This is a genomic window from Rhodoferax sp. GW821-FHT09E07 (assembly GCF_059416145.1).
The window spans coordinates 49,290-104,672 of record NZ_JBWKOP010000010.1 but is presented as its reverse complement, the minus strand read 5'-3'; the positions used below and the strand labels follow the sequence as shown (position 1 = coordinate 104,672).

Genomic DNA, 55,383 nt, shown 5'->3' with positions numbered 1-55,383 from the left:
GCGGTAGCTGGACCGTGCATACAGCGCCCAGGTGTGCCAGGAGCCGCCGCGGCGCACATACACCTGGCCCTCGCTGGGGCCCTGCGGATCGTTGGTGGGGGAGTGGGCGTAATAGTCTTCGCCATACCAGTCATTGGTCCACTCCCAGGCATTGCCATGCATGTCGTACAGGCCAAAGGCATTGGGCTTGAAGCTGGCGACGGGGGCGGTGAAGGCAAAGCCATCATCGCCCGCCAGCGCGTTGGCCGCAAATCTAGGCCAATAGGGTTTGGCGCTGGCATCAAAGGTGTTGGCCACCTTCAGCAGCGACAGCGGATCGTCGCCGCTGTGGTAACGCGTACGGGTGCCTGCACGTGCCGCGTATTCCCACTCGGCCTCGGTGGGTAGGCGGTAGTGGCGTCCCTCTTTTTTGCTCAGCCACTGGGCCAGCGCCTGCGCGTCGTTCCAGGTGATGTTGACCACGGGATGGCGGTCGTCCTGCGCAAAGCCGGGGTTGCGCCAGCTGTAGCGTGGGTCGCGGCCTTCAAAGGCATCGCCCCGGGCACTCTTGCTGGGGTCGTAGTCGGGGTTGTAGCCATAGCCACCGGTGCCGTCAGCCTCCGACTCGGGCACGTAGTCCGATACCTGCAGGAAACGCCGAAACTGTCCGACGGTCACTTCCGTCTGCCCCATGTAGAACGCGTGGGTGATGCGCACCTTGTGCACCGGCCCCTCGTCCTTCAGCGCCTCCAGCCGCTCGCGCTCCGCCAGCGGGTAAGCCTTCTGCAAACTGGCGACGGACTCGTCGCTGCCCATGCGAAAGCCGCCTGCAGGAATGCGTACCAGCGTCATGCCCAGGCTGTTAGTGAGCTTGTGGGGCTGTGAGGGCCTTGTGGCGGCTTGTGAGACGCCGACCAGCAGTAGCAGCGCCAGTGCGGGAAAAACGGTGGTGCGGTAGGTGTGCATCCGCTGCATTGTGCGCGGACTTTGGGGTGGCCCGTTAACGACCTAGCGAATGCCGCGGACGTAGCGGTGTGCTTCGCTCTCGGTGGCGCCAAACAGCGAGTCCGATGCGCCGGGCAGGGGCGCGGGCTTGGTGTTGCCACCAATCACCCCAAACAACCGGTCGCGGCTGGGGCGCGGTGGTTGCGCGGGCACCATGGCCAATTCCAGCTTGGCCGCCCATTCGGCCAGGTCGGTGTGGCCGTCTTCCTCGGCACTGGCGCGCGCAAAGCGCACGATCTCTGCGGCGTACTCGGTGTTGCTGGCCATCCATTCGGTGTCAGTCACGCGGCCGGTCTTGCGCCGCAACAGCACGTGCAAATGGGCGGCAATCGCCAGCTTTTCACTGTTCAACATGCAACACTCCTTTGAGTTTCACCGTCAGGTCCCCATGTGCTCCCGGTGCTGGGAGACATCCAGGCCCACGAGTTCAGAGTTGTCGTCCACCCGCAAGCCCACAATCACTTTGGTCACCCACAGCAGCGCCCAGCTCATGAGGCCGCTGTACGCCAGCACTGCCAGCACGCCAATGGCCTGCGTAGCCACGCTGCCGCTCACGCCGGAAATGGTCTTGCTGGCGAAGTAGCCCGTCATCAGCGAGCCCACAATGCCGCCGATGCCGTGCACGCCAAACACGTCCAGCGAATCGTCGGCATTGAGCATGCGTTTGAGCCCCGTGGCACCCCAGTAACAGGCCAAGCCCGCCACCAGGCCAAACAGCACGGCGTCGCGCGGTGTTACAAAACCCGCTGCAGGGGTGATGGCCACCAGCCCGGCCACCAGGCCCGAGCACAGGCCCAGCAGGGAAGGACGTCCGCGCATGATCCACTCGCCCAGCATCCAAGAGATGGCGCCGGCCGAGGCCGCAATGTGCGTAACCGCCATGGCCAGACCCGCGCGTCCGTCCGACGCCACCGCCGAGCCGGCGTTGAAACCAAACCAGCCCACCCACAGCAGGCCGGCGCCAGCCATGGTCAGGCCCAGGTTGAAGGGCTCGAACGGTTCTTTGCCATAGCCCTTGCGCGCACCCAGCATGTAGGCACACACGAGGCCCGAGATGCCCGCATTGATGTGCACCACCGAGCCACCGGCAAAGTCCAGTACGCCCAATTGCACCAGCCAGCCGCCTGGCTCCCACACCCAGTGGGCAATCGGCGCATAGACCACGATGGACCATAGGCCAATGAACCACAGCATGGCCGAGAAGCGCATGCGCTCCACAAACGCGCCCACAATCAGTGCCGCCGTGATGATGGCAAAGGTGAGCTGGAACATGGCGTAGACCGACTCGGGCACATTGGGCGCCACGTGGCTCACGGCCACCTGGCCAGCTTCTTTCAGGTAGTTGAGACCACTGAACCAGACCCGGTCCGTGCTGCCCAGCCAACTGCTGCCCGGCGTGAAGGCCAGGGAGTACCCCAGGGCAAACCACAACAGGCTGACCATGGCGGCGATGGCCACCACACTGGCCATGGCGTTGATCACACTCTTCTTGCGCACCATGCCGCCGTAAAACAGGGCGATGCCGGGCAGCGTCATCAGCAGCACCAGGGCCGTGCTGGTCATCATCCAGGCCGTGTCGGCACCGTTGATGCTGTCTTGCGCCACCAAGCCGGGTTTGCTGGGGGGAGGCGGGGGCGTTGGCGTGGCAGGTGCAGGGGCCACCACAGGCGCTGCGGGAGCATCCGAGACGGCAGCCATCACTGCGGCCGGTGGCGCATCCGAAGCCGCACCTGCGGGGGCTGCGGCTTGGGCGTAACTGGACGCACTCCATGCCAAAACACACATCCCCAGCAAGGGGGCGAGCCACTTCGTTCCGAATCGGTGCATTGTTTTCCTCTGCAAGGTCCAACAGAGGCTTCAAAGCACAAGGCGTGCCAGTCGATGCCAGGGCTGCAAGCCCCGCAGGCCAGACTCAGGAGTAGGTCACCCAGTCCGCGTACTGCGCGTCGTCCAAGTGCGGCAGGGTGTTGTAGGTCACCAGCATGTGGCGCTTGGGTGTGTAGGCAAATTCGGTCACCGAGGCATTGCGGATGCGCAGGTTCAGCTCAATGGTGGTCTCGGGCGTGGTGCCCAGCACATGGCCCATAGCGGTGGAGATGGGGCCACCGCTACTGACAATCAGCACATTACCCGTGTGGTGCTGGCGTACATGGTCCAGCGCACTGGTCACGCCCCGCACAAAGTCATCGTAGTGGGGCATGCCGTGGGGGCTGACCACGCCATTCATCCACTGCGTGAGGCCGTCGCGCAGCAGGCGAAAGTGGTGGCGGTACATCTCGGGTGTGTCGGCCTTGGGCAGCGGCGCCGGATGAATCGCCTGCACCACGGCCGCACTGTCGTATTCGTTCAGGCCGGGCCACTCCAATGCTTCGTGGGTATAGCCCGCCCCTTTGGCAATACCGGCCCAGGTCTGCGCGTGGCGGCGCAGTGTGCCAACGATCACTGCTTCAAACTGCAACCCTTTGCCCGCAAAGTACTCCCCCAGCCGCGCGCTCTGTCGGTGGCCAAGTTCGCTCAGGTTGTCATAGTCGGCAGCACCGAAGGATGCCTGGCCGTGGCGTACCAGATAGAGATTTCCCATGCCCGGAATTTAAGCCGGATCCGCTGCAAGCCCCTGTAATTGCGGCGACAGGCTCTGAGAGTTCCTTAGCAGTGCATGCGGCCCGTGCCGCCCGGGCAGCAGCAAAGCGTTAGACTTTCTCCAGAACACCCTTGAGAGCATTTTGACCATGGGCCAACGAATTCACCGGGCTTTGAACTATTTGCTCGGCGAGCAAAAACCAATGCGCATTCGCACCAGCCAATTCTTGCTGGCGGCGATGTTGATGTTGGCATGCATCGGTGTGCTCTATTTCATGCGCATGGTCGGCATCAAGGGCATGGGCGACGTGGATACCTGGGCCCTCGTCTGCAGCGCAGGTTTGGTGGTGTTCTACGTCCTGATTCGCAGCGGTTTTTCTCTGCGCGTGGCGGATCCCTCTCTGGCGTTTTATCAAATGCTTTTCGCCATCGCCTGCAATGCCGCCGCCTTCATCGTTGCTGGGCATGGCCTTGGGGTGACGCTGCCCATACTTTCCGTGGTGCTGATGTTCGGCATGTTCGGTCTATCCATGCGCCAGGTGATGCTGGTCGCGGTCTATGCCCTGGTCATGTTTGGTGCGGCGGCTGCGTACACGCGACGCTACGTGTCCACTGATGAGCCTCCCGAGCTTTTCCTGGCGTATTTCTTCATTCTTTTCATCGTGTTGTCGGCCACCACGTTTTTGACCTGGCGCCTGCAGCAAATGAGTGCGCATATGCGCAAACAGAAAAACCAGTTGGTCGAAGCCCTTGACCAAATACAACTGATTGCCACGCGGGACGAGCTCACCGGCCTGGTCAACCGCCGGTTTATGTTGGAAAAAATGCGGGAGGAGGTGCAGCGTGCACAGCGGTCGGGCTCACCGCTGTTGGTGGCCATGCTGGACATCGATCACTTCAAGCGGATCAATGACAAATACGGGCACCAAATGGGAGACCGCGCCTTGCAGGTGTTCTCCACTGTCGTACAAAACAACCTTCGCGCCAACGACACGCTTGCCCGCTGGGGTGGGGAGGAGTTCGTGGCCTTGCTGACCGGCACTGATATTTCGGTTGGCCAAGTCTGCCTGGAACGCGTTCTCGCCAAAGTGGCGGAGATCGAGGTGCCCGTCGGGGATGACCGCGTCAAAATGACGGTCTCCATAGGTGTGACCCCCTACGGCAACGGAGAAGCCATTGAAAAAACCCTGCAGCGGGCTGACGCCGCGCTCTACGACGCAAAAGCCCGTGGCCGCAATCAGATCGTGTGTTCCTGAGGACCAGTCCCTTCCGGGCTAGGCTCTCAGCCAGAACTGATGTCCAGAGATTCACTACTTCCGTTATGCCTATTGAGAGTTCCCCATGAAAGTCAAAAGCACCTTTGAAGTCACCATGCAGGGCGAGCCGCCGTACGACACGGTGGAGGGCGTCACGCTGTCGCGCGCCAGCTTTTCCAAAACCTTCACGGGCCCCTTGAGCGCCATCAGCACCGTGCACATGTTGGCGGCCCGCACGGCAAATCCCACATCAGCCAGCTATGTGGCGCTGGAGCGCATCGTGGGCACGCTGGAGGGGCGCAGCGGCAGCTTTGCGCTGGTCCACCTGGGGCTGATGGCCGCGAGCGAGCGTTCGCTGAAAGTACAGATCGTGCCGGACTCGGGAACGGGTGAATTGGCTGGTATCTCGGGGCAGATGGATATCCAGATCGTGGAGGGCAAGCACTTCTACGAGTTGGACTACGAATTCAAATAAGTTCCGTTGATAAGGCGCTGATGTCGAACACTTTGATCCTCCCCATGGCCGCGCACGTAGCCCTCGCGGCCCTCCTCTATGCCCTGCTCACCGCCGCCCGTGCGCCCGCCGTGTGGGGCTTGGGCCGCCGCGCGGATGGCAGCAATCCGTGGGCGGACATGGAGCCGCGCATCAGCGCGAACCTGTCCAACCAGTTTGAGTGGCCGCTGTTCTTCCATGTGGCGTGTCTGCTTCTGCTGCAAACGCAGCCAGGCACTGTGGCGGCGGGGCTGGCGTGGATATTTGTTGCGGGCCGCGTCTTGCACAGCGCGGTGCAGATCCTGACGCGCAACGTACGGTTGCGCGGCGTGGTGTTCACCATCAACTTTCTGGCGGTGCTGGGGTTATGGCTTTTGGTGGTGCTGGCCCCCGCCAGATAAGCGCAAGCTGCTACTGATTTTGTAGCACGTCGGCAAACACCGCCGAATCCACATTCCCGCCGCACAGCGTAATCCCCACGGTCTGGCCGTGCAGGGTGTCGCGTTCCTGCATGGCCGCCGCAAAGCTGGCGGCACCTGCGCCTTCGGCCACGTTGTGGGTACAGGCAAAGATATCTCGCATGGCTTGGGCCACTTCCGCATCGGTCACCTGCACGATGTGGTCGATCTCGCCCAGCAGGATGTTCAGCGCCTCGGGGTCGGCCACGCGGCAGGCCATGCCGTCGGCCAACCGGGTGGTGACCGGTGCCTCGACAACCTTGCCTGCCTTCAACGAATCCGCATAGGTCGTGGCGTGGGCACTGACCACACCGACGATGCGGGTCTTGTGACCAAGTGCCCGTTTGGCGGCCACGGCGCTACTGGCGCCGCTGCCTTGGCCGATGGGCACGTAGATGACGTCAATGTCCGGTGCGGCCTTGAGCAGTTCCCACCAGTAGGTGGCCACACCGCGCAGCAGGTCGGGGTGGAAGCTGGGCACCATGTGGGCGCCGCGCTCTTTGGCCAGGCCCATGGCGAACTCGCGGCTTTCCTGAAAGTCCGCGCCGTGTTCGATGAGTGTGACGCCCAGCGCGCGCATGGCGGCGTTCTTTTCCACGGAGTTGCCATGCGGGACCACGATGGTGCAGGGCACGCCGTGGGCGCGCGCCGCCCAGCCAATGCTTTGGCCGTGGTTGCCGCGCGTGGCGCTGATGACCTCAAACGGCAGCGCGCCGCGCCGGGCCAGCTGGTCAAAGTAGGTCAGGCCGCCACGGATCTTGAAAGCGCCCACGGGTGTGTGGTTCTCGTGCTTGACCCAGCAGGTGGCGCCCAGCAAGTTGGTGAGCTGACCCCAGCGGTATTGCGGCGTTGGGCCGAACTCGCGGTAGACCACCTGGGCGGCAGTTTCGATGTCGTGCAGGGTGGGGAGCAAGGCGATGGCGGACATAGGGGTTCCAGACAGGCAAAGGTTCAATGCACATGGGTGCTGGTGCGCAGCAGCTGCAGCCCTGCCAGCCCGAACACGGCGGCCAGCAGGCCCTCCATCCAGCGACGTGAGGCGGCATAGATCCTTCGCGCGGCCGGTGTGGAAAATGCCAGCGCGTAGCCCGTGAAGATGCCGATGCCCATCGCCATGCAGCCCGCCACGACGACCCAGGCCAGGTGGGGCGACGCGTTGGCAGGAATGCCCACGGTGACGGTGGCCAGCCAAGCCAGGACCGCTTTGGGATTGGTCAGGTGCATGCCCAGGCCCCGCAGGTAGAGTTGGCGCGGGGTGGCATTGGTTGCCTGGGTGGCCGACAACTCGGCATGCGGCGCACACGCCACGCGCGCTGACTTGACCGCCAGCCACAGCAGGTAGAGTCCGCACAGCACCTTCATGGCGATAAGCCCGGCGGTAAAGCTGGCCAGCAGTTGCGAGATGCCCAGCGCGGCCAATACACCCCAGAACCATGAGCCACTCAAGATGCCGGCCGCCAGCCACAGCGCGGGGCGGCGTCCGGCATTCATGGCCATGCCCATGATGGCCATGTTGCTGGGGCCAGGGCTGCCGGCGCCGACCAAGTAGGTGGTCCAGGCCAATGCGAGTTGGGCTGCCAAGGGGGCGTGGAGCCAGGCGTCCAGTGCGGGCATCACAGCGTCACCTTGCCGTCAATGCAGATCACCGAATCACCGCCCACCCAAATCTGGCCGCTCGCGTCTTGCTCGATATAGACGCGCCCGGCGCGACCTATGCAGGTGCCCTGGGCGGCCACGTAGCGGGTGGGGACGATGCCATCGGCGATCAGCCACTGCGCCAGGCTGGCGTTGAAACTGCCGGTGACCGGGTCTTCCGACACGCCAATGTCGGGTGCAAAAAAGCGCACTTCGACGGACGGCGTGTCGTCGTCTGCAGAGGACGCCGCAGCATCTCGGGTACCAAAGGCCCGTGCCTCACGGTTGCTGCGCACTATCAAATCAGGAGCTGTTGGCGCAGTGTCCACACCGGCTACACCCACGCCGGGCACCAAACCTTTGAGGGCTGCGGCATCGGGTTGCAGCCCCAGCACGGTCTCCATGCTGTCGAGCAGCAGACCGAGCCAGGTGGGGCCGTTGTTGAGCCATTGCGCGGCCAGGATCTGTTGGGATTGCAAACCCAGCGCGGCGGCGACCTGTGCCAGCAGGGCGGCATCAGGCGCGCTGCGCTGCAGGCTGGGTGCGGCGAAGGCCAGGCGGGTGCCGTCGCGTTTCAGTTTCACCAGGCCCTTGGTGCACTCCTGCACGATGAAATCGGCCGAGCGCGGCGTGCCGCCCGCCTGCAGCCAGGCGTGGCAGCTGCCCAGCGTGGGGTGGCCCGCAAAGGGCAGCTCATCACCGGGGGTGAAGATGCGCACACGGTAGTCTGCACCTTGGGCGGCGGCCTCGGGGCTGGGCGGCAGCAGAAAGGTGGTCTCGCTCAGGTTGGTCCAGCGTGCGAAGGCCTGCATGGCTTCCGTGCTGAGGTCCGTGCCGTCCAGCACTACGGCCAGCGGGTTGCCCAGGAAGGGCTGGGCGGTGAACACGTCCACCTGCTTGAAAAGGCGTTGGCGCATGGGCGCTCCCGAACTTGGATTGTTTGAAATCAGAGGGCTGCGGTGCCACGGATGCAGGTGACGGTGTCGCCGCCCACCCAGACCTGGCCGCTGCTGTCCTGTTCGATATGGACACGGCCTTCGCGCTGGATGCAGGTGCCCTGCGCCACCACGTACTTTTTGGGCATGTACTCGTCTTCGATGAGCCACTGGGCCAGGCTGCCGTTCAGGCTGCCACTGACCGGGTCTTCCTGAATGCCTTCCATGGGCGCAAAGGCACGCACCTCCAGTGCGTCCGCCGCAGTCAGTGCGGCCACGCCCACCTTGATGCCCAGGTGTTTGAGTACCAAGTGGTCGGGCTGCAGCTGCAGCACGGTCTGGCGGTCGTCCAGCAAAATGCCCAGCCAGTCAGAGCCGTTGCACAAAGTTTGCGCTGCCACAATCTGCGCCGCCTTCAGGCCCAGGGCCGCAGCCACCTGCGCCAGCATGCCGGGGCTGGGGTTTTTTCTGCGAAACGCTGGCGCAGCAAAGGCCAGGCGCGTGCCGTCGCGGCAAATCTGCACCAGCCCGCCGCCACACTGCTGCACGATGCGCTTTGTGTTTTTGGGCTTGCCCCCCGACTCCAGCCAGGCATGGCAACTGCCCAGCGTGGGGTGGCCCGCAAACGGCAGCTCCAGCCCTGGGGTGAAGATGCGCACCTGGTAGTCCGCGCCCTGCGCCGCCGCTTCTGGCGTGGGCGGCAACACAAAGGTGGTTTCACTCAAATTCGTCCAGTGCGCGAAACGCTGCATGGCCTCCGTGCTCAGTCCCGCACCGTCCAGTACCACGGCCAGGGGGTTACCCAGATACGGCTGGGCGGTGAACACATCGACTTGGGCGAAGGGGCGCTGTTGGGGCACGGTGGTCTTTCTGCAGGGTGGGGGTGACGGTTATGACAGGGGAAGGTCAAGTACGCCGCGCGTGGCGGGGCGGGCGAGGATACTGGCGAACCAGCGCTCCAGATGGGGCCAGGCGGGCCGGGGTTGGGGCAGGCCAAACCAGCGGTGCACATCGCAGGCCACGGGAATGTCGGCCATGCTGAAGTGCGCGCCGCCCACATAGGCGCGGTCGACCAGGTGGTCGTTGAGCTGGGCCAGAGCCGGTTCGGTGGCGGCGGTCGATCTGGCGATCACGGCGGCGTCACGTTGGTTGGCGGGCGTGCGGAACCACTGCACAAAGGCGCCGCCGCTGTCGCGGTTCAGCGTGGTCTGCTGCCAGTCCATCCAGCGCTCGGCGTCAAAGCGCGCGGCCAGGTCCTGCGGGTACAGCGTGGCATCGCCGTACTTGGCGCACAGGTAGCGCACGATGGTGTTGCTTTCCCACAGGGTGAAGTCCCCATCCTGCAGCGTGGGCACCAGGGCATTGGGGTTCATGGCCAGGTACTCGGGGGTCTTCACCACACCAAACGCCATGCCGGCATCGCTGCGTGTGAAGGCCACGCCGGTTTCCTGCGCGGCCCACACCACCTTGCGCACATTCAACGAACTCAGGCGCCCCCAGATATGCACGGCCATTTCAGCTCCTTTGGGCGTGAATGGCGGCGGCCAGGGCGGCCACGCCGCGCTGGATCTCTTCCACGCTGGGGGTCACAAAAGACAGGCGCATGGTGCGCGTGTCGCCGTGGTCGGCGTAGAACGGTGCACCGGGCACAAAGGCCACACCCTTGTCCACGGCGTGCGGCAGCAGGTCCACGGCGTTCATGCCCTTGGGCAGGCGTGCCCACAGGAACATGCCGCCGGCCGGGGTGTTCCAGGTCAGCGTGTCGTCGGGGTTGGCACCAGCGGGGAAATGGTGGGCCAGGGCCTGCAGCATGGCATCACGCTGTGCCTTGTAGAGGCTGCGGATGGTGGGGACATGGCGGTCCAGGAAACCGTTTTGCATGACCTCAAAAATCATGCGTTGGTTGAAGCCCGGGCTGTGCAGGTCGGCAGCCTGTTTGGCCTGCAGCAGCTTGGGGTGTACCGCTTTGGGGGCCACCATGAAGCCCATGCGCAGGCCGGGCGCCAGCACCTTGGAGAACGAACCCAGGTAGATGCCGCCCTCGGGGTTGCGTGCCGTCAGCGGTGCGGGCGGGGCCTGGTCAAACCACAGGTCGCCGTAGGGGTTGTCTTCCATCAGGGGCAGGCCGCTGCGGGCGGCTTCTGCGCTCAGGGCCGCGCGGCGGGCCTCGCTCATACTGCGGCCCGTGGGGTTCTGAAAGTTGGGCAGTACGTACAGCAGGCGTGCATTGTCGGACTTGGCGGCCAAGTCGGCAATGTCCACGCCTTCGTCGTCGGTGGCCACGCTCACCACGTTCGGCTCCATGGGCATGAAGGCCATCACTGCGCCCAGGTAAGTGGGCGACTCCACCAGCACCTTGCTGCCCGCATCGATCAAGATTTTGGCGACCAGGTCCAGGCCCTGTTGTGAACCGGTGGTGATCAGCACCTGCGCCGGATCGACCTTCCAGGGCACGCCGGCTTCAGCGCTTTGCTTGCCCAGGTTCTCGGCCACCAGCTCGCGCAGCGGGCCGTAGCCCTCTGAGGCGGCATATTGCAGGGCGCCCGCCGGGTCGTCCTTCAGCACCTTGGCACACGCGGCTTCAAACTCGGCCACAGGGAAGGTTTGGGGGGATGGCAAGCCGCCGGCAAAGCTGATGATGCCGGGGCGCTCGGTGACTTTGAGGATCTCGCGGATCACCGAGGGGTTCATCTTTGCGGCGCGCGCAGCCAGGGTCCAATGGGTGTGTGTCATAGCGGTTCCAATGTTCTTTCAGGACATGAGCATAGGGTAGAGCGAGGCGACCAGCGCCAGCGCCATGGTGATATTGAAGATGCGCAGGCGCAACGGGTCTTGCAGCAGGCCGCGCATGGCCTGGCCAAAGCCCACCCAAACGGCAGAGCAGGGGCTGCCCAGCACCAGCGACATCAGCGCCAGCAACAGCACCTGGGGCACGCTGGCGTCTGGCGGCAGGTAAGCGCTCATGGCAGTAACGATCATCACCCAGGCCTTGGGGTTGATCCACTGGAAGGCGGCCGCGCCCCAGAAGCCCAGGGGCTGGGGGGAGGGGGCCGTGGGGTCAGCGTCCGCAGGGCGGGCCGTGGCCAGCTTCCAGGCCAGCCACAGCAGGTAGGCCGCACCGCCCCAGCGCATGAGTTGGTAGAGCGCCGGAAACCGGTCCAGCACGGCATGCAGGCCCAGGCCCACACACAGCAGCATCACGGTGAAGCCAATCTGCACGCCCAGCAGGTGCGGCAGCGAGCGGCGCACGCCGAAGTTCACGCCCGAGGCCATGAGCATGGTGTTGTTGGGCCCTGGCGTGATGGAGCTCACGACCAGGAACAGGGCGGCGGCGATCATCAGCTCGTGGTTCATGCGGCGGCCGCTTTCAGAGAAGATTGCACTGGCATGCGCCGGCCAATGAAGACGGTGGCGATCACCGCCACGCCAAAGCCCACAGTCACCGCGTCCAGCCGCTCACCGAGCAGCGGCACGGCGAACAGCATGCCCAGGAAGGGCTGCAGCAGTTGCACCTGGCTCACGCGCACGGTGCCGCCCAGCGCCAGGCCCTTGTACCAGGCGAAGAAGCCCAGCCACATTGAGAACACCGACACATAGGCAAATGCACCCCAGGCGCTGGCAGGCAGGGCTAGGCTGGGGAACTGCCACACCGCCAACGGCAGGTTGATGGGCAGCGCAATCACCAGCGCCCAGCAGATCACGTGCTCGGCGCGCATGCGCTGCGACAAGCGCCCGCCATGCCCATAGCCCACGGCCGCACAGGCCATGGCCAGCAGCAGAAGCACATCGGCCATCTGCAAGGACATGCCGCTGTGGCCGGAACGCAGCACCGCAAACGCCACCACCAGCGCGGTGCCGGCCAGCGCGCAGACCCAGAAGCCGGTGGAGGGGCGCTGGCGGTTCAGCAATGCGCCCACCACGGCCGTGGCCAGCGGCAGCACACCCACCATCACACTGGCATGCACCGCCTCCACATGGCGCATGGCCAACGAGGTGAAGATGGGGAAGCCGAACACCACACCCAGCGCCACCAGCACCAGCGGGCCCCAGGTGTCACGCGGTGGCCGCGGCGCCTTGCCCCACCACAGGAATAGCGCCGACAGTAGGCCGGCCACCACGGCGCGGCCGACGGCGATGAACAGGCCTGACATCAGCGGCGCTTCGGGCGTGCCCACGGCCAGCCGCGTCATGGGCAGGGTCATGGCGAAGATGGTGATACCGAGCAGGCCCAGCCACAGGCCCTTTTTGAGGTTGGAAGTTGTCATAGCGATCCCATCCAGATGGCGGTGGCCACCAGTACGGCAGACATGCCGCGGTTGAACCAGCGCAGGCGCTGTGCCGTGGCCACGCCGTCCACTACCGGGCCGCCCAACCAGTCGCGCAAGAGTGAGCCGATGGCGGCATACAGCAGGTTGCTGAAGAATCCAAAGGCCAGCATCAGCGGCAGGGTGAGGGCGTAGCGCGCCAGGGCGTCCTCGCGCCCGGCCAGCCAGCCGGCCGTGACGGTCAGGCCCAGCATCCAGGCCTTGATGTTGAGAAACTGCAGCGCCACGCCTTGCCAGAACGTAACGTTCAGGCGGCTGGAATCTGCCTCCCCCAGGCTGCTCGCACCTGCCAGCTTGAAGGCCAGCCACAACAGGTAGCCCACGCCCAGCCACTGGATGGCACTGCGCAGTAAGGGCCAGGCCACCACCAGCGCACCCAGGCCGCCAGCACACAGGGTGAACAGCAGACCCCAGCCCAGCGGAACGGCCAGCACAAAGTGCAGCGCGCCGCGCAAACCCCGGTTGGCCGCCAGGGCAGTAGACAGCGTGGTGTTGGGTCCCGGCGTGAAGCTGGCCGCGGTGGAGAGCAGCAGCAACGCGGTGAATTCGGCAGGGGCAAACGGGTTCAGCATGAGACTCAATGTACTTTGAAAAACAGCACACTTGCAGTACAGTTTATGTGGACAGAAGTGAAACTGTATTGCTGCTGCCGCCAACACAGGACCGATCCAGGACACCCGCCATGCTCATGAAAACCGCTGCCCAAAGCCTGGCTGAACAGCTGGCTGCGTTGTTTGCCCAGCGCATCCGCGACCGCTTGTTGGCGCCCGGTGCACGCCTGCCCTCCGTGCGCCTGTGTGCGCAGCAGCAGGGTGTGAGCCCGTCCACGGTGGTGGGGGCGTACGACCAGCTGCTGGCCCAGGGCCTGGTGGAGGCACGCAAGAACCGCGGGTTCTATGTGCGTGAACTGCCCAGTGTCCCCGTGGGCAGTGCGCATGCTGCTATTGAATCAGGAGCGCATGGTGTGGCCAACCTGATGCTCACCGTGCCCCAGCGCTATGCGCCGCTGAACGCCACAGCCCTGATCCGCGGCATGTTCAAGGGCGTGAGCAACAAGCCCCAGCCTGGCATGGGGGTGCTACCCAAGGAGTGGTTGCAGTCCACGTTTCTGGCCACGGCCGTGCGCCGCAGCTGCAGTGTGGAGGCGCTCAACGCGTTCTCGCTGCAGTACGGCGAGCCGGCGGGCGACACGGGGCTGCGTCGGGCGCTGTCCACCAAACTGGCTGGCCTGTCGATACAGGCTGCGCCTGAGCAAATCATCACCACCGTGGGCGCCACCAATGCGCTGGATGTGGTGAGTCGCACGTTGCTGCGTGCGGGCGACTATGTGATGGTGGAGGAGCCCGGTTGGGCCATCGAATTTGCCCGGCTGGATTCGCTGGGCATGCGCATTCTGCCGGTGCCGCGCCGCGCCGAGGGGCCGGACCTGGAGGTGATGGCGCGCTACTGCGAGGCGCACAGGCCCAAGCTGTTTGTCAGTGTGAGCGTGTTCCACAACCCGACCGGCTTTTGCCTCTCGCCCAGCAGCGCCTACCGCATTCTGCAGCTGGCCAACCAGCACGACTTTCATATCGTCGAAGACGACACCTACAGCCACTTTGCGCCCGAACATTCCACGCGCCTGTGCGCGCTGGACGGCCTGCAGCGCACCATCTATGTGGGTGGCTTTGCCAAGATCCTGGCGCCCAACTGGCGCGTGGGCTACATGGCCGCGCCCAAGGATCTGGCTGAACGCCTGCTTGACACCAAACTGCTGTCCACATTGACCACGCCGGCGCTTCTCGAGAAGGCGCTGGCCTGGTGCATCGACCAGGGCCAGTTGCGCCGCCACGCCGAGCGTATTCGTACCCAGTTGGACGGCGCCCGCGCCCGCAGTGTGAAGCTGGCGCTGGCGCATGGCTGCACCTTCGCCTCCGACCCCGTAGGCCTGTTTGGCTGGGTGGAAACGGGGGTGGATACCGACGCCCTGAGCCAGCGCATGCTGGACGAGGGCTACCTGCTGGCGCCCGGCGCGCTGTTCCACGCCCAGCGCACGCCCAGCAGCCTGATGCGTATCAACTTTGCGAGCACGCAAGAGGCGCAGTTCTGGAAGACGTTTGCGCGGTTGCGGGATGAGCAGCTGGGCAAGACGGGAACGAGGCCATAGATTCACCCGTTTGGGGGATGCGGAAGTGGTGCGTTCCCGGTCAGAATCCGCGCTGCCTTTAGTCGCCAACAAGGGCGGCCATCTCTGGACATGTTTTCCTCGTGCATGCGGGGAATGTGGCAGGAGGTTTTTCTCTCTGCCAATTCATCATCTACTTTCCGTTTTCATGAATACACGTTTTTTCACTACTGCACTGCTTGCCGCCACCCTCGCGTTGACCGGGTGTGCCACCCGGAACAAGATGGCATTTGAGAATGATGCCGACCGCCTGACAGAAAGCAGCAAGCCGGTGTACCTGATGACAGCCACCATCAAAAACAACTACAAAGCTTCGTACCAGCCCAAGTTGATCGTTGTTCACGTGGAAAAACCCAATGCCAAGGACTCTGACGATCGACTGAACTTCACCATGGGTGACAAAGGGCGCGATGAAAAAAATGCCGCCGGCAATAGCTACCTCATGCGCATGGAGCTGGCGCCGGGCCAGTATGAAATCCGTGGACTGAGCAGCATTGCGAGTTCGTTCCCCGTGAATGGGTTCTTCTTTGCGCCTCTGCATTCCAGCCTGGAAGTCAAAGGCAATGGTGTGTACTACTTGGGGCACGTGACCGCCACGGTACGTGAACGCCAGGGCAACGAGTTCAAGGCTGGTTCCAGCATTCCGTTGCTGGACCAGGCGATCGCGGGCGCCTCCGGTGGCACTTTCGACATCAGCATTACCGATGAGTTTGCGGTGGACGAGCCTGCATTCCGGAAAAAATTTCCGGCGCTGGCCAACGTGGCGATCACCAAGGCTATTTTTCCTCCGTTTGACCGGGCCAAAGCCCAGGATTGGTGGGAAAAGAACTGATTGAGCGATTGCTCCCGGCAGCCTCCTGCACGATGCGCCGCAGGCCAAGGCCGCCGTGTTGACACGACCCACCCTGAGGAGACAGAAATGGTGACCTGCTATTTGCGCTACGTGATCGACCCCTTCAAGCTCGCCGAGTTCGAGCACTACGGCAAGCTGTGGATTCCGCTGGTGGAGCGCTTTGGCGGTCAGCACCACGGTTACTTCATGCCGTCCGAGGGCGCCAACAACATCGCCTTGGCGATGTTCAGCTTTCCCAGCCTGGCCGCGTACGAGACTTACCGCCAGCAGTCGTTCAACGACGCCGAGTGCCAGGCCGCGTTTCGCTACGCAGAAGAGACGCGCTGCATCGTGAGCTACGAGCGCACGTTCTTCCGGCCGGTGTTTCGCTGACCCCGCAGCCGGTAAGACGGCCCAGGGCGCTCGCAGCGCCCATCACAACAAACACATCAGCTTTAGGGAGACTGTTTCATGGCGTCGTGCGCGTACTGCAACACTACGATTCTTCTGGGCGGCAAACGGCAGGGCGACCTGCGTTTTTGCAATGCCACCTGCATGCAGCGCGGCGCGCTGGCCCTCACGGCGCGGGCGCTGCCCCAGCCCGAAGTCGACCAGTACGTGGCCCAAGTGCACCGCGGCCAGTGTCCCGCGTGCCAAGGCGACGGCCCAGTGGATGTGCACACCTCCTACCGCGTGTGGTCTGTGCTGTTCATGACCTCGTGGTCCAGTAGGCCTGCCGTTTGCTGCCAGGGCTGCGGCACCAAGCGCAAGATCGGCGACACGGTGTTCTCGGTCGTGCTGGGCTGGTGGGGCTTCCCCTGGGGCTTTTTGGTCACGCCCATGCAAATCATCCGCAACGTGTGGGGCGTGGTGAACCAGCCCGACCCCACCACACCGTCCCCCGCGCTGGAGCAAATGCTGCGGCTGGAAATGGCGGTGCGGGTACCCGCTGCACGGAACAAGTTGCCGGATTGAGTGTCGCTGTCTGCTCCTGTTTTAGGAGCAACTTATTCATATCCCACGAGGGATAAAGCCCTAAAAGCCATTAGTAGGCAGCCAGCGAGCGCAGCAGGGCGCGGTTCACTTCGTCGGCGGGCAGCTCGTGGGCCTTGCAAACATCGCGGATGACTTTGGTGGAGCTGCCCTCCAGCGCGCTGGCCACTTGCAGCCAGGGCGCGTAGGGGCCGGTCTGGCCCAGCACGGCAGAGGCCACGCGGCCGGGCAGGGGCAAGCGGTGCAGCGCGGCGCCCAGGTTTTCACCCAGCAGCAAATCCACCTGCGAAAAGATGCCGCACATGAACACCTCGCGGCGCAGTTCGTCTTCGGCACCTGCGTCGGCCAGGCGCTCCATGATGCGCGCGCGCAGCACCATGGCGCCGCGTATGGGTTGCAGGTTGGAGTCGCTGCTGGCGTGGGGCATCTGCTCCATGAGCCAAGCGCGCAGACGGCTGTAGCCCATGTTGAGCAAGCCTTGGCGCACGCTGGCGGTTTCGTTGCGCAGCGCCAGCGCGGCTGAGTTGGCGAAGCGCAAAAAGCGGTAGATCAGCAGTGGCTCGTCACCCATGCGGCGCTCCAGCGCTTCGAGTGATTCATCGGCATCGATGGCGCGCACCAGATCGCGCATCACCTCGCGCGCAGGCTGGATCTGCTTGTAGCGGTAGGCGTAGAGCATTTCCTCGGTGGGCCAGCCAGCCACGCCCCAGACGGCCTGGTGGTCCAGTGCGTGTTCCACCAAAGCCTGGCTGGCCAGGCCTTCGTACAGTGCGCCAGGCACTACGGGGCTGGGGACCACACCAGCGCCACCGCTGCCGCCGTCCTGGTTGCGGCGCAGCGCAGCGCGCAGCGCGCTCAAGGCGTCTTGCGGGCTCAGTGTGCGCAGGGTTTTGTGAAAGCTGCCCTGCACCTCGGCGTGCGATGCGGCCTGGCCGACTTCGCCGCTCCACACCAGGCGGCGTCCGCGCTGGTGGGCCTGGCGCACCTGGTTGGCCAACTGGGTGTCACCCAGCCAGGCATCGGGCACTTCCAGCCAGATGCCGCCGGGCGGCGCATGCTCCAGCAGGTCGCCGAGCAGCGCCGGCGTGCGCACGCTCAGCAACTGCGTTTCCTTGCCTGCGGGCCAGAGTTCCTGCAGTACCTGCAGCAGGTGCTGCGCGTCTACCGCGCTGCCGCTGTAGGGGTCTACCCAGAGGCGCACCCCGCTGCGCTGGCGCCACTGGTTCCACAGGGGCTGGTACCCCATGGTCACGCTGCCCAGCACCGAAGGTGTCATGGCATTAGCCCAGGAAGTTGAACAGCGAAAGCTTCTGCACCTGCGCGTAGGACTGCAGTGCGGCAGAGTAGCCGGTCTGCTGGTTCTGGAAGTCGGAGATGCCCTTGATCATGTCCAGGTCTTCCGCGCGCGAGCGGTTGCCTTCCTGCTCGATGTTGCGTTTGTCGTTGTCCGTGGTAATGCGGTCAGCCCGGCCCAGCAGGTCGCCGGCCTGGCCACGTACCGAGGAGATACGGGTCATGCTGGTGTCGATGTTGTGCAGGGCTTGGGCCACGGCCTGGGTGGCTGCGTTGGCGTTGGCGGCCTTGCCAATGTCGTTGATGGCCGTGTCCAGCACGCTGAACACGCTGCGCTTGAAACTCACGTTCACCGTGTCGCCCACGGCCGGGCTGCCGATCACCGTAGCGCCGGTGTCCTTGTCGGTGGTGGGTGGAATGCCGTTGATGTTGAATGACAGGCCGGGGATGCCGGTGATGGCGATCTTGGAGTTACTGCCGGTGGCATACGAGGCGCTGGCCCCGGACACCAAGGGGCTGGGGCCGCTGACGGGCGGGGTCTCGGTGATGTCGTAGGTGACCGTGGTGGTGCCTGGCACGGTGGTGGAGTCCAGCGCGGTGAAGGTCACCTTGTAGGTGGGGTAGTCGGGGTTGCCGGCCGTGGCCTGGGCCAGCGCGGCCGTGCTGGCCACGGTGGCGCTGTTGCTCACGACCACGCCGTCGGTGGTCAGCGAGCGGTTGGTGGGGATGGCATTTGCGCCATTGCCGACGGTGACGTTGAACACGCCATCGCGTGCGGGCTGGTTCATGAAGGCCGCTTCGCCATCCAGGGTGAAGGGGATGGCGTACTGGCCGCTGGAAGACTGGCCGGGCAGGCCATTGAAGGTGTAGTCTGGCGCGACGGACTGGGGCCCGACAAAGGGGGCCAACGCGCTGCCCAAAGCGGCGAACAGGGGCAAGCCATTGCTGTCCTTGGTGTTGGCCAGGGCCAGGATCTGGTCGCGCATGCCGGTCAACTGGCTGGCAATGGTGGATCGCTCCGATGCGGTGTAGGCGCCGTTACCGGCGGTGACCACCAGTTCGCGGAAATTCTGCAGGGCATCGGTGATGTTGCCCAGCGTGCTCTCGGCCGAGGCAATGGCGTTGCGTTGTGCTTCAAGCGCACGCTGGTCGGTAGCAATGCGGGCAATGCGATTCATGGCGCGCTCGGCCTGGGCGGCGCCGGTGGGGTCGTCGCTGGCGTTGTTGATCTTCTTGCCTGAGGTCAGGTTCTCCTGCAGGCTGGCCAGGGTGGTCTGGCGGGATTGCAGGTTGCGCAGGGTGTTGTCGTAGGCGTTGGCGGACCCGAGCCGGGTGAAGGCGGTGGCGGTCATGCGTGTTCTCCGAGCATCGGTGGCCTAGCGGCTACCGGGAAAGCCCTTGAATCAGGGTGTCAAAAATGCTTTGTGCGATCTGGATCATCTTCGCCGAGGCCTGGTAGGCCTGCTGGTACTGCAGCAGCTTGGCGGCCTCCTCGTCCAGGTTCACGCCTGACACGCCGGAGCGGTCTTTCTCGGCGTTGGCGGCGATGTTGCTGGACACCTGGGCCGAGTAGTTGGCGCTTTGCGAGCGGATGCCGATTTGCGAGATCAGGCCCGCGTAGCCATCGGTCAGCGCGGCACCGTCGAACATGGGCTTGTCGCGCAGGTCCATCATGGCGCTGGCGTTGCCGCCGCTGGTGGCGGCAAAAGCGTTTTGCCCGATGTTCACGGTGTCATTGGTGGCGGGCATGCCGGTCAGCGTGAGCGAAAAGCCTGGAAAGCCGGCCGGTGTGTAGTTGATGGCCTGGCCCGACACGTAGGGCTGGCCGGTCACGCCCGCAGTCAGGCCGGTGTTGTCCACGATGTCATAGGTGGTGCCGCCCGCGCCATTGGTGAAGGTCACGGTGTAGCTGGGCTGTGGCACGGTGGCCGCGGTGGTGGCCAACGTCTTGGCGCTCAGGCTGGACAGCGCCAGCGAGCCCGTGTTGGTGGGAGTGAGCTTGGCGGCCAGCGGGGCGGCCACAGCCAGCGCGCGCGGGGTAGAGAATTCACGCGCCACATTGCTGGCCGAGGTGCTGTAGGGCTTGAGCAAAAAGCGGTCGCCCGCAGCAGCGCCCGCCGCGCCGGTGGTGGTGATGGTCAGACCGTCCAGCGTCACCGGGCTGCTCAGGTCCACGTTGCGCACCAACCCGTCGCTCATGCGCTTCACCGATGCGTTGGGCGGAGTGGTGAAATTGATCTCGTAGTCGGAGGCTTCCAGCTTGGTGACATCGGCGATCGACAGACTCATGCTGGCCGCGGAGGTTTGCCCGGTGGCCTGGTAGATGTTGGAGGTGCCGAAGGTGGTGGGGGTGAAGAGGTTGCCGCCCACATTGCCGTCCAGGTCCAGGCCCAGCTTGTGCTGGTCGTTCATGGCCGTGGTGATGCCCATGGTCAGGCGGCCCAGCAGGTTGCGGCCTTCGGCCAGGTCGTTGTTCTGAAAGCGCAGCAGGCCCGACACCTCACCACCCCCCAGGGTGTTTTCGTCCAGCATCATGGAGTTGCCGTTGCGCGTGATGGCCAGCCGGCTTTTCAGCGTGTCGCCGAAGTCGTCGGGCACGATGGAGACCGGTGCCACCTCGGTCCCCAGCACCAGCGCCTGGCTGCCGCCAATGAAAACGCCTACCGTGCCATCGTCCGCCGGGATGGAGGTGGTCTGCACGTACTGGTTCAGGTCGCGGATCAGCTGGTCGCGCCGGTCCAGCAGGTCGTTGGGCGGCTGGCCATTGCCTTGCGCGCGCGAGATCTGCTCGTTCACATCGGCAATGTTGTGTGCCAGGGTGTTGACGGCGGTGACCTTTTCGCTGATGGACTGGGCAATGCCGCTTTGCAGGTCGTCCAGGCTTTGCGATGCAGAGCGCAGGCGCCGGGCAGTCTCGTCCACACGCGTCAGCGCCACCGTGCGCGCGGTCAGATCGGTGGGGGCGCTGGCCACGTCGGAGAAGGCGTTCAGCATGTCGTTGATGCTGGCACCCACACCATCGGTACCGCCCTGGAAGATGTTGGTCAGCTGCGTCAGGTAGTTGGCGCGGGTGACGTCGGCAGACTGTGTGGTGGCGGCCAGTGTGCTTTGGCGGTTCAGGAAGGAGTCAAAGTTGCGCTGGATGGTCTGGATCGACACACCCTTGCCGAGGTAGCCACCGCCGGTGAACTGGCCTGCCACGGTCTGCAGCACCACCTTTTGGCGCGAATACCCTGCGGTATTCACGTTGGCAATGTTGTTGCCCGTGGTTTGCAGTGCCACCAGGTTGGCTTGCAGGGCCTGCGCGCCGATGTTCAGAATGCCCATGGTGGTCTCCGTTTACACCTGCACGCGGCGCAACTGCAGCGTGGTGTTGATGGCGCGGCTCAACTTGGCGGCGTACTCGGGGTCGGTGGCATAACCTGCTTTTTGCAGGCCGCTGGCAAACGCGTGGGCGGACGTGGTCTGCTCGCGGGCCTTGGCGTAGCGGGGGCTTTCCGTGATCATGCGCGCGTAGTCCTTGAAGGAGTCTTCATAGGAGTCGTAGGCGCGGAATTTGGCGACCTGCTTTTGTGCCACACCGCCCACGTATTCGGTGGTGGTGACCTCGGCCACCTTGCCGGTCCAGCCGGCGCCGGCCTTGATGCCAAACAGGTTGAAAGAGTTGCCGCCGCCCTTGACCTTGATCTGGTGGCTGCCCCAGCCGGTCTCGTGGCCGGCCTGGCCCAGCATGTAGCTGGCAGGAATGCCGGTGGCCTTCTCCACCTGGCTGGCCACATCCGAATGTTTCTTGACAAAGTCGGCCTGGGTTTCGGTGGGCGCGCGCTTGGTCTTGACCGGTGTGATCTTGGCGTCCATGCCCAGGTCGGGCTTGGTCTTGGCGGGTTCAGTGCCCGCCGTCGGCGCAGGCGTGGTACCGGGCATGGTCACGCCCATCTGGCGGGCCAGCTGCTGGGAGATCATGTCCGACAGGCCGCCGGGCTGGCCGGACATCTGCACCGCGAACTGCTGGTCCAACAGGTCAGCGCCCAGGTCTGTGCCGGGGTTGTCCAGCATGCCGGATTTCATGGTGTTGCTGGCGTCCCGCATGCTTTTTACCAGCTCGCGCATGAACAGGGACTCGAACTGTTTGGCCGTTTCCTTGATGGTCTCGGGCGTGGCCTTGCCTGCATCGAGTTTCAGGCTGCTGAGCGACTGGGAGTCGGCCGCCAGGCTCTGGGAGCTGGACAGTGAGGAGGTGCCGTAAATGGATCCGTAGCTCATCTCAGATCACCTCCAACTCCGCATTCAGGGCACCTGCCGACTTGATGGCCTGCAAGATGGCCAACAGGTCTTGTGGGGTGGCGCCCAGCGAATTCAGGGCCTTCACCACATCGGTGAGTTGGGCGGCTGCGGGAATCTGGATCAGCTTGCCCGGCTCGGATTTGATGTCGATGTTGGCTTTTTCAGTGACCACGGTCTGCCCGCCTGACAAAGCGCCAGGCTGGCTCACTACCGGTGTGCTGGAGATGCTGATGGACAGGTTGCCGTGCGCGATGGCGCAGGGGCCCAGGGTGACCGCCTGGTTGAGCACGATGGAGCCGGTGCGCGAGTTGATGATGACCTTGGCCGCGGCCACAGAAGACTCGATGGGCAGTTCTTCCATCTCGGCGATGAAGTTCACGCGGTCGTTGGGGTTGCCGGGGGCCTTGACCTGCACCGTGCGACCGTCCTGAGCCTGGGCAATGCCGGAGCCAAATTTGCGGTTGATGGCCTGGGCCACTTTGCGTGCGGTTTGAAAGTCGGACGAATTGAGGCTCAGGCTGATGCTGTCGCCTTCCTGCAGCGTGGTGGGCACGGCACGCTCCACCTGCGCACCATCCGGAATGCGGCCCACGCTGAGGTGGTTGACGGTGACCTTGCTGCCACCCGCGGCAGCGCCGGCACCCGCCACAATCAGGTTGCCCTGGGCCAGCGCGTAGACCTCACCGTCCACGCCCTTGAGCGGGGTGGAAATCAGCGTGCCGCCCTTGAGCGACTTGGCGTTGCCGAGCGACGAGACGTTGATGTCCAGGGACTGGCCGGGCCGGGCAAAGGCGGGAAGCTGGGCGGTAACCAGCACAGCGGCCACGTTTTTCATCTGCAGCTGCGCCACCTGGGCGGCGGGCAGGGTCAAGCCCAGCTGTTTCATGTAATTGGCCAAGCCCTGCGAGGTGTAGGGCATCTGGGTGGTCTGGTCGCCGGTGCCGTCCAGGCCCACGACCAGGCCAAAGCCGGTCAACTGGTTGCTGCGCACGCCTTCAATGGCGGCGACTTCCTTGATGCGGGTGGCCGACAGAGCGGTGCCGCTGGCTGCCATCAGGAGCGCCAGGCACAAACCGCCTAGCCAGGGACGGCCTCGGGGTGTTACAGCGTGGTTCCAGTGTGTCATGTGCAGAGTCGGTAACGGGGACGGTCCGACTGGACCTATTACCCCTCGGCACTATTCTGGAGAACTTTAGAAGGGGTTAAAGCTCAAAAAGAAGCGCGATAACCAGCCAACTGTCTGGGCTTCGCCTTGGGCGCCGCGGCCCTTGGACTCCACGCGCACGTTGGCGACCTGCAGCGAGCTGATCACATTGTTGGGTTGCAGCATGCGCGGGTTGACTGTGCCGGTAAAGCGCATCACGTCCACGTTCTGGTTCACGCCGATCTGCTTCTCGCCGGCTACCACCAGGTTGCCGTTGGGCAGCACTTCGACGACGGTGGTCGAGATGGAGCCGCTGAAGGTGTTGGCGGCTTCCGTGCCGCCCTTGCCGCTGAAGTCGTTGTCGGTCTTGACACTCATCTCCAGGTTTTTCATGTCCACACCAATCACGCCGGGCAGGGGCGGCGTGATGGCGTTGCTGGCGGATGTGTTGCGGTTCACCGTGGATTTGGACACCTGGCTCGCCGTCAGGCTTTCGACGATCTGGATGGTGACAATGTCACCCAGCGCACGGGCGCGGCTGTCTTCAAACGCGGGTCGGTAGGTGGCCAGGTGGAACAGGCTGCCGTTGGCCGGCCTGGCGGGCGCGGCATTGGTGGCGGCTCCCAGCTCGGGTTTGACTTCGGCAAAGTCCACCACGGCCTTGGGCGGCAGCGCGCTGCAGCCTGCCAGCCACAGGGTGCCGGCCAGTGCAGCATAAAAACTGCCTCTGGCCCCCGTGGAATATGCGTAAGTAGCTACTTTTTTCATAGCAGACCTCACAGCTGCCCTAATTTTTGCAGCATCTGGTCCGAGGTCTGGATGGCCTTGGAGTTCATTTCATAGGCGCGCTGGGTCTGGATCATGGTCACCAGCTCCTGCACCACGTTGACGTTGGAGGTTTCCACAAAGCCCTGCATCACAGCGCCCAGACCGTTGGAGCCTGGTACACCTGCATTGGGCTGGCCCGAGGCTGCGGTCTCCTGGTACACGTTCTGTCCCTTGGGTTCCAGACCGGCTGGGTTGATGAAGCTGGCCGTGGTGATGGTGCCCACGGTCTGCGGTGTGGTGGTGCCCGGCACGGTGGCGGACACGGTGCCGTCCTGGGCGATCGACAAATTGGTGGCGTTGGCCGGCACGGTGATGCCGCCTTGCACCAGCAGCCCGGACGAGGTGACCACGCGGCCCTGGTTGTCCAGCTGGAAGGCGCCGTCGCGGGTGTAGCCGGTGGTGCCGTCAGGCATGGTCACCTGGAAGAAGCCGTTGCCCTGGATGGCGACATCCAGGTTGTTGTTGGTCTGTTGCAGGTTGCCCTGCGAGAAGGTGCGGCTGGTGGCCACGGTGCGCACGCCCAGGCCCACCTGCAGGCCCGTGGGCAGGGTGGACTGTTCCGAACTGTTGGAGCCCACCTGGCGGAGGTTCTGGTACATCAGGTCTTCAAACACCGCATGGGCTTTCTTGAAGCCGTTGGTAGAGACGTTGGCCAGGTTGTTGGAAATCACGTCCAGCTGCATTTGCTGGGCTTCCATGCCGGTCTTGGAGATCCAGAGGGAGTTGATCATGGCGGTGTTCCTTTAGCCTTGCAGGCCTAACAATTGACCGGCCGAGCGGTCGTTGGATTCGGCGGTCTGCAGCAAGCGCATCTGCGCTTCGAACTGGCGCGCGGTCTGGATCATGCCGACCATGGATTCGATGGCATTGACGTTGGAGCCTTCGAGTACGCCCACTTGTACGCGCGCCGTGTCCTCGTTGTTCATGGGGTCACCCGACAGGGTGCGGAACAGGCCGTCGTCACCGCGCTTGAGCGGGTCGTCGGCCGTGGGCACAGCCAGCTTGAGCCGGCCGATCACGTTGGCGGGCTGGCCGCCCACCTTGGCGCTGATGTTGCCGTCGGGGCTGATGGTGAGTTCGGCGCCTGCAGGCGAAGTGATGGCCCCGCCGTCGCTGGACAGGACCTGGCGGCCATTGCCGGTGGTCAAGGTGCCGTCAGTGGCCACTTCAAAGTTTCCGTTGCGGGTGTAGGCCTCGTTGCCGTCCAGGCCCTGGACGGCAAACCAGGCGTCGCCCATGGCCATGGCGTCCAGGCTGCGGCCCGTGCGCTGGGCAGGGCCGGGGGTGTTCAGGTGACCCGCCGTGGCCTCCACCGCAAACACGCGGGTGGTGGCGCCTTCGCCGCGCAGGGGGACGGCGCGGTACGTGGCCAGTTGGGCGCGAAAGCCGTTGGTGGACACGTTGGCCAGGTTGTTGGACAGGACGGCCTGGCGGCTGGCAGCCGCATTGGCGCCGGTCATGGCGGTGTAGATCAGACGGTCCATGGCGGGCTAGCCTCGGTTAGCGCAGGTTGACCAGGGTGGACATTACCTGGTCCTGCGTCTTGATGGTCTGGGCGTTGGCCTGGTAGTTGCGTTGTGCAGTCATCATGTTGACCAGCTCGGCCGTAATGTCCACGTTGGATTCCTCGATGGAACCGGCACGCGTTTCACCAAACTTGCCGATCCCCGGCTTGCCCAGAACGACGGGGCCGGATTTGAAAGTTTCCAGGTACTCGCCACCGCCCACTGGCGCCAAGCCCTGCAGGTTGCGGAAGTCGCCCAGCGCCAGCATGCCGCCGGTCTTCAGGGTCTGGCCGTTGGAGTAGCTGGTGCTGATGACGCCTTTGCCGTCAATGGCCAGGCTGGTGAACTCACCCGCGGCATAGCCATCCTGCGAGAGCGCGGTCACGCTGTAGGCGGCGCCAAACTGGGTGACGCCCTTGATGTCGACCGTGATGGTGCCCGGGATCTTGCCGGTGGCCTCGTTGGGGTTGTTGGAGGTGATGGTGCCGCCGGGAATGGTCAGGGTGAGGCCTGCGGGGCCGTTCACCTTGCCGGTGGCGTCGAAGGTGATCGTGCCAATGGGGGTGGTGCTGGTCAGGTCGGTGTAGACGTCCCAGGAGTTGGCCACCGTGTCGGTCTTCTGGAAATACAGGTTGGCCGACGACGGCACGCCCTGTGCGTCGTACACGCTGATGGAGGTGCCGTAGGTGGCGCGGGGCGAGGGGGTGATGCCGGCGGCCGTGGCTTGGGTCGCGTCCTTGGCCCGGGCGTCCAGGTTGAATTCGGCGGAAATGGCGGCGGTGGCCTTGGCGGGGATCGGAGCGCCGGTGGGCAGCACTAGCTTTTGGGGGGTGATGCTGGTGGCGGTCCCGGTGTTGTCGGTGGGGTAGCCCATCAGGAAGGAACCGGTGTTGGTCAGGATGTTGCCGTTTTTGTCCAGCTTGAACTCACCGTCGCGGGTGTAGGCAATGGTTCCGTCGGTCTTGGTGACCTGGAAGAAGCCGCCACCGTTGATCCCCACGTCCAGGCTGTTGCCAGTGATGTTGATGTTGCCCTGGGAGAACTGCTGGGCAATCGCCGCTGTGGCCGCGCCAATGCCGGCTGCGTTGCCTCCGCCCGTGCCCAGCGAACCTGCTACCAGCTCGGAAAACTCATTGCGTGACGACTTGAACCCCACGGTGCTGGAGTTGGCAATATTGTTGCCAATGACGTCGAGGCTCTTGCTCGATACATTGAGCCCGGAGAGGCCTGTTTGAAAGCTCATGGCGTGGTCCTTGTGGGTGGCGGATTAGAGGATGACTTTGATGGCGTCGTACGCAACGGTGGCGCCGCTCTGGAGGCTGAGGTTCAGACCACCGGTGCCGGTGCTGACCGACTCGATGGTGCCGCGCGTGAGCGGGGTCACGTCCACGGTCTTGCCGCTTAGCGAGGCGGTCACCTTGAAGATGGGTGTGGTGGTGCCGGTGTAGCTACTGGCGTCCCACTCGAAGTCGTGGCGGCCTTGGGTCTGCGCACCCAGGTTGACAGTGCCCAGCACCTGGCCACCCGGGGTTTGCACCTGCACGGTCACCTTGTCGGCTTCGCCCGCGAGGTTCAGGCTGCCCTTGCCCACACCGCTCTTGATGGACATGGCGTTGCCCTCGGTCAGCACCTCGCGGCCGACCATGGACGCGCCCTGCAGCACCTGCATGGAGGAGAACTGGGTGGCCATGGACTTCATGGTCTCGTTGAGCTCCTGGATGCCCGACACCGTGTTGATCTGCGCCATCTGGCTGGTCATCTGGGCGTTGTCCATGGGGTTCATGGGGTCCTGGTTGTTGAGCTGGGCCACCAGGAGTTTGAGGAAACGGTCGGTCTGGGCCTGCGCGCTGGTTTGCGAGCTGCCCGTGGTGGATGTGCTGGACGAACTGGTGTTGCTGACGCTGGAGACCATGGTGTGTGCCTCTGAGGTTATTGACCCATTTGGAGCGTCTTGAGCAGCAGCGTCTTGGCTGTGTTCATGACTTCCACGTTGTTTTGGTAAGACCGCGAGGCCGAGATCATGTTCACCATCTCCTCCACCGGATTCACGTTGGATTGGGTGACGTAGCCGTCGGCATCAGCGGATGGGTGCGTCGGGTTGTGCACGCGCTTGAGCGGGTCGTTGCTCTCGCGGATGGAGCTGACTTTGACGCCGGACGACGCGTCCGACCCCATCGGCACGGTCTCAAAGACCACTTGGCGCGCTTTGTAGCCCTGGCCATCGGGGCCGGCTACGGCGTCGGCGTTGGCCAAGTTGCTGGCGACCACGTTGAGGCGCTGCGACTGGGCGCTGACCGCGCTGCCAGATACGTTGAAGATGGAAAACATGGACATCGTGGGTCTCCTCAGTCGTGGTCAGGGCCTACTGGCCCTGGATGGCACTCAAGATTGTTTTGGAAGAGCCGTTAATGAACCGAAGGGTGGCTTCATAGCGCACCGAGTTGTCCACAAAGTTGGCGCGCTCGCGGTCCAGGTCCACACTGTTGCCGTCCATGGCGGGCTGCGATTGCACGGTGTAGTCCAGCTTGGAGTCCCCCAGCGTGCTGCTGCCATTGGCGCTGGGCAAGGGAATGTGGCGGGCATTGGTCGTGCCATCACTGGCCATGCCTGCGCTGCTGCTGGTGGACAGGGAAATGGCCTTGTCCCCCAGGGCTTCGCTCATGGCCTGCTTGAAATTGACATCGCGCCCCGAGTAACCGGGCGTGTCGGCGTTGGCGATGTTGCTGGCAATGACGCGTTGACGCTCGGCGCGCAGCACCAAAGCTTTCGCTTGAAAGTCCAGGGCGTTGGTCAAATTGGCAAACATGGGCTACCTCGGCTAAGTGCGCCCGGTCCAGACGGAGGGGGCGGGATGGGGGCGTGCGGCAATTATGGGAAAAGCTTTAATTTCCTAGCGGAGGAATAGCGGGGGGTTTGGCCTGCATTTGGCGGGTTTGCGCCGAGCAGGGGCTGCCTATAGTTGTGGCAACTTAGGAGTGCCGCCATGTCCCCGTGCTTGCGATTCACGCATCTGCTGCCCCGCTGGCTGCGCGGCGGTGTGGTGCTGGCCGTGCTGGTGGCAGCGCCAGCGGCTTGGGCCCAGGAGATGGCGCTGGGCGATTTGCAGGCGCTGGCGCAGCGCTGGGTGCGCGACACGGTGGCGAAAACCAACGCGGAGAACCCTGGTCTGCGCATGGAGTCGACCGTGGGGGCGTTGGACAGCCGTTTGCATCTGGCGGTGTGTGGCAATGTGGAGCCCTATGTCCCGCCGGGTGCCAGGCTGTGGGGCCGTAGCCGCGTGGGCTTGCGCTGTGCGGATGGCATTGGCCGCTGGAATGTGTCGTTGCCCGTGGTCGTCAAGGCCGTGGGGCCGGCTTGGGTGTTGAAGGGCCAAGTGTCGCCCGGTGCCGTGCTGAGTGATACCGATGTGCTGGAGGCCGAGGTGGACTGGGCCGATGAGCCCAATGCCGTCTTGCAGGATCGCGCGCTGTGGGTGGGGCAAACGACCACCCGCGTGCTGATGGCGGGCCAAGCCCTGCGTCAGGGCATGGTCAAGCCGGCCCAGGTGTTCCAGGCGGGTGCCTCGGTGCGCGTGGTTGCCCAAGGCCCCGGTTTTCAGGTGTCCAGCGACGCCCAGGCCCTGTCGGCCGGGGTGGTGGGCCAACAAGCCCGCGTGCGCATGGACAACGGACGGGTTGCATCTGGCACGGTGCTGGATGTTCGTACAGTAAAAATAGACCTTTGAGTCCAACTTCCTGTGCAAAGAACCCTAAAGTCAGTCATCATCTGGCCGATAACAATCCCACGAGGCCGTGCTTATTGCGGCTTTGGAGAACGCCATGAAGATAGGTCAACCCTCAGATATTCCCTCTTCCGTCACGCCCACGGTGTCCGGTGCTGCCCAAAAAGCGGCCCAGAGCAGCAGCGCCAGCACTGCCGCGACCAACAGCGCGAGCGAGGGAACGCGCTCTGCGGGTGTGGCCGTCACCGTGTCCACGCTGGCGCGCTCCCTGGAAAAGCCCGAACGCAGCGATGCGGACGTGGATACCCAGAAAGTAGCCACCGTGAAGGCAGCCATCGAAGACGGAACCTATGTGGTGAACGCCGAGGCGATTGCCGACCAACTTCTTTCCAACGCGCAGGAAATGCTGAACCGCACCACGCGGTAAGTCCGGCCTGCGCACTTTCAACAGTGCGGAGGTTTCGGAATGTCTAAAGGCTCCACCCCATCCAAGTTTGACGCGCTCGAGCAGCAGTTCGGCGCTGTAGCCGCCGCCTTGCGCGATGGCGACGCGTCCCAGCTTGAATCCCTGAGCAGCCAGCTACAGCAAATGACGCTGGAATTTGCGCGTGAGCTGGAGGTTTTTTCGGCAACGTCGGGTATTTCCTCAACCCAACTGCGCAGGGCCAAGGCGCTGAGCCAAGGTTTTCCGGTGTTGCGCGAAAGCCTGATGCGCCGGCAGGCCTTGGTGGAGCAAGCTTTGCAGGTGGTCGTGCCCGCTACCCAAAGTCAGACCTATGGAGCCCCGGCCGCCAGCCCCTATGGTGCCGGCCCCAAGGCCTCGGGGCGCTTCCAAAGTTTTACCGCCTGAGAGCGGCAATGCGATCTCGCTTTTCAGTGGGATCGCATTTTGGCGCGCAGCCGCGCAATGGATTGGCTGTGCAGTTGACAGACCCGTGACTCGGTCACTTCCAGTACCGCTGCAATTTCCTTGAGGTTCATGTCCTGCTCGTAGTACATGCTCATGATGAACTGCTCACGTTCGGGCAGGGCTTTGATCGCAGTCACCAGTGACTGGCGCAAGCGCATGTCCCGCAGCATGTTCAGCGGGTCGGCATCGTTGTCAGCGACATGGCGGTCCAGGAAGGTGTCGTCGTCCTCGTTGCGCCGCGTCATGTCTTCGAGGTAGACCAGTTGCGTCCCTCGTACTTTGCCCAACAGGCTTTGGTATTCGGCCAATCCCATGCCAAGCTCTGCCGCAATTTCGGACTCTGCGGGGCTGCGGCCGAGCACATGCTCCAGCTTGCGCATGGCGACTTCAATTTCCTTCTGGCTCTTGCGGGAGCCGCGCGACATCCAGTCGTTTTCCCGCAGCTCGTCGAGCATGGCGCCGCGAATGCGTTGGGTGGCAAAGGTCTCGAACTGCACCCCCTGCGAGGCCTCAAAGCGGGTGAGTGCATCTGACAGCCCGATGAGTCCGACCTGGATCAGGTCATCCACCTCCACGCTGGCGGGCAGCTTGGCCATCATGTGGTGGGCCAGACGGCGCACCAACGGCTGGTACTGCTTGATCAAAGCGGTACGGTCCAGCTGTCCTTTGGCGGAGTACATCAGTGTGCCCCCGTGGGGTAGTGGTGGCGCACGGTAGGTGCATAGGGGCGGTGTGGGGCGGACCAGCCGCTGTTAAGCGCCATGGCATTTTCCAGCAGGCCCAGCACCAGCCTGCCGATGCTGGCCGAGGGGCGCTCATCGGTGGTGGGGGCCGGGATATTCAGGGCGTTCACCTGGTAATTCAGAAAGTATTTGGCGCAGTCGTTCAGGCTGGTGGGCATGCGGTTCTCGGACACCGGTGTTTTGGCCTGTACATTGTCCATCACATTGACAACGGTAGGTTCCAGTGCGCCTTTGAGCAACAGGCGTTTGAGGGCCAGGTAGCTGGTCAGCAGCGAGGTTTTCGCCGTCGACACGGCCAGCACTGGGCGTACACCGCTGCCGTGCAGCAGGTGGGCCAGCGTTTGCGCCGTGCTGTACACAATCACCACACTGTCGTGGGGGAATAGCCCCCCTGCATCCACCAGGGAATGCATGCCGGTGGCACTGCCACTGGCCAGGGTTTGCAGGCCCAGCCGAGCGGGCAGAACAGACCACGAGGGCGCGTCTGACACTTGATGGGGGGCCATGGAGTAATCAAACAATTGTGCCAAGCCCGGGTTGTCCGGGGTTTCCAGCACGGTGCCGTCGAGCACGGTAACTGGGTGGCCGAACCCCACCAACGCGTTGCAGAGCTGAAGGAGCAAGGGTAGCTCCACCTGCTCATCGCCGTGGCTGACCATGGCAATGAGTTTGGGTGTAGGGACCACCGCCAGGTCCAGCAGACCTGCCGCCTGGTTGATCGGGTGATCAAGCATCCAGGCGCCCCTGGCCAGCGGCCGCGTTGCTGGAGTGGCTGAAGAAGAACCCCAGGTCGCTGGCCTTGGGGTCGTAGGCCGATACACCCGCAGTGCGCATGGACAGGCGCACCAGCTTGGCGGCCACGGCTGGTTCCCAGTCTTCGGGCACGCGCTGGCCGTTGGTGACGCCGCGCAGCACCAACTGGTGGCGAATGACGGCATCGAGGGCGGGGCCAAGTTTGACGGCCTCGTCGGTCTTGGACAGTATGGCTTGCAGCGTGGTGGGGGTCTTGAAGCAGGCCACGGCCTCGTCCAGGGTGTCCCCATGGCCGCCTGCATTGAGCACCAAGAGGCGTTTGATTTTGGGCAGATCCAGCAGTTCCATCAGCTCGCGCTTGCGCGGGTCGCGTGGTGCAATGCCGGTCGTGTCAATCAGCACCATTTTCTTGTTGGCCAGCAGACCCAGCAGGTCTTGCAGAGCTGCCTTGTCATGCGCCAGGTGGGCCACCACGCCCAACATCTTTCCGTAGGCACGCAGTTGCTCATGGGCCCCTACACGGTATGTGTCCAGGGTGATCAGGCCCACGCTGGCTGGGCCGTGGGCGCGGGCGCATTGGCCTGCCAGTTTGGCGGCGGTAGTGGTCTTGCCTACGCCGGTGGCTCCAATCAGGGCGAAAACACCGCCTTCTTCGTGCAGGGGCGGGCCGCTGGCATCGGTGCGCAGGTTGCGCTCCAGCACATCCATGACCCAGCGCACCGATTCTGCCGCGTCCATGTCTTCAGGGATGCGTTCGAGAATCGTGCGCGACAGTGTGGGCGAATACCCTGCCCGAATCATCTTCAGCATCAGGTTCGACTGAATGGGGTTCTGCCGCGCCTGTCCCAGCCAGTTCAGCGTGTTGAAGCGGTCTTCAATCAACTCCTTCATGGCGTGCAACTCATCCATCATGTTCTGCGGCACGGCAGGGGCGGGCGCATAGCTGGGTGCCTTGCGTGCAGGCAAAGGCCGTGCGGGTGCGACTTCCACGTCCATGCTGATCCGCTTGTGCACGGGCGCAGGCGGAGGCTCAGGCGCCACCGGGGGCGGCAAGATGGTGGTCTGGGGCTGGGCTTGTGTGGCCTCGTGACGGCGGCGCGCCATGCGCTCGCGCACATAGTCCTGGAATGACAGTGTGCTCATCGCCAACTGCTCGGCATCCTCTTCCACTTGGCTTGCCACATCTTGGTAGCTGGGGGACGCGGTGTTGCGGGGCGAGCTCTGGGGCTTGCTTCCGCCTGCGCCGCCTGCATTCTGGTCCAAGACGGCCAGCGTGTCTTCTGCGGTGGCGACCACTTCCACGCCATGTTCGGTGGGGCGGTTGGACAAGATCAGGGTGCCGTCGCCAAAGGCTTGGCGTGCTTTGGCAAGGGCTTCGCGGGAGGTGGCGGCGGTAAAGCGTTGGATGTTCATGGTGTAGCGCCTCTCAAAATCGGGCCGATGCGGATGGTGTGGGTTTCAGGTATTTCGCTGTGCGCCAGCACCTGGAGTCGGGGAGCAACGCGCCGTACCAGGCGTGCAATGGAGCCCCGAATCTGGTCGGGCACCAGTAAGCAAGCCGGTACGCCGATTTCTTCCTGCTTCAATGCAGTTTCTGCGGCCGTGCGGGTCAGCATGTCGGCCACACCAGGGTCCAGGGCCGGACCCGAAGCGCTGCCCAAGGCCTGCACCAGCAGGCGTTCCAGGCTGGGGTCAATGGCGATGACGTTGAGTTCGCGGGTGGGGCCGTAAATCTGCTGCACGATGGCCGGTGACAATGCCACGCGGACGCGGCGCGCCAGTTCGACCGGGTCGGTGGTGGCGGTGGCGTGTTCGGCAATGGATTCGATGATGGTGCGGATATCGCGGATGTGCACCGATTCGTCCAGCAGCAGCTGCAGCACTTTTTGAAAAACCGCGACCGAGACCATCTTGGGGACGACTTCTTCGATCAGTTTGGGGGCCAGCTTTGCCACGTGTTCCACGAGTTGTTGTGTTTCTGTCCGGCTCAGCAACTTGGCGGCCTGGACTTGCATCAAGTGTGACAAATGGGTCGCCATGACAGTCTCGGAATCAACCACGGTAAATCCGGCCATTTGCGCCGCTTCTTTTTGCCGTTCATCAATCCAGTGGGCGGGAAGTCCAAACGCGGGGTCGGTGGTGGCTGCTCCGATCAGCGGCGTGGTGATGCCACCGGGGTTGATGGCCAAGTACATGCCGGGGAATGCTTCCCCTTCACCCACGATGACGCCACGCAGGGTGATGCGGTAGGCGCTGGGTTTGAGTTCCAGGTTGTCGCGCACGTGGACCGCGGGGGGCAGGAAGCCCACCTCCTGTGCAAACTTGCGGCGCACGCCCTTGATGCGATTGAGCAAGTCGCCTTGGCGGGTCTTGTCCACCAGGGCAATCAGACGGTAGCCCAACTCCAGGCCCAACTGGTCCACAGGTTGCAGGTCGTCCCAGGACGCCTCTCCGTCGTTGACGGGGGCTGGGGCCTGGGCTTGGGGATCCACGGGAGCGGGCTTGTGGGACAGCGCCCAAGCGCCATAACCCAAGACAGCCGCGATGCTCAAAAACACCAGATGCGGCATGTTGGGAATGATGCCCACCACAAACATGATGATTCCGGTGATGCCCAGCACTCGGGGAGACACAAACATCTGCCCCATGATTTGCTTGCCGATGTCCTTGTCCTTGCCCACGCGGGACACCACCATGGCTGCGGCCACTGAAATCAGCAGGCCGGGGATTTGTGCCACCAGTGCGTCACCCACGGCGAGCAGGATGTAGGAGTTGGCGGCCTGGCTGGCAGTCAGGTCGTGCTGCAGGATACCGACGGCAAAGCCGCCAAAGATGTTGATCAGCAGGATCAAAATACCGGCTACGGCATCGCCACGAACGAATTTGGAAGCGCCATCCATGGAGCCGAAGAATTCGGCTTCTTCGCCGATTTCCGCGCGGCGGCGCTTGGCTTCCTTCTCGTCAATCAGACCGGCGTTCAGATCGGCATCCACCGCCATCTGCTTGCCGGGCATGGCGTCCAGCGTGAAGCGCGCCGACACTTCGGCAATACGTTCGGAGCCCTTGGTCACCACCACAAAGTTGATCACCACGAGGATTGCAAACACGATCAGACCCACGGCAAAGTTGCCACCAATGAGGAAGTGACCGAACGCCTCAATCACGGCACCGGCAGCGCCTGCGCCGGTGTGACCTTCCAGCAGGACCACGCGTGTGGATGCGACGTTCAGCGACAGGCGCATCAACGTGGTCAGCAGCAAAACGGAAGGGAAGGCCGCGAAATCCAGCGGGCGGATCATGTAAGCCGCCACCATCATCACCATCAGTGCCACGGCAATGTTGATGGTGAAGAAAGCATCCAGCAGGATGGGCGGCAATGGCAACACCATCATGGCCAAAATGGCCACGACGAGCATGGGTGCGGCAGCGCCCTGCACGACGGTGGCATTGCTGCCAAACCATTGCTGCAGGTTTTTGATTTGGGCGTTCATGCCGTTTCAGCCTCCAGTGTTTTGGACAGAGGATCCAGCTCGGGTGGCACAAAAGGCTGCGGAACCTCTTGTGGCATGGCACCTTCGCCGCGCAGCGCAGCGCGCAAGCGGTAGACGTAGGCCAGCACCTGCGCTACCGCGGTGTACAGGGCCGAGGGGATGTCCTGGTCCAGCTCGGCATTGGCATAGAGCGCACGCGCCAGCATGGGGGACTGCAGCACCGGAATGGCGTTTTGCTTGGCTACATCCCGAATCTTCATGGCAAGCAGGTCGGCTCCCTTAGAGATCACGCGAGGGGCGCGCATGGATTTCTCGTCGTAGCGGATGGCGACCGCAAAGTGGGTGGGGTTCATCACCACAAAGTCGGCCTTGGGCACGGCGTTGACGCTGCTCTTTTGCGCCAGTTCGCGCTGCTTTTGGCGGATCTTGCTTTTGATCTGGGGGTTGCCGTCAGACTCTTTCCCTTCCTGCTTCACTTCCTGGTGGGACATCTTCATCTGGTCTTTGTGCAGAAAGGTCTGTAGCGGCACGTCCGCCATGGCCGCCAACAAAACGACCAACAGCATCAAGCCAAGCCCGCCCGTGAGCCATTGGGTCAGGTGGGCAATCGCCGCGGTGGAGGGCTGCATCAGCAACGCCGCCATTTCCTGAAAACCAGAAGTCAAAAACGACGTGGCGATGGCAAACAAAATCCCCGTCATCACCACCATTTTGGCGGTGGTGAGCAACTTCTTTTTGGAGAACAGGTTAGAGAAGCCGGACAGCGGGTTGAGCCGTGAAAAGTCGGGCATCAGGGGTTTGAGGCTGTTGACCCAGCCACCGGATGCGACGGCGGCCACAATCGCGGCTGTCATCACAATGGCTGCAAATGCCGCGCACCCTGCGACACCGATGGTCGTGGTATCGCTCAGGCGCTGCAGCATCGTGCCCGGGCGCATGACGATGGCGGCGTCAAAGGACAGCTGCTGCGCCATGCTGCGCTTGAGCTGGTCAAACAAAATGGGGGACAAGACCAGCACCGCGATGGCACCAGCACCCAATACAGCGAGGTGGGAGAGGTCTTCGGAGCGGCTAACCTGGCCGTCTTCGCGCGCCTTCTTGAGCTTGCGCTCTGACGCCGGTAGGTTGCGATCTTGGCTGCCTGAGTCCATGGTGAAGAAGCTCTCTAGTTCTCACCATTGTCGCAACCGACCTCTCAAACTAAAGGACGATAAGCGGGGCAATCCTCCGCTTATTCAAGACGACTTCAGAAGCCCAGGCTGGCCAGTAAATCGTCCACCTGGGATTGGTCGGTGACCACGTCCTGGTTGGCCTGCCCATCCACTACGGGGCCAGCTAATGCGGGGGTGTATTCCTGAACGGTGGCAGCGCTCACCTTGGCTTCTGCAGGCGCGGTTTGCAGCAGCAGCAATACCAGCTGCTCCTCAATCGTCGCCGCCAAGTTGACCACTTTGGCAATCACCTGGCCTGTGAGGTCATGGAAGTCTTGCGCCATCATGATTTCTGTCAGATGGTCATCCACTTTTTTGCTCGATTGTTCAACGTCCGTGATGAAGTTCATCACATGACCCTTGGCAACGGCAGCGACAGGGTCCTTGACGATCAAGGCGCCGATACGACGCGTTTCGGCGGCAATATGATCGTGCTGTGCCTTGGCTTGATCCACCTGGTTGAGCACTTTTTCAGCCGCCTGGCCCGTCAGCCGCGCAATGTATGACAGTCGGCTTTTGGCGTCTGGCAGTTCGCCAGCCCAGTCCTTGACCTTTTCAGCCAGCCCCAAGCCGTTGAGCGAGTCATGCAATTGGCGCGTCAGTGCGCCAAGCTGCTGGTGAACTTCAACCGTGGAGAGAGCGTGCGCGGGATTGGTAGCGTCTGACATGGTTACTTCAGTCCTGCCTTGACCAGGATGTGGTTCACTTTGTCTTCCAGGGTGGCTTTGGTGAAGGGTTTGACGATGTAACCGGCGGCGCCTTGCTGGGCCGCCAGCACGATGTCTTCCTTGCGGGCTTCGGCCGTCACCATCAGCACCGGCAGGTGCTTGAGCTTGTCGTCTTTCTTGATTTCAGCCAGCAACTGGAAGCCGTTCATATTCGGCATGTTGATGTCGCTGACCACGAAGTCAAAGGTGCTGTTGCGCAACTTTTGCAGAGCGGCTACGCCGTCTTCGGCTTCGTCCGCATCGGAGTAGCCACTTTCTTTGAGCAGGTTGCGCACGATCCGCCGCATGGTGGAGAAGTCATCAACAATGAGAAAGCGCAGTTCTTTGGACATAGATAACCTTTTACCGGGCGATTTTCGAATTTCTGCAAGTATGACTGAATTTTCGCAGAGTTATGGGGTCGATTTTGCGCCTGGGGCCGCTGCGGTGCCAGCGGTTTCCGTCTCCGTTTCCAGAGGGATCGTCTTGGTGCCCAGGAGACGTTCCTCCGCCTCTTTGGTCATCACCAGAATACTGATGCGGCGGTTGGTTGGACTCAAGGGGTCATCCGGGTCCAGCGGGAGGCTGGACGCCATGCCCACCACTCGGGCCAGCTTGTCTTCGGGCATGCCGGCCGCAATCAGTTCGCGCCGGGATGCATTGGCGCGGTCGGCCGACAGCTCCCAGTTGCTGTAGCCACGGGCGGCGTTGCCGTAGGCTTGGCGGTCTGTGTGCCCGTCCAGGCTGATCTTGTTGTCCACTTCGGTCAGTGTCAGGCCGATTTCGCGCAGGATGTCCCGCATATATGGTTTGACGGTGGCGCTGCCACTGTCAAACATGGGGCGACGCTGATCATCGACAATCTGGATCTGCAGCCCGTCCGGCGTGATTTCGAGCTTGATCTGTGAGCTGAACTCCGCCATTTTGGGATTGTTGGAGATGGTGGTCGCAATCTTGGCGGCCAGGGCTGCCATGGCCTTGGCGTCTTTCTTGGCGCGTTCCACCTTGGCTTGGTCGCCAGACATTTTCTTTGCGGACTTCTCCTCACCGTCGCCGCGGCGCGATTGGCCAGCCTGCTGCGTCAGGTCGTTGCCGCCGCCAGTGATGACGCTGTTGCTGGCACCCGCACCCGCACCGCCTTGCATCGCCACTTTCAGGGGGGACTGGAAGTAGTCGGAAATACCTTTTTTGTCGCCTTCTGAGGTGCTGCCCAGCAGCCACATCAGCAAGAAGAACGCCATCATGGCGGTCACAAAGTCGGCGTAGGCAATCTTCCAGGCACCGCCGTGCGCAGCGTGGCCGCCCTTCTTGACCCGCTTGATGATGATGGGCTGTAGCTTCTTGGCGTCTCCAGCCATGCTCAGGCGTCTCCGCGCTTACTTTTTCTTGACATACGCTTCCAGCTCGGCGAACGTGGGGCGCTCTGTAGAGTACAAAACTTTGCGGCCAAACTCGATGGCGGTAGAGGGGTTGTAGCCTTGCATGCTGGCTAAGAGGGTGGTTTTGATGCACTGCAACTCCTTGCCGGCTTCTTCCACCTTTTGCTCCAGCAGGCCGCCCAGGGGCTCGGCAAAGGCGTAGGCCAGCAAAATGCCCAGAAAGGTACCGACCAGCGCTGACCCAATCATGCCGCCCAGCACGGCCGGCGGTTGGCCTACCGAACCCATGGTGTTCACCACGCCCAGCACGGCGGCCACAATCCCGAAGGCTGGCAGGCCTCCCGCGATGCGTTGGATGGCGGCCACGGCGGCGTGTTCTTCGTGGTGGTGGGTTTCGATTTCGCTGTCCATCAGCGATTCAATTTCGTGGGCGTTGAGGTTGCCCGAGACCATCATGCGCAGGTAGTCGGTGATGAACTCCACCACATGGTGGTCGCTGCCCACGGTGGCGTATTTTTTGAAAATCTCGGACTGTTCGGGCTCTTCGACGTCCTTTTCAATCGCCATCAGCCCTTCTTTGCGAGCCTTTTGCAGGATGTCAAACATGAGTGCCATGAGCTCCATGTAGCGCGCTTTGGTGTACTTGCTGCCTTTGAAGCAGGCACCCAAGCCCTTTATGGTGGACTTGATCACTTTCATCTGGTTGTTGGCCAGAAAGGCCCCTAAGGTGGCGCCCCCAATGGTCAGCATTTCGAAGGGAAGTGCGTGCAACACGACACTGATGTTGCCCCCGTGCGCAATAAACACGCCGAACACGCAGCCCAGTACAACCAGCCAGCCGATGATTACGAACATAGAAACATTGTGACAGGGAAGCCGGGGGCTTCATGGGTTGAACAGCCTGGCTTTTCAGGGCCGTCTCTATCATATCGTCGCTGTGTCCGTTGTCTTAAGTTTTATATCAAAATGACCTCTGACCCCCGTGGATATTGCGCAAGCAGCTACTAAATTAATAGCGTCTAGTGCAGCAGGATGCCGCCAGCGGTAGAGCCTTTGCCAGCCCGTGCGGGGGGGGTGCACAGTCCGCACTCAAAGTGGCGGGAGTTTTCGTAGGCTTCCGAGACAAAGTGTCCGCCGCATTTGGAGCACTTGGTCATGGACAGCATGTTGTTGTCAATGAACTTCACCAGGCGCCAGGCGCGGGTGATGGACAGGAGTGGCTCGACGCCGCAGGCGGCGATTTGTTCGGTGTACAGCCGATAGGCGGCCATGATGGCATCAATGTCCTCCATGGCGCTGACCTTGCTCAGGTACTCATAGGTGTTCTGGAACAACGAGGCATGGATATTGGGCTGCCAAGTGAGGAACCACTCGGTGGAGAAGGGCAACTGGCCCTTGCTGGGAGAGCGGCCGGCCACCTCTTTGTACAAGCGCAGCAGACGCTCGTAGGACAGGTCGGTTTCGCTCTCCAGCACCTGCAGGCGGGCGCCCAACTGGATCAGGGAGACTGCGCGTTCGACTTGCTTGGAGTCGTTCAAAACACTTTTGGTGGCCATGGGGTGCTCCTGCGGGACGGGTACTTAGACGGCTTCGGCGAAACGGCCGGCCATCAGGATGCTGGCGTGCAGCTTGGTGGTGGCATCGTTGTCCACCTTGTTGGTCGAGTGGTTGGTCAGCAGGTTCCATACGATGTCGTCGTCTACCCGGAAGCGGCAGAGCAGCATGTTGCCCGAAGCAATGCGCATGACTTGTGCTGGGGAAAGAGCCGAAATCATGTCAGCGGCTTCCTCGGACATGCCCAGGCGAAACAGGGCTTCTGCCTTGTCCTTGCGGATCAGGCTTTGCGCCAGCATCAGGTAAGTCATGTTGGCTTCCCGGATCTGCGCCAGTAGTTGTTCGTCGTTCATATTCGGCTCCTGGTGGGGGCGATTCGTGTGAATCACCATGGAGCGAATTCTGGTTGTGGGGGCTTGAAACTTGAATCAGAAAAAGGCTAATCCGCGTGTCGGAAACGCAGACGCGCCCTGTAGGCGAACTTCCTACAAGCGCAATGCACACAGCATGGGTTGGCCCGCAACGAAGGGGCGTGAACGATCCGTGAAGGACGCGCACTTTTGGCTTGTCGGCAGCATGGGCTGCAAACTTGAGAACTAAAAATAAGGGTGTGGCAGGCGCACCTGTCCCACGGTCGCCATCCAGAGGATGGTTCCCTGCTCGAGGGCTGCGCTATCAGCCCTTGAGCAACTGGAGCACCGACTGTGGAAGCTGGTTGGCCTGGGCCACCATGGCCGTGCCGGCTTGCTGCAAGATTTGCGTGCGCGACAGGTTGGCCGTTTCCATTGCAAAGTCCGCGTCCTGGATGCGTGAGCGCGAGGCACTCAGGTTCTCGGATGTGGTTTGTAGGCTGCTGATGGCGGTCTCGAAGCGCGATTGCAAGGCGCCAAACTTTGCGCGCTGACCAGCAATCACGGAGATGGAGGAATCCACCGTCATCAGGGTTCGTGTGGCCGACTCTACGGTCGACACGTCCAGAGTGTCTGCTCCCTGCAACTGGCTGGCGGAGGATGCACTGTTGAAGAAGCTGGTGCCGGCATTCGCGGCGCTGGCCGCGGCGCTGACGCCAAATGTCTTGTCCGAATCCAGGGTCAGGGCTCCGGTCGCCACGGCGGCGACGCCGGGTCCTACGGAATAGGGGGTTGCGCTGGCGCCGGGCAGTTCAAATGTGCCAGTGGATGCCGCGGCGTTGGTAATGAAAATATCCGCACCGTTTTCATTGGTCAGCGTAAGACCGGTGCCCGCCGCATTCATCTTCGCCGTCACACCCGTCTGGGATGCTTTGTCGTTGAACGCCGTCACAGCGGCTGCCAAGCCGTCTGTGTTGGCAACGGCGCCTGTGGTGAATGAAATGTTGACAGCAGTGCCGTTGTTGGATTTAACCGCCAGGGTGTAGGTGGACGATACCGTGAAGTTGGTAGCGTCAACCTGGGTGCGCGCTGTGGCGGTTACGCCCGTGGTGCCCGACTGTGCGTTGATGCTTGCGGCAACTACCTTCGCGCTATCGCCTGCGGTTACGGCAACGCTGGCGGAACCCAGTGCACCATCGATGGTGAGTGTGTCCGCGCCGATGTTGTTGGTCGCAGGAGGACCCGCCACGGGGGCTGCGGCTACGGCCTTGTTGGTGCCTGCGGTTGCAGTGCCTACCACCAAATCGCCAGGGCCGCCGGTGCTTGTTGCAATCTCGGAGCCAATGCGGTTGTTGCCGTATTTGCTGGTGCTGAAGTTCGCCGTGGTAGCAATGATGGTTTGGTTGGCATTGGCGCCAACCTGGAAGGTGGCAGAGGTGAAGCTGCCATCCAGAATATTCTGGCCATTGAACTGTGTGGTTTGGGCGATGCGGTTCAGTTCGGAGGTCAACTGGCTCACTTCGGCGTTCAGCGCTGCCCGGTCCGATGCCGAGTTGGTCGCGTTGGCAGATTGCACTGCCAGTTCACGGATACGTTGCAAGATGTTGGACGAACTGCCCAGCGCACCTTCGGCCACCTGCGCCAGCGAAATGCCATCGTTGGCGTTGCGGGCTGCCTGGTTCACACCGCGGATCTGCGATGTGAAGCGCTCGGAAATGGCCAACCCCGCCGCATCGTCCTTGGCGCTGTTGATGCGTAGACCTGAGGACAGGCGGGCCATGGAGGTAGCCATTGCCGACTGCGAGCTACTCAAGTTGCGCTGCGCAGTCAGCGACTGGACGTTGGTGTTGATGGTTGAGGCCATTGCGGAACTCCTAAATAAAGTGAATCAGCGTCGCCGCCGATTGCATAGCCTGCTAGCCCGCAGACAATCAGTAACGATGGGTGAATTCTGGAGAAGCCCCCCGCAGGCATACGGGCGATAAGCACGGCAAAAAGCGGCTTAATTTCCGCTGCCTTGGCGATCTTGATAGGGGTAAACCCTTGAACAAGCGAATTGCGGGGTGAGTGCACTGCTAATTCAAATTCCGTGCGCTGAATGGGCGTGTTAATGCGGGATGCTGGTGAAGTTCCTAAAGTTTTCCGAGATAGTCCCGAAAACAAATGCAACGGGCCTTGGCGGGCCTGTCGTCCGGAAGGCGCCACAGTGGCGCACCGGTCATGGCGGCCAGTAGCAGTGCTGGCGTTGAGATCGGCATGTTGCCGGATTAGGAAAGCTTTTTTAGGAGTGAATCAAAATGGCTTCAATCATTAACACCAACATCAATACGCTGACGGCGCAGCGCAATTTGGCGATGAACCAATCGTCGCTGGCGACATCCATGAGTCGCTTGTCTTCAGGCTTGCGCATCAACAGTGCGAAAGACGATGCTGCGGGCTTGGCCATTTCTGAGCGCTTCACCGCGCAAATTCGCGGTCTGGACCAAGCGTCTCGTAACGCCAACGACGGCATTTCTCTCTCCCAGACGGCTGAAGGCGCGCTGGGACAAATGTCAGACAACATGCAGCGTATCCGCGAGCTGGCTGTGCAATCCGCCAACTCCACCAACTCGGCATCTGACCGCGCCGCCTTGGATCTGGAAGTGCAGCAGCGTCTGGCTGAAATTGACCGCGTGGCATCGCAAACCGGCTTCAACGGCCAGAAGATTTTGGACGGTTCTTTCGGTAACGCAACATTCCAAGTAGGTGCGGACGTTGGTCAGACCATCAGCATTGACTTGTCTACCAGCATGCGTACCACCAACCTGGGACGCCGTGCGGACTATGTGGATGGCTCCACGGTTTACAGCGGTGCCAAAGCCGTGGGTGCGCAAGGCGCTGGCGTGGGTTCTGGTGCCGCCAGTGCTACAGGCGGTACTGCAACTGCGCTCGTTTCAGGGGCTCTGACCATCGCCGTGGGCAATGGTACGGCTGTGAACGTCGGGGCTGCCGCCACCGTGACTGCGGCACAGATTGCAGCAGGGCAAACGGCCGGTAGCGCCTACAACGTGGCTGCTACTATCAATGCAGCGGGCATTTCCGGATTGAATGCGGAAGCCAACACGTCCGTCACGGTTGCCTGGACCACCACCACTGGTGCGGACACCTATACGATCAACGGCACAGCGATTACCGTTGGTAGCGGTGCGACCTACACGGACTTCGTTGCCGCCGTGAACCAGAACTCTGGCGCTACAGGGGTTCAAGCTTCCTATGCGAATGGCAAAATGACGCTAACAGCGGCCGACGGTCGTGATATCAGCGTTTCCCGGGCCACGGGTAGTAACGGTGGTTTGGGTGTGGGCACTGGTGTTACGGAAAATAATACGGCCAACTCCATTCTGGATTTCAGCACGGTTGCAGGTGGAATCGCAGTGGGTACTGTGCGCCTGTCCTCCAATGAGCGCATCACGATTGCTGGTACGGCGCCGGCCAATGCGGGCTTTGCCGCTGGAACGCTGGCGCTGGGCGCCACTGCCTTGAATAGTGCCTCGGTGACCACCGTGGCCAATGCCAACGCTACGGTCTATGCGATTGATGCCGCTTTGGCCAGTGTGAGTAATCTGCGCAGCACCTTTGGTGCTATTCAGAACCGTTTTGACTCGGTGATTTCCAACCTGAGCACTACATCCGAGAACTTGACGGCATCCCGCTCCCGTGTGCAAGATGCTGACTTCGCCAAGGAAACTGCCAACTTGTCGCGTGCTCAGATCCTGCAACAGGCCGGTACCGCCATGGTGGCGCAGGCCAACCAGCTGCCACAAGGTGTGCTGGCCTTGCTGCGGTAACAAAGTGCAAGAAAAGGCCGTGCGCTAAAGTATTTGCTGAGGCGGCCGATAGATAAGGTGGCAGGGGTCAAACCTCTGGCCACCTTTTTTTTGTGGAAAAACGGCTCTTTTCGTGGGTTATTCGTGATGTCAAAGTGAGACACTTCTGAGCCGTGGACCGAGCAGGAGGCTTGAATGGCTACCATTTCATCATTGGGTATTGGCACTAACGGCCTGTTGGACTCTGAGGCCATTGTTACCAAACTGGTGGCCCTGGAAAAGCAGCCACTGGCGACCCTTCAAACCAAGGCGAAGATTGAGCAAGCCCAAATTACGTCATTTGGGCAAATTCAATCCCAGTTTTCTGCACTCAGCGATGTTGCGGCGCGAATTTCCTCCACTTCCGGTTGGAGCTCCCGTGTAGCGAGCTCTTCCAATACCGCAGCGGCGACGGTTACGGCCACTGCGGCTACCACCGCAACGTCGTTCACTTTGGATGTAGACGCTTTGGCCAGAGAGCAATCCAATTCCTCGGCCTCGGTTTCCCTGGGGTCTACCGTTGGCGCTGGTACATTGACATTTAGGCTCGGTACTTGGTCGGGTGGGTCCTCTGATGCCGGGGCGACCAACGCTGATGTCGCTGCCAAAGATGCTTTGGTTGTCAGTACTGCAGCGGCCTCGGTCACTGCGGCGAATGCGGCTTCGGCGGCCAGCGCCACGGCTGCGAGCAGCGCTGCCAGTGCTGCATCATCGCTGGCGGATCACAATACGGCGGCCACGGATTTAGCATCAGCAGCCGTGTCCCCGGAGCAGTCCTCGTACGCAAGTGCCTACTCCGATTGGGTTGCGGCCATTGCCGCGAACGATCACAGTACGCCGGCATTGCAAGCGGCGGAAAATGCCGCGTTGCTTGCCAAAAATAATGCGTACGCTGCCATGACTGGCGGTGAGCAATCCGCGGCAAACAGCATTACCGCGACCGCCGATGCGACAGATGCCTCGGCACTGAAAGGTGTGGCGATCAGTGCTGCTGCGAGCTCTACGGCCGCTGCCGCAGCAGCCACCGCTGCAGCCACGGCTGCGGCTGCAGCGGTCACCGCAGCAAACTCCGCCCGCCCTACCTTTACGGCCGGTAGCGGCAGTTCTGACGTAGCCATCACGGTGGCTGCCGATGACACGGTCACCACGTTGGCGGCAAAAATCAATGCGTCGTCGGCGGGCGTCATTGCCACTGTGTTCCGAGACGGGACTGGCGAGCGGTTGCTATTGCGTTCCAAGAGTACTGGAGCAGATGCGGGCTTCAGGATCCAGGCAACGGACGCGGATGGCAACAATGCTGACAACGCAGGTCTATCGCGCTTCGCCTATGACCCTCAAACTGCGGCATTTGGCATGGCCTCCAGTGGCACACCCGCGCAAAATGGGCAGGACGCGAAAGCCCGAATCAACGGCCTAGCAGTGACTTCCAAGACCAATACCTTGACCGACAATATTCCTGGGGTCACGATTACGCTAACAGCTACCACCACAACCAACTATGGCTCGGTTGGCGAGACGAAGTCTCCCATTACTATGGCTGTGCGTGAGGATGTGACCCCCGCGGTCAAAAACGTGCAAGACTTTATTACGGCCTACAACGCCCTTTCCGCGTCTTTGGCAGATATGACCAAGTACGACGCCGCGACCAAGACGCCGTCGATTTTCCAGGGTGACTCTGCGGTGTTGGGATTGCAAAGCGTCCTTCGCAGTATGTTGAGCTCTGTGAGTACCGGATCGGCGTATTCAAGGTTGTCCGATGTGGGTATCGAGCGCCAGTTGGATGGCTCTTTGTCCTTGAATACAACCAAACTCAGTGCAGCCGCCAACAACGGAACGGAGCTGCAGAAGTTGTTCACTGCAAATAACAGTGATGCGAAGACCAATGGTTTTGCGTTGAAATTCAGCGATCTTGCAAAAGGGGTGCTAAGCGCTGGCGGCTCTGTCGTCAACAAGGCGAAGGCGCTTCAGAAGTCGCTGGATAACAATGCCACCGAACAGACCAAAGTCAATGACAGGGCGGCAATGGTAGAGGCTCGCCTGCGCAAGCAGTATTCAGCGTTGGACGCAAGGCTCGGCAGCCTTACCGCGCTCGGCAATTATGTTTCCCAGCAGGTAACGACCTGGAACAAGTCTTCGGGTTGATGGCTGCAGCCATGAATAAACAGGTGCGCTGCGTCGGATTTCTATGGCTGGGTTTGGCCAGCCTTTTGGTTGCATGTTCTACGAGTGTGCAAAAGGTGCCTGTGGGTGCCGCTTTGACAGCGCCTGTCGACGCCGGCACCAAGGTGATTCAGTTTCGGAAAATTGCGGATGCTTTGCCCAAAGGCGAATTGATTGGCAAGTCGCGTTTTGGCGTCTTGTGCATACCCGGAAAACCCCTTGCCTGGCGTGACGGGCGCGTGAATGTGAATGACGACGAATTCGCCGAGAGTTTCCGTCAGGAGGTTGAGAAAGCAAAGTTTGCCACCGTGGTCGAACCCGGGGTTGCTCCGGAGTCCAGTATCAGTTCCAGGGCTGGATTTGTGGTGTCGGGGCAGGTGGCTGGCGTGAATATGGACACTTGCGCTCCGTGGTCTGACTTCGGAAACTGGCGCGATGCGCGCGGCGGCGCCTATGTCAAGGTGCAGTGGCAGGTGTACAGCACTGCGCAGAAAAAGATGGTCTACGAGACCGCAACCGAAGGCTCTTACCAGACAGATGAGAGTGTGCCAGGCGGAACGACTGAGCTGATGCGAAGTGCGTTTGCGTCCGCGACCCAAAATCTGCTCGCAGATCCAACGTTCTATCGCACCATCCATGGGGATCGGAGTGCCACCCCGTCTGGGGGCGTTCCGGTTATGGCGGAGCCACTGCGCGCGATGGAAGTGTCCAAGGGTGGCGCAGCGCCAGATGAACCCAGGTCTGCTGTATTCACGGTGATTGCTGGCATGAACCGAGGTAGCGGGTTCGTGGTGAGTGCTGACGGGTATTTGATCACCAGCGAACACACTGTGCGTGGGTACCAGTTGATCAAGCTGAAATCAGCCTCTGGGCGTGAATCCTTGGGCTTTGTCATTCGCAGAGATGATCAAAATGACGTTGCCTTGGTCCAGCTTACGGAGCGCAATGCTTCGACGTTGGCCCTTCGTGCCGCTCCCGCAATGCAGGCGGGAGAGGATGTGTATGTGATGGATGTCACGGCGCGAACGCCTGACATGGGTATCCGCAAAGGAGCCGTTGGCACCCAGAAGGACGCTGTAAATACAAAATGGGTGCGCACCACTGTGCCGCTGACCCCTCTGGATGCAGGGGCGCCATTTTTTGACAAGACCGGCAAGGTCGTAGGCGTTGCAGTTGCGCCTACCTTAGACGGCGTTGCGCAGCCCGCGGGCGGATTTGTCCCAATTTCCGAGGTGTTGGCTCGCCTTGCCCTGAGCTTGAAGTGAGCCTCAGGGAGCTCTTCAAGCTCTCAGGGGTGGCCGGTTTCAGATTGAATGCACTTTAGTTGGCGCTGGCGGTGCCGATATAGATTGCAAGAAGATAAGGAATTGCAGCATGTTTACTTCCGTCAGCGCCCGTTCGGCTTCCGCCTACAAAAGAGCGAGTGTGGACGCCAGTGTAGAAATGGCGAGTCCCCATCAGCTGGTAACACTGTTGTTTGAAGCTTTGCAACGGTCTCTGGGAGCAGCTGGTCTGGCCATGCAGTCGGGTGACATCAACGCGAAGTGCAACCACATCAGCTCTGCCATCCGCATCCTGGAGGAGGGACTGATTGCCCCTCTGGATCTGTCCAAAGGCGGCGAATTGGCGGCCAACTTGAAAAACCTCTACGAGTACTGCGTGATGCGCCTGGTGTTGGCTAACGCAAAAAATGACCCGACTTTGCTCAGTGAGGTGAAGCAACTGATCGAGCCCGTAGCCAGCGGCTGGAAGCAAATCGATGGGCAAGGACCTGCCTACCTGAAGCCTGTTTGAGATCTGAGGGCCTGCCATGCCAAAGACATTGATCGAGTGTTACAGGGCTATAGAGGCCAGCAGCCTCCAGATGCTGGACGCAGCCCGCGTGCAGGACTGGGATACCGTGGTTCACCATGAAGGCGTGTGCGCGGTGCTGATTGAGCAACTCCGCAGCCAGGCGCGACGTCTTGAGCTTGACGCACAGGAAAAAGCAGAGAAGTCACGCATCATGCTGCGTATTTTGGGCAATGATGCCAAGGTGCGTGACCTCACGGAACCGTGGTTGGCACACTGCGATGCCCGGTTCAATAGCCAAAGCACGCTGCTGCACTAAAGCTGCTCAGCCTCGAGATCTGCGATAAGTTGCCTTAGGCGCTGTTCGAGATTACGTGTAAAGCGGGGCGTGTCAAACAATACCCCGTTGGCTTTCTCTTGAGCCAGGTGCTTTCTAATCCGCGCAAGCTCTACAGGGGCGTTTGCTAGGGCGACGGCTTTCTCCTCATAGTCTTGCAGGTTGTACGTGATCAATTCCGGCAGGTTTGCCGCAGTCAACAGTGCTCCTGCCATGCGCGAGGCGAAAGATTGTCCGGTGTAAGTCAACAACGGAAGTTCCATCCAGAGCGCGTCGTTGGCCGTGGTGCCGGCATTGAACGGGAATGTGTCCAAAAACAGGTCGGCAGCCGCATACCGCGCAAGGTAGTCTTGTGGCAGCACGCGGGCTGCAAAGTACAGCCTGTCTGGACTGATGCCTCGCATCTGCGCCTCCTTGCGCAGATTGTCCTCCGCCCAAGGGTTATCCGATAGCAGCCACAACACGCTACCCGGTGTGCGGCGCAAGATGCTCATCCATACAGAAAACACCTCGGGCGTGTACTTGTAGTTGTTGTTCAGAGAACAAAACACGAATGCTTCCGATGGCAATCCACATGCGGCGCGTGTGGGCGTTGGGCCTACGGAGCGCTTGCGATCGCTCACTTGGTACACGTCAGGCATGTAGAGCGGTTTTTCTGAATACAAATGGGCTGATGCCTCAGGTATCAGGAATTTATCGGCAATGACGTAGTCAATCGAAGGCAAACCTGTGGTCGCAGGCAATCCCAAATAGGTGATTTGCACCGGCGCGGGGCGGTATGCCAAAAGGTTGGCACGGGCACCGGCAGTCTGGCCTTGCAGATCAATGAGGATGTCGATCTCGTGCGAACGGATGAGACGGGCCGAATCTTCGTCCGTCATTCTGTCAATGCGATGGAAATGATCCATGGATTGAATCACTCTTTGGCGCAACCCGGAGCCGTCTTCAGGGCTCCAGCAATAACCGTATATCTCAAATTGTGTGCGGTCGTGGAGCTCGAAGAGTTCCGCCGTCAGCATGGAAACTGGGTGCAGCGAAAAGTCTGACGAAACATAGGCAACACGCAGTTTGGAGTGTCCGTAGCCTTTGGGGCTGGCCAAGGTGGGAACGTCGGATTTGACCTTTTTCTCCACGAATCGTCGCGCGGCTTCCAGCTGTTTGCCTGGTTCGTCGGAGACGCTGAGCATGGCCAATGCTGATGTCGCTTTGTGCATGGCATCGAGGCTGATTCCGGGAAGGGTAGGGTAAACCGGCCAAATGCACTGTTTCTGGCGCAGATGTATCCAGTGGTGCAGGGCATCTTCCTGGCTTGGGTCTAATGCAAGACTTCGTGTGAGCCACTCTAGTGCCTCGTGTAGCTGTTTTCTGTTTTCCAGAACGCGGCCCTGGTGATTGCAGGCCAGGATAACCATGGGTTTGGTTTCCGGTGCATCAGGATTGATGTTGTCTGCCACCCATCGCCATTCCAACAAAGCCTTGTCAATGTGTCCCATGCGTTCAAACAACGAACCAAGGTTTAGGCGGGGTTGGGCAAAGGTGGGGTGCAACTCTATGGATTTCCGGTAGGCAGCCTCGGCATTTGGGAAGTCATCAAGATTGGACAAAGTGACGCCCAGATTGAAGTAAGCCGCATAGGCATAGGGTGATGGTGTTCTGCTGAGCCAAGTCTGGTAAAGCACTGCAGACAATGGATTCAGCTTTTTGGCGTCCATTTGGGCTGCGCAGTCGATCAGCTGTGCAAATTCCAGCTGACCATTCCATGCGCGCATGACGATGTCTACGAAGTTTTCTTCAAAAGATGCCACGTTACCTCGGACGAATACATAGTTGAAGGAGGGGATTACAGCAAGTATGTACCGAATCAACGCGTTAAAACGGGGGGGGAAAGAGGGGTATTTGTGGACTTGCCGTAGCGCGTAGCCACGTAGTATGCGAAGCCTGCACCTGCGTGCTTTGGCTTGTTATGTACAGAGTTTCCCTCCTTATTGCAGTTGTTTTTTTGTTGTCGGCGTGTTCGCAGACGGAGTTGCAACGCCCTGTCGCGCCAGTGCCTGCCAAGTGGGAACAACCTGGTCAAGTCCCCGGTATCAATTCAGCAGCCACCCACTGGCGCACCTTTTTTACGGATTTGCGGTTGCAAGCACTGCTGGAAGCGGCATTGGAAAACAACCGTGATCTGCGCATGGCAGTGGGGCGCGTGCAAGAGGCGCGTGCGCAATACGGAGTGGTGCGCGCAGATCGTGTGCCAACCGTTAGCCTTGGGCCTCCGGCAGGAACGGCCATCACAACGGGCTACACCGCGCCATTGATTAGCGTCTCCTATGAACTCGATTTTTGGGGCCGAATCAGCGGAATGACTGAGGCCGCCCGATTCAGCTTTCTTGCGACCGAAGATGCCCGACGTGCAGTGCAATTGACCCTGATAGCCGATGTCGCCAACGCTTACTATGAAATTTTGCAATTGGACGAGTTGATCTCTTTGTTGCGCGCGACCGTGAATCTACGCGAGTACGCGGCAGAGTTGGTGGGGAAGGGGCGTGATCTCGGAGCCGCCAATGACAATGAGTATTTGTTGGCAACCGTGGCGCTGGAATCCGCCCAGGGAAGCTTGGCGGCGCTGAAGCATCAGCGCACGGTGGCCAGCAATCGCTTGGACTTTTTGGTCGGGAAGGTAGGCGTCGTGCAGCCGGAAGGTAAGTCCATTGAGGAGCCTGGTTTTGATTCGGTGTTGCGCCCCGGCATTCCTAGCGAGGTCCTGTTGTTTCGACCCGATGTCATGGCAAGCGAGCAACGACTGCGGGCTGCGCACGCCAACATAGGCGTGGCGCGCGCTGCATTTTTCCCAAAAATTGCTATTACGGCGGGCTTTGGTGCGGTCGGCGGCGGGTTTGCAAGCCTGTTCACCTCCAATTCCTCCACTTTCTCCCCGCTGGTCTCGCTGCCGGCGCTCTGGGATGGTGGGCGCGTTCAAGGGGGCGTTGCGGTGGCTCAGGCACGCCAGGAAATTGCGGTCGCCGAATACGAAAAAACCATTCAGCAGGCTTTTCGCGAAGTTGCGGACCAGTTGTCTGCTCGTGAATCCTTGGCCAAGCAAATGCGGTCAGCGCTGGCAAATAAAGCGTCCCAAGAAAGGCGGCTGCAGATTGTTCAAGGCAGATACGACGGTGGTCTGGTGGCCTATCGCGAGGTGATTGAGGGGCAGCAGGACTTGCTGGCTGCTCAGCAGGCAGTTATCTCCCTGCGGAGGGCGCAAATGGAGGCGGAGGTTCAACTGTACAAAGCCATGGGCGGCGGGGAGCAACGTGTTGAAAAAATGTAGCGCGTGCAACGACACTTTTACTCGTTGGTTGGGAGACTCTTGTGATATCGGGTCGTGATAAAGCGGTATTTCTGAGAACGTTGAAGTCTGCGCGTCTGGGCTTGGCCGATGCACAGTATGAAGTCGGGCTGATGTTTGCCAATGGCATTGGCGTTTCCCAGGACTTCAAACAGGCGATCCATTGGATTCGTATGTCTGCGGAAAAGGGGCATGTGCCTGCTCAGTATCTGCTTGCGACGCGCTATGCCAGCGGCGTAGCGATTGAGAAGAACGAACACCAGGCATTTGTCTGGTTTCTTCGTGCGGCATCGCAGGGGCACCCCAAGGCCTATTTTCGACTGGGGAGGCTACACGGCGCAGCACACCATGAGGCAGCCTTTGCATGCTTCTTGAAAGCCGCGGAACTTGGCACACCAGAGGCTCAGTTCGCCGTCTCACAAGCCTTTGCCAAAGGTATTGGAATTGCCCCCGATGTGTCTCTCGCATTTCAGTGGTGTAAGGCGTCCGCAGATCAGGGTCTGGCCGCTGCGCAGCACGCTTTGGCCGAAATGTACGTTGGTGGGCACGGTGTTGAGCCAGATAAAGAAGCCGCTTTTTTTTGGTTTCGCCGGGCAGCGTCGCAGCGGTACGCGCCTGCACAGGTGGCCTTGGAGCAGTCGAACAGCAGAGAGGTTGGCCGGTCCTCAGTGTCGGGTCGGGGCGGGCGCCGAAGGGCAGCCACAGAGCGTCGGCAAATTGTTGTCAGCGAATGGCTCGATGCGGCCGAGAATGGGGATGTGAACTGCTGGTTTCACTTGGGGTTCATGTTCGAGGCTGGGATGGGGGTTCCCCAGGACCTGGCCCAGGCGGAATATTGGTACGGGCGCGCAGCGAATGGCGACGACGTGCGTGCACAAGTTGCCTTGGCGAAACTATTGGAGCTTAAGCGTGATCCGACCGCGAGCAGTTGGCTGTTAAGGGCTGCGGAGCGGGGCTCAGTGGATGCGCAGGTTGCAATAGGGCGTTGGTTGTTGGGCGCTGGCAGTGAAGATCGTGATGTATTTCAGGGCATCGCTTGGCATATCAAGGCAGGGGAGCAGCAAAATGGCCATGCGTGGCGGTCATTGGCCGACACCTTTTGTAACAACGCAGAGGAGTTGACAACCACGGCTTATCGAAGGGCTGCTGATTTTGGTGACGCGCGAGCTCAGTACATAGTGGCGCAGCAGTACGCCACAGGGACTGGTGTTCTTAAAGATCCTTCAGCTGCATTTAGTTGGTACAAACTCTCGGCGGAGCAGGGGTATGCGGAGGCCCAAAGTGCGTTAGGCGCTTGTTATTTAGCCGGTCTCGGCATCGCATCAGATTTTCGCCAAGCGTTGGATTGGCTCCAGAGGGCGGCTGACCAAGGCGACGCCAAGGCACAGTGGAATCTTGGATCTATCTTTGCCAGTGGGCGTGGCGGTATCAAGCGCGATCTGCCCGCCGCTTTCATATTGTGTAACAAAGCAGCCGCCTCCGGTTTTGTGCCCGCCCAAGCGACCTTGGGTGTGCTGTTGAACCGGATTCGCGATTTTGAGCAAGCGGCGTTCTGGTTGCAGAAGGCGGCCTTGCAAGGCGATGCTGAAGCTCAGTACAACTTGGGGGTTGCCTTCATCAAAGGGCTAGGTGTTCCCCTCGACTTGGCGGAGGCTTTTCACTGGATGGTTTTTGCCGCTGAACAGGGGCTTGCGCCTGCCCAAGCCAGATTGGGTTTGATGTACGCAACGGGGGATGGCGTGGCATTGGATGCAATAGAGGCCCATAAGTGGTTGATCTTGGCCTCCAAGGCGGGCGACGCCGGAGCCGCGGCAAACTATTCCCGTTCGGAGGCGCAATTGGGGCTTATGCAAGTTGCAGAGGCAAAGCGAAGAGCCGATGTTTGGATGAGTGTGAGTGCTCGCAAACAAATAGATAAGAGTGCGTAAAGTCCCTTGCGTTTTCAGAAGAATGAGGGCTTTTGGGTCTTAAATCTTTTGCTTGGCCCCCTCGTTTGTGCGATAAGGTGCTACTTTTAGGGCGGCTATTCTGTTTGTTGTGTGCCAGTTGAAAGAAATTGTTTAAGTTTTGAAAAATTGTGTCGTTATGAGGGAACGGGCGAACTCCATAACTGGGGTTTGCATTGCCTGTTTCATAGAGTCGGCATTTCATTCGCATCCCCTCAGCAGGTGTGGATAAAAAGGAATAGAGGTTAAAAATGGCAGCATCAAATTTCATTCTGGGTAGTACGACCGCGCAAATCGCTGCGTTGACTACAAAACAGATCACTGGGCTGTCAACGGATGATTTTGGTGCGCTTACGACGGCGCAATTGGGGGCGCTGACCACCACAAATTTGGTTGTCTTGTCCACGGATCAGTTCCAGTCTTTGTCGACAGCTGCAGTTTCTTCGCTTAAAACCTCTCAGGCCCAAGCTCTTACTACGGATGAAATTGTTGCGCTTTCCACCGCTCAATCGGGTGTTTTAAGTACGGCAACTTTGGCAGCGTTGTCAACCGCCCAACTTGCCGCAATTGAGACGGCGGACATTGAAGCGCTGACGACGCTCCAAGTGGCTAACCTAACCACAGGCACGCTGGCGGCGCTGACGACGGCGCAAGTGCAGGCCATTGAGACCACCGACATCCGTGCGCTGACCACAGGCCAGCTCGGAGCGATAGGCACCGGTACGGTGGCGGCGCTCTCCACCGACCAGATCCAAGCCCTCACGACCAACCAGCTTGGAGCGCTGGGTACATCCGCAGTGAAGGCCCTGACCACCGACCAGGTAGTAGCCCTGACCACCGCCCAAGTCAGCGGACTGAGCACCCGCACCGTGCAGGCGCTGACCACCACCGCGGTGGCTGCCCTGACCACGGACCAGATTGGAGTGGTGAACACGGCCGGACTGGCTGCGCTGACCACAGGCCAGATCAAGGCGCTGAGCACAGACGCGATTGCGGCCCTGTCGACCTACCAGGTGGGCAACCTGACGACGGCCACGATGGCAGCGCTGACCACCGCCCAAGTGGCGGCGATTGAGACGACCGACATCCAAGCCTTGAAGACCAGCCAGTTGGCAGGGCTTGCGACGAGCACCGTACAGGCGCTGACCACAGACCAGGTGGTTGCGCTGACCACAGACCAGGTCGCCAACCTGACGACGGCGACACTGAAGGCGCTCACCAGCGACCAAGTGGCGGCGATTGAGACGACCGACATCCAGGCCCTGCGTAGCAGCCAACTGGCGGGCCTGGCCACCAGCACCGTGCAAGCGCTGACCAGCGACCAGATCATTGCGCTGACCACCACGCAGGTATCCACGCTGACCACAGGCACGCTGGCGGCGCTGACGACGGCGCAAGTGCAGGCCATTGAGACCACCGACATCCGTGCGCTGACCACA

General features: G+C 61.6%; 55 protein-coding genes and 1 pseudogene (1 of these 56 cut by a window edge). 18 read left to right on the top strand and 38 right to left on the bottom strand.

Translation table 11 applies throughout. The features are described from left to right. The 4 genes from AC07OE_RS19180 to AC07OE_RS19165 form a co-directional block, all read right to left on the bottom strand. A protein-coding gene (locus AC07OE_RS19180) for a formylglycine-generating enzyme family protein (RefSeq protein WP_495072161.1) crosses the window boundary here: on the bottom strand, positions 1-954 show its 5' portion. Its footprint begins 69 nt before the window's first position; the window shows 954 of its 1,023 coding nt (coding positions 1-954); its start codon is at positions 952-954; the stop codon falls past the left edge of the window. Positions 955-987: 33 nt separating this feature from the next. Then, complete coding sequence (locus AC07OE_RS19175) at positions 988-1,338, bottom strand: hypothetical protein (protein ID WP_495072160.1); 351 nt, start codon at positions 1,336-1,338, stop codon at positions 988-990. Positions 1,339-1,362: 24 nt separating this feature from the next. Next, on the bottom strand, positions 1,363-2,550 hold the full coding sequence (locus AC07OE_RS19170) for an ammonium transporter (RefSeq protein WP_495072201.1): 1,188 nt from the start codon (positions 2,548-2,550) through the stop codon (positions 1,363-1,365). A 346-nt stretch (positions 2,551-2,896) separates the two neighbouring features. Continuing rightward, on the bottom strand, positions 2,897-3,565 hold the full coding sequence (locus AC07OE_RS19165; RefSeq protein WP_495072159.1) for a histidine phosphatase family protein: 669 nt from the start codon (positions 3,563-3,565) through the stop codon (positions 2,897-2,899). A gap of 148 nt (positions 3,566-3,713) precedes the next feature. Here AC07OE_RS19165 and AC07OE_RS19160 point away from each other — a divergent pair, with 148 nt between their 5' ends. From AC07OE_RS19160 to AC07OE_RS19150, 3 genes are all read left to right on the top strand, one after another. After that, on the top strand, positions 3,714-4,820 hold the full coding sequence (locus AC07OE_RS19160; RefSeq protein ID WP_495072158.1) for a diguanylate cyclase: 1,107 nt from the start codon (positions 3,714-3,716) through the stop codon (positions 4,818-4,820). Between the two features lie 85 nt (positions 4,821-4,905). Further along, positions 4,906-5,295, top strand: coding sequence for a DUF3224 domain-containing protein (locus tag AC07OE_RS19155; protein ID WP_495072157.1), 390 nt, complete (start codon positions 4,906-4,908; stop codon positions 5,293-5,295). A gap of 20 nt (positions 5,296-5,315) precedes the next feature. Continuing rightward, entirely contained in the window at positions 5,316-5,714 is a 399-nt protein-coding gene (locus tag AC07OE_RS19150; RefSeq protein ID WP_495072156.1) for an MAPEG family protein, read from the top strand. 10 nt (positions 5,715-5,724) lie between these two features. Here AC07OE_RS19150 and AC07OE_RS19145 read toward each other — a convergent pair whose 3' ends face one another. The 9 genes from AC07OE_RS19145 to AC07OE_RS19105 are packed head-to-tail and all read right to left on the bottom strand — an operon-like array spanning position 5,725 to position 13,238. Then, positions 5,725-6,699, bottom strand: coding sequence for a threonine dehydratase (locus AC07OE_RS19145; protein WP_495072155.1), 975 nt, complete (start codon positions 6,697-6,699; stop codon positions 5,725-5,727). A gap of 23 nt (positions 6,700-6,722) precedes the next feature. Then, complete coding sequence (locus tag AC07OE_RS19140) at positions 6,723-7,385, bottom strand: LysE family translocator (RefSeq protein ID WP_495072154.1); 663 nt, start codon at positions 7,383-7,385, stop codon at positions 6,723-6,725. Beyond that, on the bottom strand, positions 7,385-8,323 hold the full coding sequence (locus AC07OE_RS19135) for a PhzF family phenazine biosynthesis protein (RefSeq protein WP_495072153.1): 939 nt from the start codon (positions 8,321-8,323) through the stop codon (positions 7,385-7,387). Before AC07OE_RS19135 ends, AC07OE_RS19140 begins: the two co-directional genes overlap by 1 nt. 29 nt (positions 8,324-8,352) lie before the next feature. After that, the gene (locus tag AC07OE_RS19130) at positions 8,353-9,201 is read right to left on the bottom strand and encodes a PhzF family phenazine biosynthesis protein (RefSeq protein WP_495072152.1); all 849 of its coding nucleotides are present in this window, start codon (positions 9,199-9,201) and stop codon (positions 8,353-8,355) included. A gap of 30 nt (positions 9,202-9,231) precedes the next feature. Then, positions 9,232-9,855 carry a glutathione S-transferase family protein gene (locus AC07OE_RS19125; RefSeq protein WP_495072151.1) on the bottom strand — a complete coding sequence of 208 codons (624 nt, stop codon included), beginning with the start codon at positions 9,853-9,855 and terminating at the stop codon, positions 9,232-9,234. Position 9,856: 1 nt separating this feature from the next. Further along, positions 9,857-11,074 carry an aminotransferase-like domain-containing protein gene (locus AC07OE_RS19120; protein ID WP_495072150.1) on the bottom strand — a complete coding sequence of 406 codons (1,218 nt, stop codon included), beginning with the start codon at positions 11,072-11,074 and terminating at the stop codon, positions 9,857-9,859. A gap of 18 nt (positions 11,075-11,092) precedes the next feature. After that, entirely contained in the window at positions 11,093-11,695 is a 603-nt protein-coding gene (locus tag AC07OE_RS19115) for a LysE family translocator (RefSeq protein WP_495072149.1), read from the bottom strand. After that, complete coding sequence (locus tag AC07OE_RS19110; RefSeq protein WP_495072148.1) at positions 11,692-12,606, bottom strand: DMT family transporter; 915 nt, start codon at positions 12,604-12,606, stop codon at positions 11,692-11,694. Before AC07OE_RS19110 ends, AC07OE_RS19115 begins: the two co-directional genes overlap by 4 nt. Further along, the gene (locus AC07OE_RS19105; protein ID WP_495072147.1) at positions 12,603-13,238 is read right to left on the bottom strand and encodes a LysE family translocator; all 636 of its coding nucleotides are present in this window, start codon (positions 13,236-13,238) and stop codon (positions 12,603-12,605) included. Before AC07OE_RS19105 ends, AC07OE_RS19110 begins: the two co-directional genes overlap by 4 nt. A gap of 110 nt (positions 13,239-13,348) precedes the next feature. Here AC07OE_RS19105 and AC07OE_RS19100 point away from each other — a divergent pair, with 110 nt between their 5' ends. The 4 genes from AC07OE_RS19100 to AC07OE_RS19085 all read left to right on the top strand — a co-directional run bounded on the left by AC07OE_RS19100 (position 13,349) and on the right by AC07OE_RS19085 (position 16,637). After that, entirely contained in the window at positions 13,349-14,812 is a 1,464-nt protein-coding gene (locus AC07OE_RS19100; protein ID WP_495072146.1) for an aminotransferase-like domain-containing protein, read from the top strand. A 166-nt stretch (positions 14,813-14,978) separates the two neighbouring features. Continuing rightward, a complete protein-coding gene (locus AC07OE_RS19095; RefSeq protein ID WP_495072145.1) occupies positions 14,979-15,662 on the top strand; it encodes a hypothetical protein in 684 nt (227 codons plus the stop codon). A gap of 87 nt (positions 15,663-15,749) precedes the next feature. Next, positions 15,750-16,055, top strand: a complete 306-nt coding sequence (locus AC07OE_RS19090) for an NIPSNAP family protein (protein WP_479600099.1) — start codon at positions 15,750-15,752, stop codon at positions 16,053-16,055. A 78-nt stretch (positions 16,056-16,133) separates the two neighbouring features. Continuing rightward, complete coding sequence (locus AC07OE_RS19085) at positions 16,134-16,637, top strand: hypothetical protein (protein WP_495072144.1); 504 nt, start codon at positions 16,134-16,136, stop codon at positions 16,635-16,637. A gap of 70 nt (positions 16,638-16,707) precedes the next feature. On the opposite strand, the gene AC07OE_RS19080 is transcribed toward AC07OE_RS19085, so the two are convergent. The 12 genes from AC07OE_RS19080 to flgB form a co-directional block, all read right to left on the bottom strand. Next, a complete protein-coding gene (locus AC07OE_RS19080; RefSeq protein ID WP_495072143.1) occupies positions 16,708-17,931 on the bottom strand; it encodes a YuxH family protein in 1,224 nt (407 codons plus the stop codon). Positions 17,932-17,935: 4 nt separating this feature from the next. Further along, positions 17,936-19,300: a flagellar hook-associated protein FlgL gene (gene flgL / locus AC07OE_RS19075; protein ID WP_495072142.1), complete on the bottom strand. Its 1,365-nt coding sequence runs from the start codon at positions 19,298-19,300 to the stop codon at positions 17,936-17,938. A gap of 31 nt (positions 19,301-19,331) precedes the next feature. Next, positions 19,332-21,275, bottom strand: a complete 1,944-nt coding sequence (flgK, locus tag AC07OE_RS19070; protein ID WP_495072141.1) for a flagellar hook-associated protein FlgK — start codon at positions 21,273-21,275, stop codon at positions 19,332-19,334. Positions 21,276-21,287: 12 nt separating this feature from the next. After that, on the bottom strand, positions 21,288-22,211 hold the full coding sequence (flgJ, locus tag AC07OE_RS19065; protein ID WP_495072140.1) for a flagellar assembly peptidoglycan hydrolase FlgJ: 924 nt from the start codon (positions 22,209-22,211) through the stop codon (positions 21,288-21,290). 1 nt (position 22,212) lies between these two features. Further along, a complete protein-coding gene (locus tag AC07OE_RS19060) occupies positions 22,213-23,286 on the bottom strand; it encodes a flagellar basal body P-ring protein FlgI (RefSeq protein ID WP_495072139.1) in 1,074 nt (357 codons plus the stop codon). Between the two features lie 138 nt (positions 23,287-23,424). Continuing rightward, positions 23,425-24,144 (bottom strand): flagellar basal body L-ring protein FlgH, encoded by a 720-nt coding sequence (locus AC07OE_RS19055; protein WP_495072138.1) that lies wholly within the window; start codon positions 24,142-24,144, stop codon positions 23,425-23,427. Positions 24,145-24,152: 8 nt separating this feature from the next. Next, complete coding sequence (gene flgG / locus AC07OE_RS19050; protein WP_310346026.1) at positions 24,153-24,935, bottom strand: flagellar basal-body rod protein FlgG; 783 nt, start codon at positions 24,933-24,935, stop codon at positions 24,153-24,155. A gap of 12 nt (positions 24,936-24,947) precedes the next feature. Next, entirely contained in the window at positions 24,948-25,688 is a 741-nt protein-coding gene (locus AC07OE_RS19045; RefSeq protein ID WP_495072137.1) for a flagellar basal body rod protein FlgF, read from the bottom strand. Positions 25,689-25,704: 16 nt separating this feature from the next. Then, complete coding sequence (flgE, locus tag AC07OE_RS19040) at positions 25,705-26,952, bottom strand: flagellar hook protein FlgE (RefSeq protein ID WP_495072136.1); 1,248 nt, start codon at positions 26,950-26,952, stop codon at positions 25,705-25,707. 24 nt (positions 26,953-26,976) lie between these two features. Then, positions 26,977-27,621: a flagellar hook assembly protein FlgD gene (locus AC07OE_RS19035; protein ID WP_495072135.1), complete on the bottom strand. Its 645-nt coding sequence runs from the start codon at positions 27,619-27,621 to the stop codon at positions 26,977-26,979. A gap of 17 nt (positions 27,622-27,638) precedes the next feature. Further along, positions 27,639-28,043: a flagellar basal body rod protein FlgC gene (gene flgC / locus AC07OE_RS19030; protein ID WP_310346015.1), complete on the bottom strand. Its 405-nt coding sequence runs from the start codon at positions 28,041-28,043 to the stop codon at positions 27,639-27,641. Between the two features lie 28 nt (positions 28,044-28,071). Further along, positions 28,072-28,515, bottom strand: coding sequence for a flagellar basal body rod protein FlgB (flgB, locus tag AC07OE_RS19025; protein ID WP_495072134.1), 444 nt, complete (start codon positions 28,513-28,515; stop codon positions 28,072-28,074). Between the two features lie 177 nt (positions 28,516-28,692). On the opposite strand from flgB, the gene flgA reads away from it, so the two are divergent. From flgA to AC07OE_RS19010, 3 genes are all read left to right on the top strand, one after another. Further along, on the top strand, positions 28,693-29,433 hold the full coding sequence (flgA, locus tag AC07OE_RS19020; protein WP_495072133.1) for a flagellar basal body P-ring formation chaperone FlgA: 741 nt from the start codon (positions 28,693-28,695) through the stop codon (positions 29,431-29,433). 94 nt (positions 29,434-29,527) lie between these two features. Beyond that, a complete protein-coding gene (flgM, locus tag AC07OE_RS19015) occupies positions 29,528-29,857 on the top strand; it encodes a flagellar biosynthesis anti-sigma factor FlgM (protein WP_495072132.1) in 330 nt (109 codons plus the stop codon). 39 nt (positions 29,858-29,896) lie between these two features. Next, positions 29,897-30,280 carry a hypothetical protein gene (locus AC07OE_RS19010; RefSeq protein WP_495072131.1) on the top strand — a complete coding sequence of 128 codons (384 nt, stop codon included), beginning with the start codon at positions 29,897-29,899 and terminating at the stop codon, positions 30,278-30,280. 23 nt (positions 30,281-30,303) lie between these two features. On the opposite strand, the gene AC07OE_RS19005 is transcribed toward AC07OE_RS19010, so the two are convergent. The 12 genes from AC07OE_RS19005 to AC07OE_RS18950 all read right to left on the bottom strand — a co-directional run bounded on the left by AC07OE_RS19005 (position 30,304) and on the right by AC07OE_RS18950 (position 42,392). Continuing rightward, positions 30,304-31,020: an RNA polymerase sigma factor FliA gene (locus AC07OE_RS19005; protein WP_310346005.1), complete on the bottom strand. Its 717-nt coding sequence runs from the start codon at positions 31,018-31,020 to the stop codon at positions 30,304-30,306. Continuing rightward, positions 31,020-31,817: a hypothetical protein gene (locus AC07OE_RS19000; protein ID WP_495072130.1), complete on the bottom strand. Its 798-nt coding sequence runs from the start codon at positions 31,815-31,817 to the stop codon at positions 31,020-31,022. The genes AC07OE_RS19005 and AC07OE_RS19000 overlap by 1 nt, the downstream gene beginning before the upstream one ends. Continuing rightward, on the bottom strand, positions 31,810-33,249 hold the full coding sequence (gene flhF / locus AC07OE_RS18995; RefSeq protein ID WP_495072129.1) for a flagellar biosynthesis GTPase FlhF: 1,440 nt from the start codon (positions 33,247-33,249) through the stop codon (positions 31,810-31,812). Before flhF ends, AC07OE_RS19000 begins: the two co-directional genes overlap by 8 nt. Next, positions 33,246-35,327 (bottom strand): flagellar biosynthesis protein FlhA, encoded by a 2,082-nt coding sequence (flhA, locus tag AC07OE_RS18990; RefSeq protein ID WP_495072128.1) that lies wholly within the window; start codon positions 35,325-35,327, stop codon positions 33,246-33,248. The genes flhF and flhA overlap by 4 nt, the downstream gene beginning before the upstream one ends. Continuing rightward, positions 35,324-36,478, bottom strand: coding sequence for an EscU/YscU/HrcU family type III secretion system export apparatus switch protein (locus tag AC07OE_RS18985; protein WP_495072127.1), 1,155 nt, complete (start codon positions 36,476-36,478; stop codon positions 35,324-35,326). Before AC07OE_RS18985 ends, flhA begins: the two co-directional genes overlap by 4 nt. A 95-nt stretch (positions 36,479-36,573) precedes the next feature. Further along, a complete protein-coding gene (locus AC07OE_RS18980; protein WP_495072126.1) occupies positions 36,574-37,206 on the bottom strand; it encodes a protein phosphatase CheZ in 633 nt (210 codons plus the stop codon). 2 nt (positions 37,207-37,208) lie between these two features. Beyond that, positions 37,209-37,598, bottom strand: coding sequence for a chemotaxis response regulator CheY (gene cheY / locus AC07OE_RS18975; RefSeq protein ID WP_495072125.1), 390 nt, complete (start codon positions 37,596-37,598; stop codon positions 37,209-37,211). A gap of 60 nt (positions 37,599-37,658) precedes the next feature. Next, a complete protein-coding gene (gene motB / locus AC07OE_RS18970; RefSeq protein ID WP_495072124.1) occupies positions 37,659-38,603 on the bottom strand; it encodes a flagellar motor protein MotB in 945 nt (314 codons plus the stop codon). Positions 38,604-38,621: 18 nt separating this feature from the next. After that, complete coding sequence (motA, locus tag AC07OE_RS18965) at positions 38,622-39,479, bottom strand: flagellar motor stator protein MotA (protein ID WP_495072123.1); 858 nt, start codon at positions 39,477-39,479, stop codon at positions 38,622-38,624. A gap of 164 nt (positions 39,480-39,643) precedes the next feature. Then, positions 39,644-40,180: a flagellar transcriptional regulator FlhC gene (gene flhC, locus AC07OE_RS18960; protein ID WP_310345978.1), complete on the bottom strand. Its 537-nt coding sequence runs from the start codon at positions 40,178-40,180 to the stop codon at positions 39,644-39,646. Between the two features lie 24 nt (positions 40,181-40,204). After that, positions 40,205-40,531: a flagellar transcriptional regulator FlhD gene (gene flhD, locus AC07OE_RS18955; protein ID WP_495072122.1), complete on the bottom strand. Its 327-nt coding sequence runs from the start codon at positions 40,529-40,531 to the stop codon at positions 40,205-40,207. Positions 40,532-40,853: 322 nt separating this feature from the next. Continuing rightward, entirely contained in the window at positions 40,854-42,392 is a 1,539-nt protein-coding gene (locus AC07OE_RS18950; RefSeq protein ID WP_495072121.1) for a flagellin N-terminal helical domain-containing protein, read from the bottom strand. Between the two features lie 433 nt (positions 42,393-42,825). On the opposite strand from AC07OE_RS18950, the gene AC07OE_RS18945 reads away from it, so the two are divergent. The 5 genes from AC07OE_RS18945 to AC07OE_RS18925 all read left to right on the top strand — a co-directional run bounded on the left by AC07OE_RS18945 (position 42,826) and on the right by AC07OE_RS18925 (position 48,643). After that, positions 42,826-44,355 carry a flagellin N-terminal helical domain-containing protein gene (locus AC07OE_RS18945; RefSeq protein ID WP_495072120.1) on the top strand — a complete coding sequence of 510 codons (1,530 nt, stop codon included), beginning with the start codon at positions 42,826-42,828 and terminating at the stop codon, positions 44,353-44,355. A gap of 174 nt (positions 44,356-44,529) precedes the next feature. Then, on the top strand, positions 44,530-46,515 hold the full coding sequence (gene fliD / locus AC07OE_RS18940) for a flagellar filament capping protein FliD (RefSeq protein ID WP_495072119.1): 1,986 nt from the start codon (positions 44,530-44,532) through the stop codon (positions 46,513-46,515). Between the two features lie 11 nt (positions 46,516-46,526). Next, positions 46,527-47,798: a S1 family peptidase gene (locus tag AC07OE_RS18935; RefSeq protein ID WP_495072118.1), complete on the top strand. Its 1,272-nt coding sequence runs from the start codon at positions 46,527-46,529 to the stop codon at positions 47,796-47,798. 109 nt (positions 47,799-47,907) lie between these two features. After that, on the top strand, positions 47,908-48,327 hold the full coding sequence (gene fliS, locus AC07OE_RS18930) for a flagellar export chaperone FliS (RefSeq protein WP_495072117.1): 420 nt from the start codon (positions 47,908-47,910) through the stop codon (positions 48,325-48,327). A 16-nt stretch (positions 48,328-48,343) separates the two neighbouring features. Next, positions 48,344-48,643, top strand: a complete 300-nt coding sequence (locus tag AC07OE_RS18925; RefSeq protein ID WP_495072116.1) for a flagellar protein FliT — start codon at positions 48,344-48,346, stop codon at positions 48,641-48,643. On the opposite strand, the gene AC07OE_RS18920 is transcribed toward AC07OE_RS18925, so the two are convergent. After that, positions 48,640-50,466: an O-linked N-acetylglucosamine transferase, SPINDLY family protein gene (locus AC07OE_RS18920; RefSeq protein ID WP_495072115.1), complete on the bottom strand. Its 1,827-nt coding sequence runs from the start codon at positions 50,464-50,466 to the stop codon at positions 48,640-48,642. The two genes, AC07OE_RS18925 and AC07OE_RS18920, sit on opposite strands and share 4 nt — an antisense overlap. Positions 50,467-50,624: 158 nt before the next feature. On the opposite strand from AC07OE_RS18920, the gene AC07OE_RS18915 reads away from it, so the two are divergent. The 3 genes and pseudogenes from AC07OE_RS18915 to AC07OE_RS18905 form a co-directional block, all read left to right on the top strand. Further along, the gene (locus tag AC07OE_RS18915) at positions 50,625-51,980 is read left to right on the top strand and encodes an efflux transporter outer membrane subunit (RefSeq protein WP_495072114.1); all 1,356 of its coding nucleotides are present in this window, start codon (positions 50,625-50,627) and stop codon (positions 51,978-51,980) included. Between the two features lie 101 nt (positions 51,981-52,081). Further along, positions 52,082-53,926 (top strand): SEL1-like repeat protein, encoded by a 1,845-nt coding sequence (locus tag AC07OE_RS18910; RefSeq protein ID WP_495072113.1) that lies wholly within the window; start codon positions 52,082-52,084, stop codon positions 53,924-53,926. Positions 53,927-54,195: 269 nt separating this feature from the next. Next, positions 54,196-55,383 (top strand): annotated as a pseudogene (locus AC07OE_RS18905) (heme utilization protein); the annotation flags it as partial.

Bases quoted from the DNA above. Each gene is read 5' to 3' on its own strand.
- AC07OE_RS19175 (WP_495072160.1), bottom strand. From the start codon at position 1,338: ATGTTGAACAGTGAAAAGCTGGCGATTGCCGCCCATTTGCACGTGCTG.
- AC07OE_RS19170 (WP_495072201.1), bottom strand. From the start codon at position 2,550: ATGATGACCAGCACGGCCCTGGTGCTGCTGATGACGCTGCCCGGCATC.
- AC07OE_RS19165 (WP_495072159.1), bottom strand. From the start codon at position 3,565: ATGGGAAATCTCTATCTGGTACGCCACGGCCAGGCATCCTTCGGTGCT.
- AC07OE_RS19160 (WP_495072158.1), top strand. From the start codon at position 3,714: ATGGGCCAACGAATTCACCGGGCTTTGAACTATTTGCTCGGCGAGCAA.
- AC07OE_RS19155 (WP_495072157.1), top strand. From the start codon at position 4,906: ATGAAAGTCAAAAGCACCTTTGAAGTCACCATGCAGGGCGAGCCGCCG.
- AC07OE_RS19150 (WP_495072156.1), top strand. From the start codon at position 5,316: ATGTCGAACACTTTGATCCTCCCCATGGCCGCGCACGTAGCCCTCGCG.
- AC07OE_RS19145 (WP_495072155.1), bottom strand. From the start codon at position 6,699: ATGTCCGCCATCGCCTTGCTCCCCACCCTGCACGACATCGAAACTGCC.
- AC07OE_RS19140 (WP_495072154.1), bottom strand. From the start codon at position 7,385: ATGCCCGCACTGGACGCCTGGCTCCACGCCCCCTTGGCAGCCCAACTC.
- AC07OE_RS19135 (WP_495072153.1), bottom strand. From the start codon at position 8,323: ATGCGCCAACGCCTTTTCAAGCAGGTGGACGTGTTCACCGCCCAGCCC.
- AC07OE_RS19125 (WP_495072151.1), bottom strand. From the start codon at position 9,855: ATGGCCGTGCATATCTGGGGGCGCCTGAGTTCGTTGAATGTGCGCAAG.
- AC07OE_RS19120 (WP_495072150.1), bottom strand. From the start codon at position 11,074: ATGACACACACCCATTGGACCCTGGCTGCGCGCGCCGCAAAGATGAAC.
- AC07OE_RS19115 (WP_495072149.1), bottom strand. From the start codon at position 11,695: ATGAACCACGAGCTGATGATCGCCGCCGCCCTGTTCCTGGTCGTGAGC.
- AC07OE_RS19110 (WP_495072148.1), bottom strand. From the start codon at position 12,606: ATGACAACTTCCAACCTCAAAAAGGGCCTGTGGCTGGGCCTGCTCGGT.
- AC07OE_RS19105 (WP_495072147.1), bottom strand. From the start codon at position 13,238: ATGCTGAACCCGTTTGCCCCTGCCGAATTCACCGCGTTGCTGCTGCTC.
- AC07OE_RS19100 (WP_495072146.1), top strand. From the start codon at position 13,349: ATGCTCATGAAAACCGCTGCCCAAAGCCTGGCTGAACAGCTGGCTGCG.
- AC07OE_RS19095 (WP_495072145.1), top strand. From the start codon at position 14,979: ATGAATACACGTTTTTTCACTACTGCACTGCTTGCCGCCACCCTCGCG.
- AC07OE_RS19090 (WP_479600099.1), top strand. From the start codon at position 15,750: ATGGTGACCTGCTATTTGCGCTACGTGATCGACCCCTTCAAGCTCGCC.
- AC07OE_RS19085 (WP_495072144.1), top strand. From the start codon at position 16,134: ATGGCGTCGTGCGCGTACTGCAACACTACGATTCTTCTGGGCGGCAAA.
- AC07OE_RS19080 (WP_495072143.1), bottom strand. From the start codon at position 17,931: ATGACACCTTCGGTGCTGGGCAGCGTGACCATGGGGTACCAGCCCCTG.
- flgL (WP_495072142.1), bottom strand. From the start codon at position 19,300: ATGACCGCCACCGCCTTCACCCGGCTCGGGTCCGCCAACGCCTACGAC.
- flgK (WP_495072141.1), bottom strand. From the start codon at position 21,275: ATGGGCATTCTGAACATCGGCGCGCAGGCCCTGCAAGCCAACCTGGTG.
- flgJ (WP_495072140.1), bottom strand. From the start codon at position 22,211: ATGAGCTACGGATCCATTTACGGCACCTCCTCACTGTCCAGCTCCCAG.
- AC07OE_RS19060 (WP_495072139.1), bottom strand. From the start codon at position 23,286: ATGGCAGCCAGCGGCACCGCTCTGTCGGCCACCCGCATCAAGGAAGTC.
- AC07OE_RS19055 (WP_495072138.1), bottom strand. From the start codon at position 24,144: ATGAAAAAAGTAGCTACTTACGCATATTCCACGGGGGCCAGAGGCAGT.
- flgG (WP_310346026.1), bottom strand. From the start codon at position 24,935: ATGATCAACTCCCTCTGGATCTCCAAGACCGGCATGGAAGCCCAGCAA.
- AC07OE_RS19045 (WP_495072137.1), bottom strand. From the start codon at position 25,688: ATGGACCGTCTGATCTACACCGCCATGACCGGCGCCAATGCGGCTGCC.
- flgE (WP_495072136.1), bottom strand. From the start codon at position 26,952: ATGAGCTTTCAAACAGGCCTCTCCGGGCTCAATGTATCGAGCAAGAGC.
- AC07OE_RS19035 (WP_495072135.1), bottom strand. From the start codon at position 27,621: ATGGTCTCCAGCGTCAGCAACACCAGTTCGTCCAGCACATCCACCACG.
- flgC (WP_310346015.1), bottom strand. From the start codon at position 28,043: ATGTCCATGTTTTCCATCTTCAACGTATCTGGCAGCGCGGTCAGCGCC.
- flgB (WP_495072134.1), bottom strand. From the start codon at position 28,515: ATGTTTGCCAATTTGACCAACGCCCTGGACTTTCAAGCGAAAGCTTTG.
- flgA (WP_495072133.1), top strand. From the start codon at position 28,693: ATGTCCCCGTGCTTGCGATTCACGCATCTGCTGCCCCGCTGGCTGCGC.
- flgM (WP_495072132.1), top strand. From the start codon at position 29,528: ATGAAGATAGGTCAACCCTCAGATATTCCCTCTTCCGTCACGCCCACG.
- AC07OE_RS19010 (WP_495072131.1), top strand. From the start codon at position 29,897: ATGTCTAAAGGCTCCACCCCATCCAAGTTTGACGCGCTCGAGCAGCAG.
- AC07OE_RS19005 (WP_310346005.1), bottom strand. From the start codon at position 31,020: ATGTACTCCGCCAAAGGACAGCTGGACCGTACCGCTTTGATCAAGCAG.
- AC07OE_RS19000 (WP_495072130.1), bottom strand. From the start codon at position 31,817: ATGCTTGATCACCCGATCAACCAGGCGGCAGGTCTGCTGGACCTGGCG.
- flhF (WP_495072129.1), bottom strand. From the start codon at position 33,249: ATGAACATCCAACGCTTTACCGCCGCCACCTCCCGCGAAGCCCTTGCC.
- flhA (WP_495072128.1), bottom strand. From the start codon at position 35,327: ATGAACGCCCAAATCAAAAACCTGCAGCAATGGTTTGGCAGCAATGCC.
- AC07OE_RS18985 (WP_495072127.1), bottom strand. From the start codon at position 36,478: ATGGACTCAGGCAGCCAAGATCGCAACCTACCGGCGTCAGAGCGCAAG.
- AC07OE_RS18980 (WP_495072126.1), bottom strand. From the start codon at position 37,206: ATGTCAGACGCTACCAATCCCGCGCACGCTCTCTCCACGGTTGAAGTT.
- cheY (WP_495072125.1), bottom strand. From the start codon at position 37,598: ATGTCCAAAGAACTGCGCTTTCTCATTGTTGATGACTTCTCCACCATG.
- motB (WP_495072124.1), bottom strand. From the start codon at position 38,603: ATGGCTGGAGACGCCAAGAAGCTACAGCCCATCATCATCAAGCGGGTC.
- motA (WP_495072123.1), bottom strand. From the start codon at position 39,479: ATGTTCGTAATCATCGGCTGGCTGGTTGTACTGGGCTGCGTGTTCGGC.
- flhC (WP_310345978.1), bottom strand. From the start codon at position 40,180: ATGGCCACCAAAAGTGTTTTGAACGACTCCAAGCAAGTCGAACGCGCA.
- flhD (WP_495072122.1), bottom strand. From the start codon at position 40,531: ATGAACGACGAACAACTACTGGCGCAGATCCGGGAAGCCAACATGACT.
- AC07OE_RS18950 (WP_495072121.1), bottom strand. From the start codon at position 42,392: ATGGCCTCAACCATCAACACCAACGTCCAGTCGCTGACTGCGCAGCGC.
- AC07OE_RS18945 (WP_495072120.1), top strand. From the start codon at position 42,826: ATGGCTTCAATCATTAACACCAACATCAATACGCTGACGGCGCAGCGC.
- fliD (WP_495072119.1), top strand. From the start codon at position 44,530: ATGGCTACCATTTCATCATTGGGTATTGGCACTAACGGCCTGTTGGAC.
- AC07OE_RS18935 (WP_495072118.1), top strand. From the start codon at position 46,527: ATGAATAAACAGGTGCGCTGCGTCGGATTTCTATGGCTGGGTTTGGCC.
- fliS (WP_495072117.1), top strand. From the start codon at position 47,908: ATGTTTACTTCCGTCAGCGCCCGTTCGGCTTCCGCCTACAAAAGAGCG.
- AC07OE_RS18925 (WP_495072116.1), top strand. From the start codon at position 48,344: ATGCCAAAGACATTGATCGAGTGTTACAGGGCTATAGAGGCCAGCAGC.
- AC07OE_RS18915 (WP_495072114.1), top strand. From the start codon at position 50,625: ATGTACAGAGTTTCCCTCCTTATTGCAGTTGTTTTTTTGTTGTCGGCG.